The organism is Parachitinimonas caeni (assembly GCF_030129945.1).
Classification (GTDB): domain Bacteria; phylum Pseudomonadota; class Gammaproteobacteria; order Burkholderiales; family Chitinimonadaceae; genus Parachitinimonas; species Parachitinimonas caeni.
Genome location: NZ_JARRAF010000007.1, coordinates 115019 through 172369 on the forward strand (window position 1 = coordinate 115019; position 57351 = coordinate 172369).

Below are 57351 nucleotides of genomic sequence, written 5' to 3' on the forward strand. Positions count from 1 at the left end.
AGGGATATTATCGTAAGCTTTAATGGCATTCCCGCAGCCAGGGCACGCGGACCGGGGAACGATCAAATTATACTTCTGCCGGACAGGCCAAGACTCTTCTGGAATATCCATACATTCGCATTCATAGCGAAAATCCGCCTCCATCATCTTTGGCAGACGATGAATGACAACATTCAGGAAGCTTCCAACGATTAGGCCCAAAATAACGGCAAGCACAACAAATAATGTTGGGCTTGCCGAAAGGACAAAAATAAATTCAGACAAGGGATTATCCGCCAACTGCCGCTCCCATCTTGAAGATTGGTAAATACATCGCAATAATCAAACCACCGATAATTGGGCCCAAAATCATCATAATTAACGGTTCCATCAAACTGGTCATTGCATCGACAGCATCATCAACTTCCTGCTCAAAAAAGTCAGCGATTTTTCCAAGCATAGAATCCAGAGCTCCAGACTCCTCTCCAATCGAGACCATCTGCAAAACCATATTTGGAAAAACCTCGCTATTCTGCATTGCCAGGGTCAAACTAGTACCAGTACTGACTTCCGCTTGAATTTTGCGGGTTGCATCTGCATAAACCACGTTACCTGCAGCTCCTCCTACAGAATCAAGCGCTTCAACTAAGGGTACACCGGCCGCAAACATGGTTGACATTGTACGTGTCCAACGAGCAATCGTTGCTTTACGGATAATGTCTCCAATAATGGGCAGCCTGAGCATTACACGATCCGTTCTCGCCTGTAAGGTCTTTGAACGCTTTTTTGCCTCAATAAACCCAAAAATACCACCTCCCAAGCCGCCAAAAATAGCCCACCAATAACTGGTAAATATATCCGATATATTAATCACCAATTGCGTAGGCGCAGGCAATGCAGCGCCAAAGCCCGAGAATAAATCCTTAAAGGCCGGGATCACGAAAATCATGATGACCGAAACAATAATCACAGCAGCAACAACAATGGCCGTCGGGTAAAACAAGGCTGACTTGATCTTCCCTTTAATCGCTAAAATCTTTTCCTTATACGTCGCGAGTCTATCGAGCAGAGCATCCAAAATACCAGCCTGCTCGCCGGCTTGTACCAAATTGCAATAAAGTTGATCAAAATAGAGCGGATGTTTACGAAAAGCCTGAGCCAAACTAGAGCCCGTCTCCACATCTGTCTTAATATCAGTCAGTAATTTGGTGACAGAAGGATTGGAATGGCCTTTTGCAACAATATCAAAAGCCTGCAGTAAAGGCACACCGGCCTTCATCATTGTGGCCATTTGCCGGGTAAACATCGCCAAGTCTTTTTCGGTAATTTTCTTACCGGATGACATGGATTGCTTTTTTATCTTCAGGACGTTAATTCCCTGGCGGCGCAAGCTGGCTCGGACAACCGCATCACCGCCGGCACGCATTTCCCCCCGGACGATTTTCCCTGTGCGATCACGCCCTTCCCACTGGAAAGTAAACTCCTTGACCGCCGCTTTTTTATCCTTTGCTGGCACCGCCATGCAAATCTCCCCATGCGCCAGGGCGCACCACTTTACTCGTTGGTAACAGCCTCAACTTCCGTCAAAGAAGTCAGACCCTGTTTTACTTTCAATAACCCCGACTGCCGCAGATCACGAATTCCCTCGCGCTGAGCCTGATCCGCAATGTCAATCGAATTGCCCTGCTTCATAATAATCCGCTGCATTTCTTCACTGATTGGCATAACCTGATAAATACCTACCCGGCCTTTATAACCAGTTCCCTTGCAAATATCGCAGCCAACAGGACCATATGGCTGCCAGGTCCCATCAAGATCTTCCTCTTTGAAACCGGCACGCAGCAAAGCATCATTTGGAATATCAATCGGCTTTTTACAACTCGAACACAAACGTCTAGCCAAACGTTGACCCGTAATAAGAATTACTGAAGATGCAATATTGAATGGCGCAATACCCATATTTAGCATACGAGACAATGTAGCAGGTGCATCATTCGTATGAAGGGTAGAAAACACCATGTGGCCAGTTTGAGCGGCTTTAATCGAAATATCCGCCGTTTCCAAATCTCGAATTTCACCGACCATAATAATGTCCGGATCCTGCCGCAAAAAGGACTTCAAAGCTGCGGCAAACGTCAAGCCCGCCTTATCATTAACGTTTACCTGATTAATGCCAGGCAAGTTGATTTCAGCGGGATCTTCTGCAGTGGAAATATTAATCCCTGGCTCATTTAAGATATTAAGACAGGTATAAAGAGAAACCGTTTTTCCCGAACCCGTAGGCCCCGTCACTAATACCATTCCGTAAGGTCGATGAATGGCATTTAAGAGAGCCTCTCTCTGATCAGGCTCATAACCCAATGCATCAATCCCTAAAGTGGCTGACGACGGATCAAGAATACGCATACATATCTTTTCACCAAATAGCGTTGGCAACGAAGATACCCGGAAATCAATAGCGCGATTCTTTGATAGAACAAGCTTCATCCGCCCATCCTGCGGAATACGCTTTTCTGAAATGTCCAGCTTCGAAATAACCTTAATTCGAGATGCAATTTTTTCCTTGATGGCTAATGGCGGTTGCGCCACTTCTCGTAAAACGCCGTCAATCCGGTATCTCACCCGGTAAAATTTCTCATAAGGTTCGAAATGAATATCCGATGCGCCGCCATTGATTGCATCCATCAATATTTTCTGGATGTATTTCACCACTGGCGCATCATCGACTTCCGCCATGACCGATTCGGATTCCGGGGCTTGCTCTTCACCACCCGAAATTTCCAGCTCATCCTGATCTATCGTGATGTCTTTGAGATTTGCACCGCTGGCTTCAACCAGCTTTTCAATCATTGTGGTGAGTTTATTATCCTCAACAATGATAGGATCTGACGCCAAACCTGTCTGAAACTTGACGTCATCCAATGCTTGTAGATTTGTCGGATCAGAAATCCCGATAAACAGCTTATTTCCGCGTTTAAAAAGCGGTACAACCCTTCGACTCGTCATCAATTTATGATCGATGACATTGCTTGGAATATAAGCAGAGTCTAATTGGCTAAGATCAAACAGAGGATAGCCAAATGTCTGCGAAGCAAACTCTGCTACCTGCGCAGCTGTCATCTTTTTGCTCTGAATCAGCTGCTGAATAAAAGACGAGTTGCTCGATTGAACCTGCGACTGAATCGCCTCTGCATCAGCCTCTTGCAGACGCCCTTGTTGCACCAAGGCGCGAGCAAGACCAGAAAGCGTTGTGGGAGCTTGAGCCATCGTGGGCCTATTCAATTGGGAAAATCATGAAATGGACAATTCTCGCCGGCATATGATGCTTTAGGATAACATCATATCAAGCCTGAAATTTCGACCTTCCGCGAAATGCGATCGGCACAAATAATGCACTTGTCAAGTTGCTTTGTAAAGCTGGAAGCCGCTTCCAGACTAGGGATAGAGCCGAACGCTCTTGATGCTTCGGCCTTGAGTTTGAACAATTTCCAAGCGGTGTTCCGAGATCTGCAAGCACGTTCCAGCCTCCGGTATGTCTTCGAAAAATTCTAGAATGAGCCCGTTCAGTGTCTTGGGCCCATCAACAGGAAATCGACATCCCAGCTTCCTGTTTAGCTCACGCAAGCCAGCTTTTCCATCAATCAGCGCAGATCCATCCTTCTGAAGCTTGAACAGGGATACTTGATTGGGAGATGTCGTAGTGAACTCACCGACCATCTGTTCGAGTATATCCTCTAAAGTCACCAGTCCCAGCATTTCACCATATTCATCTACAACCAGGCCAAGCCGTTGCTGAGTCTCCTGAAAACGCTGCAACTGGGTAAATAGCGGCGTACCAGAAGGTATAAAGTATGGATCGCGTATTACCTCCCTCATGGCAATATCAATTGCTTCCTGTTGAAAAAGATGAGGGACCATTCTTACGTGAACTACACCAAGTATATTATCTGAATCAGCTTCATAAACAGGTAATCGAGTATGATGGCAAGTTACCAACTGCCGCTTTATTTCATCTGCCGAAGCGGCCAAATCAAGCGCTTCAATTTGATGTCGTGGTGTCATTACGTCATTCACAGTAATGCTTTCGAGATCAAACAAATTCATTAGAATGCTATGATGTTTCTTCTCTATAAAATTACCGGCCTCCAAAACTAGTAAACGTAACTCTTCGGGGCTAATTTTTGTTGAACTTTCCGATTCCAAACCCAACCGAAAAATCTTCAACAAGCCGCGCACAAATATATTTACGACATATACAATAGGCGACAATATTTTCAGCAATGCGGCGAGCAAATAACTGGACGCCAATGCGACAGGCTCGGGCCGACTGGCGGCAATAACTTTTGGGAATGCTTCACTGAATATTAAAATGCTAAAGGTTACTAAAGCCGTGGCAACCCCTAGCACCCATTCCTCATCTCCGGCAACTCGAAATGCAATTACGGTAGATAATGTTGCCGCTGAGGAATTAACAAAGCTGCTACCGAGAAGAATGACTCCTAGCAATTTTTCTATTTTATGAAGCAAAGCCTGTGTAAGTATTGCAGCACGTTCATTCTTGGCCACCCGAGCCTTAAGGCGATATCGGTTAACCGCCATCATCGCAGTTTCGGATGCCGAAAAAAAAGCAGACGCCAGCAAACATGCAACTAGGGCGATAAAGAGAAAACTCGTTGGAATGGCATCCAAGATGTACGATCACTCCAATTTAGTTACAAGAAACCAAACATTCTGGGTTTACAATTAAGTAAATACATCTTCAACACACTCACTATTGAGAGACCTCTTCCATATAAATCAAATTAGCACATCCACTTACGCTAACAAGAAGCCAAATTCACTCAGATTCTCCCCAAAATAACCTCCAGAACAAATCGGCTACCAATATACGCCAATAGCAACAATGAAAATCCGCCCAAGGTCCAATTAGCAGCCAATTTTCCACGCCAGCCATACCAATGATGCCCTGCAAGCAAAGCTCCAAATACAATCCAGGATAAAATTGCAAATACTGTTTTGTGGGATAAAGTTACGCCATGTCCAAATATTGCTTCAGAGAACAATACTCCGGAAAAAAGGGTAAATGTCAGCAGGACGAAACCCGTAGTGATCGCGTAAAACAAAAGCTTCTCAAGTGACAGCAATGGTGGTAGCTGACCAAATACGGTAAAACGCCGGTGCTCATGCAATTGCCTATGCGCCATCAGCATTAACACCGCCAGTCCCGCTGCCATTGCCAGAAAGCCATATGAAAGCATGGCAATGATGAAATGAATTTTGAACAGTACCGAAGAAAAATGAAGAACCGGATGACCTGATGGCAAAAACAAGCTAACCAGCAAACTGAGTGATGCCAAGGGTAAGACAATCCCTTGCATACCCTCCAGCTTGTAGAAAAAACCTGCGGTCCAATATAAGGCAGCGGATAGCCACGCCAAAAGCAAAATTCCTTCCTTTGCCCCAAAACGAGGAATTTCACCTGCAGCCAACGGGCCGAACGCCAGTGGCGCATGCAGCAGCAACGTTGTTGCCAGCACAAGATGCTCCAGTCCTTCACGTTGCGGCAAGGCTTGCCCGGACGATCGCCTGCCAAGCAGGTAATTGATCGATAAACAGATATAAAATGCGAGTACAACTAAAGCGAGTGGGTTCACTGTCAACTTTGGGTAAAATCGTAAATTAAATTGGTTTCATTGCAGCCTTGCACTGATGAAATCAGACGCAAGAGCAAGTCTAACAGAGCACTGGAGCTGTTTCAGGCGCCCATTCAAAGGATTGATTCATGCTTGATAATCTAACATCGCGCCTGGCGGATGTTGTCAAATCTCTTCGCGGTCAGGCTCGACTGACTGAGGCCAACATTCAGGATGCCATGCGCGAAGTTCGGATGGCATTGCTGGAAGCAGACGTTGCTTTACCCGTCGTCAAAGTCTTTATAAATGACGTCAAGCAACGCGCCCTGGGCCAGGATGTTTTAGGTAGCCTGACTCCAGGGCAGGCCGTCATCGGGGTGGTACATGACGAGCTAAAGAAGCTCATGGGCGAGCAGAATGATGCGCTTAATCTTGCAGCCGTACCGCCCGCAATTGTGCTGATGGCCGGCCTTCAGGGCGCAGGAAAAACCACGACCACCGGCAAGCTGGCCAAACTTCTCAAAGAGACTCAAAAGAAAAAAGTTCTGGTCGTCAGCGCAGATGTATACCGCCCTGCAGCGATAGAGCAGTTGAAGATGTTAGCTTCACAGATTGGAGTTGAGTGGTTCCCTTCCTTACCCAGCCAAACCCCCAAAGACATCGCAGCATCCGCTCTGGATCACGCCAAGCGTCATTTCTTTGACGTCCTGATCGTTGACACTGCTGGTCGCTTGGCAATTGACCAGGAGATGATGGACGAAATCAAGGCATTGCATGCCTTTCTAAACCCAATAGAAACCCTGTTTGTCGTAGATGCCATGCAAGGCCAGGATGCCGTGAATACAGCCCAGGCATTCAACGCAGCCCTACCTTTAACTGGGGTCATCCTTACTAAGCTTGATGGCGATTCTCGAGGTGGCGCAGCGTTGTCGGTTCGCCATGTCACAGGCAAACCCATTAAATTCATTGGGGTTGGGGAGAAAGTTACTGGGTTGGAACCATTCCATCCGGACCGGCTAGCCTCCCGCATTCTTGGCATGGGTGACGTACTCTCTTTAATCGAAGAGGTCCAGAAGTCTGTCGATGTCGAAGAGGCACAGAAGCTTGCCAAGAAGATGAAAACCGGCAAGGGATTTGACCTAGAGGACTTCAAAACCCAGATTCAGCAAATGAAAAAGATGGGAGGGATGACTGCCCTGCTCGACAAAATGCCAGGGCAACTCTCCCAGTTGGCACAGGGTCAGGATACCGATAAAGCTGTTGCGCGCATCGAAGGCATCATCAACTCAATGACTCCTGCGGAACGAGCAAAGCCCGAAATTTTAAAAGCCAGCCGCAAACGGCGTATCGCCGCCGGCGCAGGCGTTTCCGTACAAGAAGTCAACCGATTGCTGAATCAGTTTGAGCAAACGCAAAAAATGATGAAACAGTTTTCTGGCAAGGGAATGATGAAATTAATGCGGGGCATGAAGAACATACTACCCGGCATGTAGCCATATCCCCTTGCAAATTTGGCATTTTCAGTAATAGAATCCTGATCTTTTTCCGAATTCTTTCGGATCTCACTTGCACGAAAGGTAAAGGGTCATGGTAGTGATTCGTCTTTCCCGTGGCGGCGCAAAAAACCGTCCTTTCTACAACGTAGTCGTAACAGATTCCCGCAATCGTCGCGACGGCCGCTTCATTGAGCGCGTTGGTTTTTACAATCCAGTTGCAGCAGAAGGCACCGAAGGCGTGCGCCTCTCTCTGGACCGTATCAATCATTGGATCAGCAATGGTGCACAACTGTCTGATAGCGTTGCCAAGCTCGTCAAGCGCGCAAAGGCTGCGTAAGTCGCATTTATCAGCATGAGCCGTAATATTGCCCAGGACCCTCAAGACTCAAGCAATCCAACAGATCTGGTGCCAATGGCTTATATTTCTGGAGCGTTTGGTGTTAGAGGCAGCATTAAAGTTGTGGCAGACACCGAATATGCCGATAGCCTTTTTGACTATCCAACTTGGTGGTTAGGGCGGGATGGACGGTGGCAACGCTATACCTTTGTCGAAGGTCAAATTCACTCCAAGGTGCTCATCGCTACCTTGGACGGTGTAGATGACCGAGATAAGGCAGACAGTCTTCGTGGTTGCACGATTGCAGTGCCGCGCTCTGAAATGCCTGAGGCAGACGAGAACGAGTACTACTGGACCGACTTGGTAGGCATGGCAGTTCGGAACGTCGCAGGTGAGTACTTGGGTACCGTAGTTGAGCTGTTTGAGACCGGCGCCAATGACGTGCTGGTTGTGCGCGATGCACCGATAGAGCGGCTGATCCCGTTTGTCGCATCAGTTGTGCTAACTGTTGACGACATTGCTCGCACAATCACCGTCGACTGGGGCTTGGATTTTTAGCGGATGACCATGCGGTTTGATGTCATTACGCTATTCCCCGAGATGTTCTCTGCCATTACCGACTTCGGTATAAACAGACGAGCATTAGAAAAAGATTTGTACGCTTTGCACTGCTGGAATCCTCGTGACTTTACGGCAGATAACTATCGTACGATTGATGACCGGCCCTATGGCGGCGGACCGGGGATGGTGATGCTTCCGGAACCGCTGCTTGCAGCAATTGAAGCAGCCAAGGTCGCCCAGAATCAAGCAGGCAATTTGGCTCCCAAGGTCATTTATCTGTCACCACAAGGCCAGCCGCTTGATCAAGCAGCTGTAAAGCAGCTTTCAGCATGCTCCGGTTTGGTGTTGCTTTGTGGACGCTACGAGGGTGTTGATGAGCGAGTGATTAAACACTCTGTTGATGTTGAAGTTTCGATTGGTGACTATGTTCTGTCTGGGGGTGAGCTTGGGGCCATGGTAATGATGGACTCAATAATTCGCCAGCTTCCGGGCGCACTTAATCACAATCTTTCAGCTCAACAAGACTCATTTGAAGATGGGTTACTGGACTGCCCCCACTATACCCGGCCGGAAGACTACCGTGGCATGACGGTTCCAGATGTTCTGTTATCTGGAAATCATGCTGAAATACGCCGCTGGCGTTTGAAGCAGGCACTGGGTCGTACATGGCTACGTCGCCCTGATTTGCTTGACCAGCGGGTTTTATCAAAAGAGGAAGCTCGGCTGCTGTCTGATTTCAAATCAGAACACATCACTCAATCGATGCAGCAGGAACAAGCTAATCCAGAATCACGCCCCTTGACTGAGGGCTAGGAGTTTGACAATGAATCTGATCCAGCAACTGGAACAAGAAGAAATCGCTCGTTTGGGCAAGACCATTCCCGAGTTTGCACCTGGCGATACCGTCGTCGTGCAAGTTAAGGTAAAGGAAGGTAACCGTGAGCGTCTGCAGGCTTACGAAGGTGTTGTAATTGCCAAGCGTAATCGTGGTTTGAACTCGTCTTTTATCGTTCGCAAGATTTCTTCTGGTGAAGGTGTTGAGCGTACATTCCAAACTTACTCCCCACTGGTGGCTGCCATTGAGGTAAAGCGCCGTGGTGATGTTCGTCGCGCCAAGCTTTACTTCCTGCGTAGCCGTTCCGGCAAGGCTGCTCGTATCAAGGAAAAGCTGCCAACACGTAAGGTTGCCGCAGAGTAAATTCTACTCAAAGCACCGCACACCAAAGCGCGAGACCATCAGGCTCGCGCTTTTGTCATTTCAGACCTCTCCCATACAATTAGTAAACGGGTCATTTCTGGATGGCAATCCCATGCAATTTCTACTCACTCTGATTTTCTATCTTGTCGCAGGGGCTTGTTTAGCCAGCCCAGAAGACCTCGTACAGACACATCAGATCGCCAAAGAAGTATCGCTACGTTTAGCCTTAAGTCGTATCGAACGGCTCCAACCAAAGCTTACATCTGATACCGAATGGGCAGATTGGGAAGCGCTACGCTGGCAGGCGCTTCGGGAACTCAAACAGCCCGAGATGCTTTTAGAACGATTGCAAGCGCAGGAAGCGATGAAGGTAGAAGACGCGTCGCAAGCACTCTCTTGGACTTACCTTGCACATACCTTTAATGAGAAGAAGCAACACCCCATCAGCCAACTCGCAGGGCTCAACGCTATCTGGACGACAGCGGTAGATCCTCAAGCTCTGTCGTCACTGCGACTCCAGATCGTTGAAGCACAGCTCGCACAAAGGATGGGGGACGAAGCATATCGCTCGATGCTTCGGTATCAACAAGATAAAGTGAGCCTCAACAAAGATGAAGCAGCAAACTTTGCTGTTGGCCTATTTACTATCGGTCAAGACAAGCTAGCGGCGACCTGGCTAGATTTGTTAGACCCAAAGCACCCAGTTTTTTATCTAGTAGAACACAGGCTGAGCCGTATAAGCGGCCTCACCTTCACACAATACTTGACATCCCTGCCCGCCGACCGCCTACTTCAATACTTGCCGCTGATCAAACAGCAAGCGGCGAAAGCGCAGGACACCAGGCTCAATCTTTGGTTGGATGAACGTTTTCCAAACTCAACGCCAAATACGAAGGATCTATGGAGCAGCTACCGCCAAGTCGCGTTATCTCTGGGTAATGAAGCACAGCTACTAACAGGGGATGATGCGGCATGGTCCGCGCTATACAAGCAGTGGGAAAAGAAAGACGCACTCACTGCGCGTGCCATCCTTGCACACCAATCCATTACTGCCAGCACCGACGCAATGCGGCAGCAAAGTGCCGTGCGACTACTCCAGCAGCTCGTTGAACTTGGCCTAACCGATGCAGCATTCAGCCTATTTGGCGAGGGTAGCCAGTACAAGGTGCAAGAAGATACCCAATTACGTTACCAACTCGGCATGCTGGCCGCATCCAGAAAGCTTTACCTCCTTGCCCATGACTACTGGCAAGACCTAAGCTTGCCGGCCGAAGAATCCAACATGTCCTTATGGTCGATTCGACAGGCGGAGGTATTGCTGCGTGCAGGGAAAGTAGAAAACACTGGAGCTTTGATAAGACAGATCATCAAAGACGAAACGCCGATACCTGCTGAGCAGGTCCCTCAGGCGCTGGAAGTGGCTCGGCTAGCGGGTGACTCCGGCCACCAAGAGCTCGCTCTGGAGTTACTTGGTAATCTCGCCAGGCGCACAGCCGGCGATTTCAAAGCGAAAGTAGCCATGGTGCAGGGGCGCTTGCTGCTTGCCAAACAGCAATTTGTTGCCGCCGCAGATGCCTTTGCCAGTGCACTACTCCTGAGCAAGGATGTGGACTTGAAAAGAAATGCGCAGTCGCTTGCGGAAACATGCTTCCAAATCATCGGCTGGCCTGACCAACCATACACTACGAAAAGTCACACCAGGACGGAGAAGCCTACGGATGCCCCATCACGCAACGACATTACCAAACGTGCCAAGCCTAACTGACTCCGCTTCGTCGCTGCGATCCCAAACAGCACTTATTACTCCTATTGGGAAAATCTGTTTTGAAGCAGATGAACAGTACCTTTATCACCTCAACCTGTTTTGTGATGACAGCACAGACATCAGGCACCCCACCAGTAGCCTGGCTCAGGAAATATGCAGACAAATCGCCGCCTATTTCAACCAGCCGTCCCATCACTTCCAGCTGCCGGTATACCTTGAAGGTAGCGACCATCAACTAAAAGTCTGGCGCGCGATTTCCGAAATTGGCGCTGGCAACGTCAGTACCTACGGAGAACTCGCCGCACGTTGCCAATCGAGTTCCCGCGCAGTTGGAACGGCATGTGGTCACAACCCCGTCCCGCTGATCATTCCTTGCCATCGGGTAGTCGCAGCCACTGGACTTGGCGGCTTCGCAGGAGGGAAAACCGAAGACACCTTGCGGATAAAACGCTGGTTGCTCACCCACGAACTTTTTGCTAACAAAATGATTGCCAAATAATATGCCGTTGGATTTTCCATCCACCAAAAGAAAAAGCCGTTCAACACTTGCTGAACGGCCGTCTTGATACCAACCAGGTCCAGAGACCAGCTAGCACGAACAAATCGTCAAGCCCGATATCCTTCCCATTTAAGCGCTCGCAGCGGCTTCTACCTGATCAGACTTGATATCAAGCAGCACCTTACCTTGATCATCCACATCAATCTCGACTTCACCACCACTGGCCAACCGCCCGAACAACAACTCATCAGCAAGGGCCTTTCGGATGGTATCCTGAATGAGCCGCGCCATCGGACGAGCCCCCATGAGAGGGTCAAAACCCTTCTTCGCCAAATAAGCGCGCAGCGCAGGAGTAAAGCGGGCCTCGACCTTCTTGTCGTGCAACTGTCCCTCAAGTTGCATCAAGAATTTATCGACAACCTGCATGATGATTTCGTGATTCAGCGCAGCAAATGACACTATCGCATCAAGCCGATTACGGAACTCTGGTGTAAACAGTCGCTTGATCTCCTGCAACTCGTCACCGACAGATTTATTCAGCGTAAAGCCGATACTCGATTTGTTCAGCGCCTCTGCACCCGCATTGGTAGTCATGACGATGATGACATTTCGGAAATCAGACTTGCGGCCGTTGTTATCAGTCAGCGTGCCATGGTCCATCACCTGCAGCAGCACATTGAAAATGTCGGGATGTGCTTTCTCGATTTCATCCAGAAGCAATACGGCATAGGGATGCTTGGTAATGGCCTCGGTCAACAACCCGCCTTGCTCAAACCCAACATAACCGGGAGGAGCACCAATCAGTCTCGATACGGCATGCCTCTCCATGTATTCGGACATATCGAAGCGAATTAGCTCTACACCCAGCGTGTACGCAAGTTGACGAGCGACCTCAGTCTTGCCAACCCCAGTCGGACCAGAGAATAGGAAAGAACCAATCGGTTTCTGAGGATTACCAAGTCCAGACCGGGCCATCTTGATCGCCGATGACAGCGCATCAATCGCCGCATCCTGACCAAACACCACAGATTTCAGATCACGATCCAGCGTCTTCAGAGCATTTCTATCATCGGAAGACACGTTCTTGGGCGGGATTCGCGCAATCTTGGCAACGATCTCCTCAATCTCATGTTTGCTGATGGTTCTCTTTTGCCGCGACTTGGGCAGAATGCGCTGAGCAGCACCAGCCTCATCAATCACATCAATCGCCTTGTCCGGCAGATGCCGATCATTGATGTATTTCGCCGACAATTCAGCGGCAGTAGACAAGGCGGCATGCGTGTACTTGACGCCATGGTGCTCTTCAAAGCGCGATTTGAGTCCCTTCAGGATTTCGACAGTCTGCTCAATCGTCGGCTCGATAATATCGACCTTCTGGAAACGTCTCGATAAGGCATTATCTTTCTCGAAAATACCGCGAAATTCGTTATAAGTTGTAGCGCCAATACATTTCAGGGCGCCATTCGACAATGCCGGCTTGAGCAGATTGGAAGCATCAAGCGTCCCGCCAGAGGCAGCACCCGCCCCCACCAGAGTATGAATTTCGTCGATGAAGAGAATGGCTTTGCGGTCTTCGGTCAGCTGCTTAATAACCGCTTTCAACCGCTGCTCGAAGTCTCCGCGATACTTGGTACCAGCCAGCAAAGCGCCCATATCCAAGGCATAGACGGTGGACTCCGCCAAGATATCCGGCACGCTTCCTTCGATAATCCGACGAGCCAAACCCTCCGCAATGGCCGTCTTGCCCACCCCCGCTTCCCCTACCAGTAAGGGATTGTTCTTGCGGCGACGGCAAAGAATCTGAATCACACGCTCCAATTCAGACTCTCGCCCTATTAGCGGGTCAATGCGCCCAGCCAGTGCCTGCTGATTCAGGTTCTGCGTAAAACTTTCGAGTGCTCCGTGGGTAGCCTGCTCGGCCTCGGCCTCATGTTCGTGGTCTGGCTTCTGCGGCTGGCTAGGCGCCTGCGGCGACACCTTGCTGATGCCGTGCGATATGTAATTGACAACATCCAGCCGGGTAACGCCCTGCTGATGCAGGAAGTAGACGGCATGAGAATCTTTCTCACCAAAGATGGCCACCAACACATTCGCGCCGGTCACCTCCTTCTTGCCTGATGACTGCACATGCAGGATAGCCCGCTGAATAACGCGCTGAAAACCGATTGTGGGCTGGGTTTCCACCTCCCCACTACCAGCGACCAGCGGCGTATGTTGCGCCACAAAATCACTCAGGCTCTTACGCAGTTCTTCGATATTGGCAGCACAAGCGCGTAACACCTCTGCAGCGCTTGGGTTGTCGAGCATTGCCAATAAGAGGTGCTCCACGGTGATATATTCATGACGCTTCTGGCGTGCATCCATAAAAGCCATGTGGAGGCTTACTTCCAGTTCTTGGGCGATCATCAGTTTTCCTCCATGACACATTGCAGCGGGTGCTGATGCTGCCGCGCGAATTCAATCACCTGGTCCACTTTGGTGGCCGCGATATCTTTAGGGTAGACCCCGCAGACACCTTTTCCTTCAGTATGTACCTTCAGCATGATCCTTGTTGCCTGTTCACGGTCTTTGCTGAAGAACTGCTGGAGTACGATCACGACGAAGTCCATCGGCGTAAAGTCATCGTTAAGCAGCATCACCTTGTAAAGCGGTGGTGGCTTGAGGCGCGTAGGCGCCTTGGCGAGTTCAACGCCGTCATCATTCTTTGTCGTCATCAGGTTGAAAGAGTAAGAGCAGTAAACATCCTACCCTTAATTTTGGCTTTCCCAGGGCATTTTTCAAGAGAGGATAATTGACGGAACTTTTGTCGCGAATAAGGATCAAAGCGCGCATCGCGCTTGACGCACGCCACGAAATGAGCGTAAAAAGCCGGGGTGTTTGAATTCAAGTTTTTTGCAGCACCGGCGGTGTCGGCAGTACCGCAGTTTCTACTGCAGCGGTCGTCCAAGCTTGGCTTGTTTTGCGAGTCTTGATCCTCAAACCTTTTTGGGGTAAGCCCCGTTACCTTAGAAACTTGTTAGGATAGATGCAAATGGCAACTGGTACTGTGAAATGGTTCAATGACTCCAAAGGCTACGGCTTCATTACGCCCGACGACGGTGGAGAGGATCTGTTCGCACACTTCTCGGCAATTTCAAACGTTTCTGGTTTCAAGACGCTCAAGGAAGGCCAAAAGGTTTCATTTGAAGTGACCCAAGGTCCAAAGGGCAAGCAAGCTTCCAACATTCAGGTGATGTAAGAAGCTGCCGGGGCCTCTCGCAAGAAAGGTTCCTGCACCAGACAAAAAGCCTGCAACAATCGTTGCGGGCTTTTTGTTTGTCGAGTCAGACCATGCCGAATCTGATCGACGCTGTTTTTCTTATCAATTCCGCATCGGCAATTATGAGCCCTCTCGAATTACGTGCCTCCGCCGGTCTTGCCGGCCTGTATGCCCTGCGAATGCTTGGCATGTTCCTCATCCTTCCTGTGTTTGCCATTTACGCCTCGCAGCTGCCCGGTGGCGACAACCATAGCTTGGTAGGCATTGCTCTGGGTGCTTACGGGTTGACCCAAGCGCTGTTCCAACTACCGTTCGGCATGCTGTCAGACCGGATTGGTCGCAAACGCGTCATCTACATTGGCTTGCTTTTGCTGGCGATCGGCAGCGCAGTATGTGCGCTGGCTCCCAATATCCAATGGATCATCATCGGCCGTTCGCTTCAGGGTGCCGGAGCCATTTCGGCCGCGCTGATGGCCTTGCTGGCCGACCTCACACGGGAAGAAATCCGTACCATGGCCATGGCTATGGTTGGTGCTTCCATCGGAGTGACGTTTGCTGTTTCGTTGGTAATCGCCCCAGCGCTGATCGAATGGATTGGATTGCCCGGTGTCTTTGCCTTGACCGGCGCCCTGGCCATCGCAGGCATGATCGGCGTCTGGCAGATCATTCCCAAGCCAGCCCTATCGCGTTTTCACTCAGATACGGAAGCCAATATCTCCAAACTGCCTCAGTCTCTCCGACATCCGCAGCTGGCACGTCTCAACTACGGAATCTTTGCCTTGCATGCTGCCCAGATGGCCATGTTCGTCACCATGCCGCTGGCGTTGCAGCACACCGGGCATCTGCCGGTGGCCAAGCACTGGCAAGTCTACCTACCGGTGGTCGTTCTGGGTTTTCTCTGCATGATCCCGGCTGTGATCTACGGCGAAAAGAAACACCAGCTCAAGCGGGTATTTGTCGCAGCGGTCGCTTTGATGTTGATCGCTCAGTTAGGAATGGCGTTTGCCCTGCATAGCTTCTGGCAGATTGTCTTGTTCCTGGCAATTTACTTCATCGCATTCAATGTACTGGAAGCCACGCTCCCCTCACTCATTTCCAAAATCGCTCCGGCAGATGCACGCGGCACAGCCATAGGCGTCTATAACACAGCACAGTCATTAGGCATCTTTATCGGTGCCAGCGCCGGAGGTTGGCTCTACCACTACGCAGGCACCTCGGCCGTATTCGTCTTCTGTGTGGTGCTGATGAGCATATGGCTGTGGGTAGCGATGGGTATGCGACCACCCGAGCCGGTGAGAACCAAGTTATTCCATATAGGCGAGAGCTGGGCTGGGGATGCACGTTTGCTGTCTGCCCAACTGGGAAGTGTCCGTGGGGTACGGGAAGCAGTGGTGATTCTGGATGAGCGCGTCGCCTACCTGAAGGTCTCACAGGATGGATGGGACGAAGCCGCTGCCTCAGCCTTGATAGCAACAACCGAAGCTGCTACAAGCTCCAGTAGCCCTACGCCTTGATCCGCATTCGGATATGTCCAACTGCCGCACCACCCTCACCGGCGGTCATTCCGCCAGAAAGAGAGTCTGCAATGAAGTCGATGTTGTTTATTGCCTTATGCCTATCCGCCAGCTTGGCGGCCGCCGCTGACGATGCTGCGCCCAACAAGCAGCAGAACAAGATGGCGCAATGCAATCAGGAAGCCGGCGACAAAAAAGGCCCTGAGCGCAAGCAGTTCATGTCCGACTGCCTGAAAAACAAGCAAAAGGCTCAGCAAGAGAAAATGAAGGCATGTAACAAGGATGCCGAAGGCAAAAAGGGAGCGGAACGCAAAGAGTTCATGGCTACCTGCCTGAAGAAAGACAGCTGAAGTACATAGTCTCAAACAGCAACGGCCACTGATGTGGCCGTTGCTGTTTGGTGATCGGCGTTGGCAGGCATACCGTCAGGCAAGCGATGGCCGGGGAGGTCTCAAATGGCGGGTTCCCTGACGCAGCCAGTTGGCCAGCTCTTCCCCCGGCATCGGGGTTGCTACGTAAAAGCCTTGGGCAACATCGCAACCGAGGATACGAATGAGCTGCCAATCATTGGCAAGCTCCACTCCCTCCGCCACGGTAGTCAGCTGTAGTTTCTTGCCCATCTCGATCGTACTTTGCAGCATGACCTGCAAGTGCGGTTTTTCAGAGGCACCGTGAACAAGCGAGCGATCTATCTTGAGTTCGGTAAAGGGAATGCGGGCCAGTTGCTGCATCGACGAGAACCCTGTCCCAAAATCATCAATCGCCAGCCCAAAACCCTTCAAACGCAGGCGGGCCAAGGTGCCGAGAGAAAGCGCCACATCGGACATCACTGCCGTTTCGGTAATTTCCAGAATCAGGTATTTGGCTTCGACACCGACCTTACCTGCGATTACTGACACACGGTCCGCCAGATCGGGCGATGCCAGCGAGCGTGCGGACAAATTGACCGCGACGCTGATGGCCATACCACGCGAATGCCATTCTCTGAGTTGACGTAACGCCGTCTCAATCACGAATTCGGTCAACGGCTCGATCAGGCCAGTCTCTTCGGCCAGATGCACAAACTGATCAGGCAGAACAAATCCATATTGCGGATGTTGCCAGCGGATCAATGCCTCGACACCACGCATGACGCCAGAGTGTGTTGTGACTTTAGGCTGGTAATAGACTTGCAGCTGCCCAGCCGTTAACGCTGTTTTCAACTCTTCTGCCGTGCAGCGTGGCGGAGGAGGGGTCTGGCTGCTGACAACTTCACCTTCCGGCCGATATTTGGCCAATAACGCCTGCAATCCATTTATCGACAGAGGTTTTTGGGCAATACCAAGCACCGTCAGGCCATGTTCCTGCGCCATTGTTTCCACCGATGCCAGCAGAGCGGTCTCCCGGCTACTCACAACCACCAGTGCATGGGCAAGCTTGCGCTGGGCCAGGTGACGAATCAGATCGACGCCATCCATGCCGGGCATTTCAAGATCGGTCATGATGATGTCCGGACAGCGCTCGACCGTTGCCAGCAAATCCAGCGCAGACTGGCCATCTTCGGCTTCGAGTACATTCCGCACGTTCAGACTGCCGAGCAGGTCAACGGCGTGCATCCGTTGCACCGCACTATCTTCAACCACCATTACCGTGAGTTGTTCGAAGCCGCTCATATTTGCTTCCGCAGTCTCTGTCGCCGGCCTGTCTGCCCGGCATCAGCCGGTATGCACACGCCACAGCTCCCATTCCACTCGCCCTGTTATCAGCCCTGCCCACCCGGCAGCAGCCCTGGCAGCCAACCTGGCACCGGACCTTGATCGCCGCAGCAACCTGCCCTGGCGCTCATTGGCGGGGGCTCATTCTGGGAAATCAATGGCCTTTGCCAACTACCGGTTAACTTCTTATCCCATCATAGATGCCGACTCGATAAAGCCAAGGCCACGTCAGCGCCCCAACAGTTCAGCCAGCTGCTCAAGAGGGACAATGCGCTCGACCGCATCTAGCTTGATGGCTTCCTTGGGCATGCCGAAAACCACGCAGCTTTTTTCATCCTGAGCCATGGTGTGTGCGCCAGCCTCACGCATTTCCCGTAACCCTCGGGCACCATCATCCCCCATACCGGTCATGATGACCCCCGTTGCATTGGCACCGGCAAATTTGGCAACAGACCGGAACAACACATCCACCGAGGGTCGGTGACGCGACACCAAGGGGCCATCCACCACATCAACGAAATACTGCGTGCCACTACGTTTGACCAGCATGTGCTTGCCGCCCGGAGCAATCAGCGCCCGGCCGGGCTGCACCCGATCATTGGCCTCGGCCTCTTTGACCTCAATGTGGCACATGGTGTTCAGGCGGGCCGCAAAGGTGGCTGTGAACTTTTCAGGCATATGCTGAACAATCACCAGCCCTGGGCAGTTCGGCTTGAGCGCAGGCAGCAACTGTTCCAGAGCCTGCACGCCACCCGTAGAAATGCCGATCGCCACGATACGCTCGGTGGTACGGCCCAGTGCGGGCACAGGGCTTTTATCGAGGATGGCATCCGCTGTCAGCTTCGGGGTGGCGATTTTCTCAGCAATGAAATTGGGGGGAGCTGCCGGTTTACGCAGACGGCCTTTGGCTGCAGCGGCCTCCCGAATCGCATGTACCAGCGCGTCACCGCTTTCCTGCAGGAAATTTCGGACACCAATCGAAGGCTTGGTCAGAATGGACACCGCCCCCGCTGACATGGCCTGCAAGGTCACTTCCGCGCCTTTCTCGGTCAGACTGGAACAGATGACCACAGGCGTCGGTCGCTCCGCCATGATCTTGCGCAGGAAGGTCAAACCATCCATACGGGGCATCTCGATATCCAGCACCAGCACATCGGGCCACTCCTGCTTCATTTTTTCCATGGCAAAGATTGGGTCTGCAGCCGCCCCAAGTACCCTGAACTCCCGCTCATGCGCCAGCACGTCCATCACAACCTGCCGCACCACCGCTGAGTCATCCACAATCAGCACACTGATAGTCATATCGGTCTCCTCAACGATGGCTCGCTACGACCTTGCGGACCAAGGTGTGGCTGAAATTTCACCCAGACGTCGCCGGTGGCGATATCAAATACGATATTGCGATGCCCACTGCCTGCCAGATGTTCACTGGTCAGAATGAATCCCCGTTGCGCCAGCATCGAGCGCCCTTGCTCGATATTGCGCTTGCCTACTCCCTCAACCCCCACCAGCCCCAAAACATCCCCCCCGCCAAACATCTTCACCTGATACTCCGAAGCCTTGGTGCGAGCCGACTCAACGTAATGGATCAGCAAAGCCAGTGCTTCGTCACCATAACGGCCGTCCAGCGGGGTGCCGGGCGCCCGTTGGTGGTGAGCCGGACGTGTGGGCAGCAGAAAGTGGCACATCCCGCCAACACGCTCTCGCGGATGCCAGAAAGTGATGGCCACGCAGGAGCCCAGCAAGGTACGGATGCGCGTATCCGCCCCGGCAAAGTAGACCTCACCGGGTTGCAGGAAGATGTCGATGCAAAAGCCAGCAGGGATCATTCCTGCACCTTTCGGTAAACCGTCGGCCAGATCGGCCGGATCGGCACATCGCCCCCCAGCAAGGACTCAGCATGCCCGACGATCAACCAGCCTCCCGGCCGCATTTGACCAACCACGTTTTCCAGTATTTGGCGCTTCATTTGGTTATCGAAATAAATAATTACGTTGCGCAGGAACACAATGTCGAACTGACCAATGTCTGGCAGCGCATCTTTCAGGTTGAGCTGCACGAACTGCATACGATTTCGCAGTTTGCGCTCGATCAGGAAGGTGCCGGTGTATTCGCCGCCCCCTTTCAAGCAGTATTTTTTCAGCAAAGGCTCGGGAATCTGGCTGGCGCGCTCGATTGGATACAGCCCACGCCGGCCAGTAGCCAATACACTGGCGCTGACATCGGTACACATGATTTCCCACGACAAATCACCACGCGCCTCTGCCAGCACCATCGCAATCGAGTAGGCTTCCTCACAGGTGGCCGCTGCCGCACTCCAGACCCTCAGGCGCTGTGAAGGTGGAAACTCCGGCAGAATTCTGTCGCGCAGCAAACTGAAATGCTTGGGCTCCCGAAAGAAGTAGGTCTCGTGGGTGGTAATCAGGTCAATTGCCCGCTGCAATTCCGCCTGGTCGCCAGCCAACAGGATCTGCAGGTACTCGCCGTAACTGTTGAGTTCCAGTGCCAACAGGCGCTTCTGCAAGCGTCCGGCCAGCATCGCCCGCTTGGCAGGCGGCATGTTCAGACCAATAGTCTTGAGGATGAACCGCTGAAAACGCACGAATTCATCTTCGGACAGCTGCGGCCCCAACAACGACACATCCAGCTGTTTGTTCACGGGAATCATCTCTGCGCAGCAGGGGTGGATCGAACCTGGCCGGCCTGTGGCAAAGCGGCGCGTCTCACACGACTGTATCGAGCCATCGGTAGCTCCCTTAAGCATCCAGATGCCGGGAAACATCGGTCTCGACCAATACCGACATTTCTTCCAATGACAGCACTTGATTCACATCGAGCACAATCACAAAGCGCTGGTTGACCTTACCCATGCCCAATATGAATTCGGAACGGATTTTTGAACCAAAAGCCGGCGCAGGCTCAATGTCCTGTCCGGGGATATCGAGCACCTCGTTGACGGCATCGACGATCACGCCAATGTCCTGCATCTCGCCATTGAACGACACTTCGATAATCACGATGCAGGTACGTTTGGCAATCTGGGTGGGTTGACGACCAAAGCGCACCGAAAGGTCAATAACCGGTACTACCGCGCCACGCAGATTGATCACACCGCGCACAAAGCTCGGCATCAGCGGCACTTCGGTCACACCGCCGTATTCAATGATTTCCTTGATGTGCAGGATATCCATCGCAAACGCTTCCCCACCCAGAGTGAAGGTGAGGTACTGATGCAAGTCCTGCAGCTCCTGCGCCGCATTCCGCTCCTGCATTTCCCGGCTGGACTTGGATATCACACGACTCATATTGAATGACTCCACATACGTACTGCCGTTTGCCGGTGCCGGACAGGTTGTGACCACCTGGCACAGGTCATACCGAATCAGAAGCGATGAAACTCCCGCTCGTCCACCTCATTGCTGGAACTCAGCATCGCCCGCACCGCCGGACGACGCCCTGCCGGGGCTTTAGTCAGAACGGGCTCGGCAGGCTCATCATCCGGTTCTCCAGACTCATTCTGATGGTGGCCGAGTACGCTTTGGCCGGTCTGGAAATAGCCCATGATCTGTTGCAACCGCACCGCTTGGGCACTCATTTCCTCTGCGGTCGAAGACAGCTGCTCGGAAGCCGCTGCGGTGTAGCGGGTAGTCTGCGACACCTGCCCGACCGCACTGTTGATACGTTCGATGCCATCCGACTGTTCACGCGAGGCATAGGCAATTTCCTGCACCAGATCGGCCGTCTGCCGAATGGACGGCACAATCTCCTCCAGCAGCATGCCCGCCCTTTCGGCCAGATCCACACTGTCACTGGCCAGACCGCTGATTTCCTGCGCGGCAACCTGGCTGCGTTCTGCCAGCTTGCGTACTTCCGCCGCCACCACTGCGAACCCCTTGCCATGCTCGCCGGCCCGCGCCGCCTCAATCGCCGCATTCAGTGCCAACAGATTGGTCTGGTAGGCAATGTCATCAATGATGCCGATCTTGCTGGCGATCTGTTTCATCGCCCCCACGGTTTGCCGCACAGCCTCACCACCATCACCCGCCTGTGTTGAGGCGCGATTGGCAATGCCATTGGTTACCCTGGCGTTTTCCGAATTCTGGGCCGTGGTCTGGGTCATCTCATCGACTGATGCACTGGTTTCCTCCACGCTTGCCGCCTGCTGTGCAGCATTCTCTGACAAGGATTGGGCCGAAGCGGTGATCTCCTCTGCCGCCGCTGCCAGCGAATCGGCCGCACCACGCACCTGGCCGATGACCTCGCGCAATTGCGTGGCCATGCTGTGCATCGCGGCCACAACACTGCCCGGTGGCGCCTTGGCCGCCGACTCAGCCAAGGCCAGCTCACCACGCGCCAGCTGGTCTGCCAGTTCAGCCACCACACCCGGCTCGGCACCCAGCTGGCGGTATAGACGTCGTACCACTTGCCAAGCCAGAAATGCGACGGCCATCCCCCCCACCACGATCCAGGCAATCACGATCTGGGTGCTGTTGATGATGGTGCGTTCGGTGCGTTCGCGACCGGCACGGGCCAGCTCATCCTGCGCGTTGGTCACGAGGCGGATCTGGTCATTCAGCTGCAGACTCAGCCGCGTCAGATCACCACTCAGATACAGCCTGACTTCTTGCACCTCTCCGGCATCGACGCGATTGATCAGCTTGTGGGCTGCATCCAGATAGGCCCGCCAAGCCCTCTCGACCCCGTCGAGCACATTGCGTGCTGTTGTGGTATCGGTCTGCACCTGCCGCGCCCGCTCGGACAGATCGCGAAACTGCGCCTCGACCTGTGACATCCGTTCCAGAGTGGCACGTCGTTGCAGAGGATCTTCAAAGTACGCATAGAGGGTGCTCAGGCGTTGGTATTCAGCCGCCAGCGCTTTCACATCGCCAAGATCGCGCGCCATGGCAAATCGCTCGGCGTAGGCAAGATCGGTGCGCCCACCCACTTCCCGTAACGCTGTCAGAGACAAGCCGCCCACCGTCAGCAGGATCACGCCCCCCAGCATGAATGCGGCGAACAGTCGGGCGCCAAGACTCAGCTTTTGGAATATGTGCATTCAGTTCTCCGATTTGTACGCCCAGCTCTGTTGGCATCGCCAGGTTCTGTTGATGCAAGGCTTACAGAACCCTTTCAAGACCGTGCCGCACTGAAAACTCCCATACCGGCGGGCCCATCAGGAACGGGCAACACTCAGATGGCGAGGCAGATGGCGCGTCAACTCGGCCCGCTCCCCTGCCGACGCCAATTGGATCAGCTGCGGCACATCAAGAATCAACGCAACCTCCCCAGTCCCCAGAATAGTCGAGCCACCAATGCCCTTGATACCGCGAAACAACTGCCCGAGGGGCTTGATGACTGCCTGGAACTCCCCTAGCAACTGATCGACCACCAACCCGGCCCTGGCATTGCCATACTGCACCACCACCACATTCTCACGGGCGGGCGGCGGCGCTTCGATGTCGAACAGATCACGCAACCGCACATAGGGCAGCACTTCACCGCGCAGATTGAGATAGCGCGGTTGCAGCAATTCGCTGTCGGTTTGCAGATCCAGACACTCGATCACCAGATCCAGCGGAATGACAAAGGTCGAGCGCCCGATCACCACCTGAAAGCCATCAATAATCGCCAGCGTCAGCGGCAAGCGGATGCGGACCAATGTCCCCAGCCCCTCTTCGCTTTCCAGCTCGATCTCGCCACGCAGTTGCTCGATGCTGCGCTTGACCACATCCATGCCGACACCGCGCCCTGACAGATTGGTGACCTGCTCGGCGGTCGAAAAGCCCGGCTCAAAGATCAGATTGAGAATCTCCCGGTCCGACAACACGAGATCGGGCGGAACCAGCCCCTTCTGCAAGGCTTTGGCCAGCACCCGGGCACGATTGATCCCCCCACCATCGTCACTGACTTCGATAACGATGCTGCCCGACTCATGAAACGCGGTCAGTGAAAGCTTGCCCTCAACCGGCTTACCCATCTTCAGCCGCTCGGCTTCCGGCTCGATACCGTGATCAATGGCATTGCGCACGATATGCATCAAAGGATCGCCCAGCTTTTCCACCATCGACTTGTCCAGTTCGGTCTCACCGCCCCCTATCGACAATTCGATCTGTTTACCCAGCTCCCGCGAGACATCCCGCACCACTCGCGGAAAGCGGTTGAACGTTTCGGCGATATGCACCATGCGCATGGTCAAGGCGCCATCGCGAATCCGCTCGACGAGCTCGGCAATGCTGGTTGTCGCTTCAATCAACTCCGGGCTGTGGCTGCGGGTCGCCAGCAGATTGGCTGCAGCGCCGGCAATCACCAGCTCGCCAACCAGATTGATCAGGCTGTCGAGCTTGGCAGCTTCCACCTTGATAAAGCGATGCTCGTTGCTTTTACGCTCATCGCTCTGCTTCTGTTTTTCCAGGGCTGCCAGCACCGCTTGCGGTGGCACCACGTTTTCTTCAACCAGAATCGCACCGAGCGGCCGGGCGGCATGCTTATCTACCTGCTGCTCTGCCCGCTGGATGCGCAATACCTCTTCCAGCTCGAAATAGGTCAGCGCCCCGCCTTGCAACAGAATCTCCCCCAGCCGCCGCTGGTCCTCTGGCAGAGAGCCGATCAGGCTAATGTATTCCGCCAGCTTGGAATGGGGAGGAATGATGCGGACCGTCGAATCGTCGCGGACAAACTCGAAGACGTTTTCGATGGTCTGCTTGTCCACAGCCGAATCGAATTCGATTTCAAACCCCAGATAGCAGGACTCCGGGTCCATCTGGCTGGCCGGCGGCAAGCCGTCGTACAGCGTGGTCAGATAGACGATGCGGCCCAGCGTGCCGAGGTAGCGGATGAACGATAACGGGTCCATGCCATTGCGCAGTACATCGGGGCCGAATCTCAGGGAGAGATGCCAGTGGTCAGAGGCCACAGTATCGGCTTCCCGCGTGGCAGTCGCTTCCTGCGGTTCGGGCGACGCCACCGAGACCACCGTCGTTGCGACGACTGGTGTGCCCGCAACCGTGGCAGGGTCTCCAATTCCTTGCTTGAGCTGCACCTGCAACCGCACCAGCAGCAATTCACGATCCGCATCGCGGGCCGGGTCGATCTCGATGCCGCTTTCCAGCGCGTCGATCAGGTTGCCAACATAGTCCCGGCAATTGAGCAATAAGGAAATCAGCTCGGCATCAAGCGTCAGCCCGCCTTCGCGTACTTTGTCGAGAACGCTTTCCAGCACATGGGTAAAGCTGACGATGTAGTCAAAGCCGAACAGGCCCGCCGAGCCCTTGATGGTGTGGGCGGCCCGAAACAAGGAGTTGATGATCTCCGGACGCTCCGGGTCGGGCGCTGACTCAATACGCAGCAAATCGTCCTCGAAGGCCAGAAGGAGCTCGTTGGCCTCATCAATGAACGTCTGCTTAGCCTTTTCGAGATTCATCCGCGCCTCGTCCCGACAAACACACGAAAATCCACCAACAGATAAGAAACCGGAGTGGGTATACGCTCGGCTCTGTTGATCCCTCAATTCCCGGCAGTACCGGCCCGGACGCTACGGCGAGGCCGCCACCTCCGGCGCCTAGGCTCTGTTGACGTCAGGTTTGCAGTCGCGTTTCGCCGGAAAATGGCCTGGAACAAGGCACAGAGCGCGCCGCATAGTCATTCTCCTTCCACGGCCGACTCCTTGCGGGCATTGCCCTGTCCCCAAACTCAATCCGGCGCGACGGCAAACCTGACGCCAACAGAACCTAATGCTCACCCGACAGCAATACCGGATCACCAAACACCCAGGCCATGTTGTAGAGGTCCAGCACCTCCAGCACCGCCCGGCTGTGGCCATGAAACGCCAGCACTTTATTGGCAGCCGCAGCCTCCCGCTTGAGCAGCAATAGAAGCTGGATGCCTGCGGTATCAATCTCATCGACCTCTGACAGATCGACTTCGAGCTGTTCCGACGTCCTCAACTCATCCAGCAAACGCTCTTTGGTGGTAGTCGCCGTGTAGATCGTCAAGTCACCCGAAATGCGCAAGACGCACTGCTCACCACGGTGGATGGAGTTGAGTCCCATCGGATGTCCTCAAGGCAGCACCAGCCGGGCCACAGCATTGAGCATCTGCTCGGGCTGGAAAGGTTTGACTACCCAGGCCTTGGCGCCTGCCATCTGGCCCTCGCGCTTGCGATCTTCCTGGGCTTCGGTAGTCAGCATGATGATGGGGGTGAACTTGTAATTGGGCAGCTGCTTGACGGCCTTGACGAAGGTGATGCCATCCATATTCGGCATGTTGACGTCTGAAATGATCAGATGAATCTTGCGACCATCCAGTTTGTCGAGGCCATCCTTGCCATCGCATGCCTCCACCACCTCATACCCTGCACCGGCCAGTGCAATATGCACAACCTGTCGCAAACTGGCCGAGTCATCGACAATCATGATGGTCTTGCTCATGGGTCTACTCGTCTCGCCATTGCTGGCGCTCAATCCGGCAATCTAGAAATAGGTAATGCCAGGCGTATCGCCACAGTCCTGACCGTTACCCGCTCGCGCACGCTGCTCGTCAGTAGTATAGGAAGACGTCAGTCGTTTGAGCCAAGCCTCAAGGTCCGGCAATGGCGTCACTTCTCCCGCTGCCAGCCGGTGGCGCGCCAGCTCGATCTCCCCGACAAAACGGGCAACATCGACGGTCACCTGCTCAAGAATCTGTTCAAGCCTGTCGTGAAACTGCATGGTGACGATGATCTGCGCCACTTCCTGCCGCAAGCGGCTCAGGCTTTCTTCCTGCAAGGCCCGGGTAGTGTCCTCGCTATGCAGGCTTTCGAGCGTATCAGCCAGCTCGGCAAATCCATGCGCCAGATCAGACGATCCAAGACGCGCGATTTTCAACGCCAGTTCGAGGTTATGCGCCCACTCGGGCACGATACCGCCGACCAGCGCTTCAACATGCGCGCAATAGCTGCAGGCATGGTGCCCATCGGGCTCGATAGAATGATGCGATGCGTTTGGGTTATGCAATTAATCCGCTCCCGGCCGGCCAACAGGAAGATCCGGCATGAACACTTGTGCAGCAAGTCACCCAGCCGACGTTATGCCGGCCCGGAAACCGGACCACGAAGAGGGTCACACGTATCCTGGTTCAGTGTAGGCACTGTTTATGCCAGTTTCACCGGAAGATTCGACGCAATTGAAAATTGGCCTGCCATCACGCCAGGGGCCAGATACGGGGCAGAAAGCACGCCGCTCAGCGGTCGTGTTTGGGCGATGCGGGTGTGGTAGCGGTTGAAGCAGGCTCAGCTGGGAGGTCTGGACGCTGGCGGAGCGGGCGCTCCAGCCCGGGTCGATCCGGTCCAGGACGAAACCATGGACGGCCATCGGCCGGCAAATCGGTCATGTCCCCGTTGCGCAACTCACGGGCACGGCGAGCCTCCATACGCCGCCGGCGAATTTCGGCGAACTCCTGCGGGGTGATATCGCCATTGCGCAAAGCCTGCATCAAACGATGTTCGCGATGCATGGAATTGCGCCGGGCTTCTACAGGCTGCGAGGACTCAGCCGGGTTGGCGGGGCTAACCGGGTTAGCCCAGACCGGCGATACCCACAGGCAAAGCAACAAGGGCCGCAGCAACACTTGATTCACGACAGACCCCTTCACTGCATGGAATACAACGCTTGACACGCAAACAGACACAGAATTTATGGCTTACCGATTCGACATTCAGCAATGATAAAGCCGCAAAGCCCTGCCAGGAAATTCGAAAACCAGACAAATGTAACAAGACGTGGCGCTATCATAACTATGCAACAGATGTTTACACACTCGCGCACTCTGGATAAACCTGGCCGTTTGCCAAGCCATACACTCTCTGACATCTGGTCCCCCATCCGGGCGGCGGCCTTTTCTTTTAGATACCCATGACGACAACTGCCAAACGCATCACGCTGATTGATGACGACGAGAAACTGCGCAATCTGGTCCTGCGCTATCTGACCGAGCAAGGATTCATCGTTGATGCCTACCCCGATGCCAGCAAGCTGGATCAACGTCTGCAGCGCAACCGGCCCAATCTGCTGATACTGGACCTGATGCTACCGGGCGAAGATGGCCTGTCGGTCTGCCGTCGCCTGCGCGCACAGGGTGACAGCCTGCCCATTCTGATGCTGACGGCACGCGGTGATGAAATCGACAGGATTCTCGGCCTGGAGATGGGTGCCGACGACTACCTGCCCAAACCCTTCAACCCACGCGAACTCCTGGCACGCATCAATGCCATCCTGCGTCGTTACAAAGAACCCTCAGCCCTCGAAGCCCCGCTGACAGAAGGCGAAACCTACCAGTTTGGCGATTTTGAGCTGGATGTCGGCAACCGCCGCCTGACGCGGGCTGACCACACCATTACCCTCACCAATGCCGAGTTTGCCTTGCTGCGGGTATTGGCCTCGCATCCGCGCCACCCCTTATCACGCGAACGACTGCTGGAGCTGGCACGCGGCCGTGAACACGAAGCATTCGACCGCAGCATTGACGTACAGGTCTCACGCCTGCGCAAGTTGATCGAACCGGAACCCGCCGAGCCGCGATACATCCAGACGGTCTGGGGCTTTGGTTATGTGTTCGTACCCGACGGCGGCCAACGTTGAGCGCTTCGAAAGCCTCCTGGATTCGCCACGTCCGCCTGTTCCCGCAGACCATCTTCTGGCGCCTGACCTGGCTGATGATTCTGGTATTGGTGATCTGCCAGGCGTTTGTGCTGGTATCCGTCGCACAAAGCCGGCTGAAGATGGTAGCCAGCCAGGTCAGTGATGAAGCCATCGAAGTGCTGGCCCAGCTGGAAACCCAGCTTGATGGCCTGAGCCGCGCCGAGCGCATCGCCTATCTGGCCGAATACAACGTCCCCTATAACACCCAGCTACTGCCCATCAACGATCTGCGAGCCCCCTCGCCGCAAGAGATTCCGAGCGACTTTCTCACTCGGGCGCTGGCCAAAAAGCTGCGGGAGAGCCTTGCCCAGGTCAAGGAAATCCGGGTTCAGAACGAGCCTAAATACGCCCTGTGGCTGCAGGTTGGCATGCTGGATGAGACCTATTGGCTGGTGATTCCACTGGGCCGGCTCAAAGCCAATCCCACCTGGCCAATCATCTTCAGCGCCATCACCTTCACCATTGCCGCGCTGGTGGCGGCGGGTCTATTTGCCTGGAAAATCAACCGCCCACTGCGCCGCCTGACGCAGGCTGCTGCGGCATTGGGCCGTGGAGAACAGCCGGAGCCATTGCCCGAGCATGGCCCACTTGAAGTCAAAGGCTTGTCGCAAAGCTTCAATCGGATGATTGCCGACCTCGAAACCAATGAGCGGGAACGGGCAACCATGCTGGCGGGAATCTCGCATGACCTGCGAACGCCACTGGCCCGGCTCAAGCTTGCAGTAGAAATGATGCAGGACGACAGCCTGCGCCCCGGCATGGCCGAAGATGTCGAAGACATCGAGCGGATTCTTGGCCAGTTCATAGACTTCGCCCGAGGCGGAGCTGGCGAGTCCCCGCGCCCTTGCGACCTCAACCAACTGCTCGGCGAGCTGGCAGAGCGTTATCGGCGTAGCGGTCAGTATCTGGAGCTGGAGCTGGCGCCTGACCTGCCTTTGCTGGACGTGCGGCCGCTGGCAATCAATCGCCTGCTCTCCAACCTCATCGAGAACGCCCGTCGTTATGGCGCAGCGCCATTCTGCCTGCAGACCCGGCTGTTGCAGGGAGGGGTGGAACTACGGGTCAGCGACCACGGCCCCGGTATCGCCGCAGATGCCATCGACGAAGCCTTGAAACCGTTCCACCGCCTGGATAGCGCACGCCGGGCCGATGGCGGTAGCGGCCTGGGCCTCGCCATTGTTGATCGCATCGTCCGACTGCATCGGGGTGAGCTCCACCTGCAAAACCGCAGCGAAGGAGGGCTCGAAGTCGTTATCCGCCTACCTTTATAAGCAGTACTTCAAAGGTTCTGATTTCCAGGTTCTGTTGGCACATTCCAGGCGCACGCCATGCTCATGGGCCAGGCCCCATTGCAACACTTCCCTATCCCGGCAACTGCCCGATGGCAGCCATCTGCTAAAATGCCCGGTTTGGTAATTATTGATTTCTAGGAGACCCCCCATGGCTTCGTTGAACAAGGTCCTGCTGATCGGCAACCTCGGCCGCGACCCCGAAGTGCGCTATATGCCGAACGGCGAAGCCGTCTGCAATTTCAGCATCGCCACCACTGACAAGTGGAAAGACAAGAACGGCCAGCAACAGGAACGTACCGAGTGGCACAACATTGTGATGTATCGTCGCTTGGCTGAAATTGCGGGTGAATACCTGAAGAAGGGCAGCCAGGTGTATCTGGAAGGCCGTCTGCAAACTCGCAAGTGGCAAGACAAGACCAGCGGCCAAGACCGTTACACCACCGAAGTCATCGCCGACCAGATGCAGATGCTGGGTGGTCGCGGCCAGACTGGCGGCACCGGTTACGACGCCCCGCCTCCTGCCGACTATGGCGACTCAATGCCACCTCAGCGTTCGGCGCCTCCGCAACAGCGCAGCAGCGCCCCGGCGCCCCAACGCCCGGCCGCTCAGAAACCCCAGAGCTTTGACGATTTCGAAGACGATATCCCGTTCTGATCGTCACCGAGGCCGCACGCTGCAACAGCCCTGTCCCGACAGGGCTGTTTCATTTCTGGCCGAGCCCGACCGAATTCTGCGGCATGTGGTGGCCAGCAACGCAACATCAAATGGGGCTATCACGAAGATGGCGCTGAAACCGCCAGATGCTCAATCAGGTAGTCGATCATTACTCTGAGTTTGGGCGCGACAAAGCGGTTTGATGGGTAGAGTAACCACGCCATACCCGCGTACAGATTCAAGTGCTCCCAGTCAGCCAGCACCGGCAGCAAGGTTCCGGCATTCAGCGCGGGGCGGGCGGTGAATTCAGGCAGGCTGGCAATCCCCAGGCTATGCAAAGCGCCTTCCAGCCGCACCTCGCTGTGATTGGCAACATAACGCCCCCGCACTGCCACCGTGACCTCCTCTTGCCCGCGCTGAAAGCGCCAGTGCCGGTCACGTTCATCCTCCCCAAGATACAGACAACTATGCTGCGCCAGTTCGCGCGGGTGGGCCGGGGTGCCGTGCGCGGCCAGATAGGCCGGGCTGGCACAGATCAGATGGCGCATTTGCATGAGTGGCCGCCCAGCCAGGCCGGGGGGTGGCGCCTCGGTGATACGTATCGCCAGATCCACAGGCTCTTCAAACATATCCACAACCCGATCGGTCACGATCAGTTGCACATCCAGCTCGGGATAGCGTCGCAGAAACGCCGGCATCAGCGGGTGCACCACCAGCCGGGCAATTGCCTTGGGCATGCTGACCCGCACCAATCCGCGTGGTGCCGCCGCATAGGCATCTGTCAAGGCCATCACGCCGCGTGCAGCTGCCAGCATGTCCTGACAGCGGGCATAGGCGATAGCGCCCGCTTCCGTGAGTCTTAGCTTGCGCGTAGTTCGCTCCAGCAAGCGCAAACGTAAAGCCCCCTCCAGCCGTGCCACCTGCCGGCTTACCGCAGAAGGCGTCAACCCCAGCTGTCTGGCTGCCTCCGAAAAACTACCGGTTTCCACCACCCGGGCAAAGACCGCCATGTCCGGCAAGTTGTCGAGCGTCTGATTTATTCCCATTACGCAAAAGTCTTGTTCATTTAGGGCAGATTATCATCCTGTCTTACCAAATGGATAATGCTGTCCTGCACAATAAAAATTCAAGTTCTTCGATATGACCACCCTTGCCCTTCACCCCTCCCCTGCTTTGCTCCGACTCTCCGACGCCGCCCTGCTGCTGGTCGCACTGGTCTGGGGAACCAGCTACGGCGTTGCCAAAGGTGCGCTGTTGTTCTATCCCGTCATCGGCTTCATTGCCATACGCTTTGGCCTGACTTTTGTTCTGCTGCTGCCCAGTCTGCTGCGCGCCAGTAGCCGCCAGCGACGACATGCCCTGCGCAATGGACTGCCGCTAGGTTTGCTCCTGCTTGGCATCTTTCTGGCCGAAACCTATGGCGTGGCGCAAACCCAAGCCAGTAACGCAGCGTTTCTGATCAGCCTGTGTGTGGTCTTTACCCCATTTGCCGAATGGTGGCTGTTGCGTCGCCGCCCCAATCAACAAGCATTTGTCTTCGTTGGCATCTCTCTGCTCGGCACCCTGCTGCTCAGCGGTGGTGTGAATCTGCAGTTCGGATTGGGTGACGGCTTGATGCTGGTAGCAGCCGTCTTACGCGCCCTGATCATGGTGATGACCAGCCGCTACGCCCGCGAACGCCCTACCCCGGCATTGGCGCTGACAGCCGTGCAAGCCGCCGTGGTCAGCATAGGCTGCCTGGCCATAGCAGCCCTCACCCCAGCCGAATTGCCGGCCCTGCCAAGCGCGCCCTCCTTCTGGCTTTCCACCCTGTATCTGGTACTGGGCTGCACAATCTTTGCCTTCTATGCCCAGAACTGGGCCCTGCGCTACAGCAGCCCCACCCGCGTAGCCCTGCTGACCGGCGCCGAACCCGCCTTTGGCGCGCTTTTCGCCATATTCTGGCTGGGCGAACACCTCTCGCCCACAGCCTGGCTGGGCGGAGCGCTGATTGTTGCCGCAGCGCTATGGGCCAGTAGCCGGCGCCATTGAGGGCCTGTGCGATAAGGGGCAAGCCATCTTTACTCCCCGTGCTTTGCCCTATAAACAAGGGGCCGACGCCCGTATGCCATGTTACAAAATCCGCAATATGGCACCGGCAGCCATTACAATCGCCCCCTTTTTATTTTTCTGGAAGCCACATCATGAAACGCTGGATTGACCGTTGCTCGAACACCCGCACCCATCGCCTCAACCCCCGCCAGCGCAAGAAGTACCGCTTGGGCGAGTTTCAGGAGCTGGGGTTTATTCTGACTGGCACGTTCAAGGCCAGCCTGGAGCATGAGGCATTTGAAGCTTATGTCGATGAGATGCTGGCCGAGGCCACCCGCCTGGGCGTGCAATGTGGTGGTAGCTTTGGTCTGGATGAGTTCGAGTGTCTGATTGCGCCGTTCAAGGGCTCGGTTACCGAAGAACAGCGGGCAGCACTGACGGCCTTCGTCAGCCAGCATGCACTGGTGGCAAGCTGCGAGGCCACTGCACTGATCGACGCCTGGTATCGCAACTGATGGCCGCCGCTCACAACCGGGTCAATAACGACGTCTTGCGCGCCGTCCGCTACATGCTGGATTTGAGCGATGTAAAGGTTGTAGACCTGTTCAAACTGGCGGACTGCATCGTCAGCAAGGAAGAGGTGCTGGCTTTTCAGAAACGGGAAGACGAGGACGGATTTATCGAGTGCAGCGATGAACTGCTGGCCCGCTTTCTGGATGGTCTGATCTACTTCCGGCGCGGCAAGGATGAAAGCCGGCCGGCGATTCCGCTGGAACTGCCGCTGTACAACAACGCCATTCTGAAGAAGCTGCGCGTCGCCTTCGAGCTGAAAGAAGAAGACCTGTTGCTGATCATGCAAAGCGTTGATTTTCGTATTTCCAAGCCCGAGCTGAGCGCTTTTTTCCGCAGCCCGGACCACAAGAACTATCGCCGTTGCGGCGACCAGTTTCTGCGTAACTTCCTCAAAGGTCTGACCTTGCGTCTGCGCCCTTGATGGCTGGCTGATGGCGCCCTCAGCCAGGGCGTCGTCGGCTGCCGCCTTCCGATATTTCCCCTCCAAAGCCTTTCATACCGCCAATCCGCACCGCTTGTCTCCTGCCTGCGCACGAGAGCGCCTAGGGCGGGCTACACTGAGACAAACGCCTTTTTCTTGGTGCAAGTCATGCGGATTTTTCACTTTGTCCTGGCGATTTGCCTAAGTCTGCCCATCGGTTTCGCTTTTGCAGCCCCTGGCTATTTCCGCTTCCCTGCGGTGGGAATTGATCAGGTGGTGTTCACGGCGGAAGGGGATTTGTGGTCGGTACCGCTCACAGGCGGACGTGCAAGCCGACTAACCAGCCATGTCGCACAGGAAATCCGGCCTGCCATCTCTCCCGATGGCCAGTGGCTGGCTTTCAGCGCGTCTTATGATGGGCCGCTGGAGGTGTATGTCATGCCGTTGGCGGGGGGAAGCCCGAAGCGCCTGAGCTTTTATGGCCGTCGCAACTTTGTATTGGGCTGGACCGCACAGGGCGAGGTGATCTTCAACAGCCAAAGCCCGATGGGGCCGGACGGGCATCGGCAGGTCAATCTGGTCAACCCTAATACCTTGCAGCAAAAAACGCTGCCGCTGGCCAACATCAACGATGCCGCCTTGTCGGCTGACGGCAAGACGGTCTGGTTCGGGCGGCTCGGATTAACCGCCAGCAGTGGCGACAATGCGCGGTTTTATCAGGGCGGTCTGGCCGCACATCTCTGGCGCTTCGATGGCAGCAGCGAAGCCCGTTTGCTTGCGCCCGGCTATGCCGGCAATGATCGCCGCCCCATGTGGTGGCAGGATCGCCTGTACTTCATCAGTGATCGCGACGGCTGTGACAATCTCTGGTCAATGCAGGGAGACGGCAACGACTTGCGCCAGCACACCCAGCACCGGCAATTCTGTATACGCGGCGCCAGTCTCGGACATGGTCGCATTGCCTATCAGCTAGGAGCCGATCTGCATATTTATGATATCGCTGGCCAAAGCGACCGGCTGTTGCCGATCCAGCTGGTATCCGATTTTGATTCGGCGCGTGACCGTTTGCTCAAGCGACCGCTGGATAACTTTGAATCCAGCAGTTTTGGCAGCAATGATGAGCGGGTCGTGGTGGTGGCACGCGGTCGTATCGTCATTGCCGGAACCGGTCCACAACGCCGGGTGGATATCCCGACACCTGCGGCCAGCCGCGCCCGTGACGCGGTGCTGAGCCCGGATGGCAAGTGGCTGTACCTGATCAGCGATCAGAGTGGCGACAACCAGCTGTGGCGCTACGCCAGCGATGGCAGCGATCGCGCAACCCAACTTACGTTTGATCAAGCCGGCCAACGGGAATCACTGACCCCATCGCCAGACGGTCGCTGGCTGGCGCACCGCAGTCGCGATGGCAAGCTGTGGGTGCTGAATCTCGGCAGCGGCAAGAATGATCTGATTGACACCGCCGACTCGGCCGACCACCACGATGTGGTCTGGTCAACCGATAGCCGCTATCTGGCTTTTACCCGATCCGCCAGCAGCATGCAGCGAGAGCAGCTTTTTCTGTTTGAGCTTGCCAACCGGCACAAAGAGGTGCTGACTTCGGACCGCTACGAGTCCGGCTCGCCTGCCTTCAGCCCGGATGGGCGCTGGTTGTACTTCGTTTCCAACCGTCACTTTCAGCCCACCACACGCTCACCGTGGGGAGATAGAAACCTGGGGCCATTCTTCGACCGGCGCGGCAAAATTTATGCGCTGGCGCTGCAAACCGGCTTGCGCTTTCCTTTCCTGCCCGATGACGAACTCAGCGCCAGCGAATCCACACCAGCAAGCCCAGACCGGCCTTTACCTGCAGTGCAATGGGCTGGTCTGGCAAAACGACTGCATGAAGTCCCTGTGTCTGCCGGCAACTACCAACAGCTGGCCCATGACGGCAAACGCCTGTATGTGCTGGAAGCTGACGCCAGTGGCAGCAAAAAGCACCTCAAGACCATTGCCATTGACAATCAGGACGTCAAAACCGAGCTGTTTGCCAGCGATATTCAAGATTACGCTCTCAGCCCGGACCGCAAGCATCTGTACCTGCGCCGAGCAGCATCCGGTGGTGCCGGAGAGCAATTGGTGGTCGATGCCGGCGCCAAGCTGCCCGGCGATACCGGCCACAGCACCCTTCGGCTCAGCGACTGGACGCTGACCATCTCGCCACGCCAGGAATGGCGGCAGATGTTTTTCGATGCCTGGCGCATGCACCGTGATGGTCTGTTCGATGCCCGGCTACGCGGCGTGGATTGGCAAGCGGTGCGCGATAAATACGCCCCCTTGCTCGACCGGGTTACCGAGCGGGCTGAATTGCAGGATTTGCTGGCACAGATGGTGGCCGAAGTCGGCACCCTGCACTCCGCCGTGTACTCAAGCGACAACCGCAGCAACCTCGACAACCACAGCGCGGCCTATCTGGGTGCCGTCATCGAAAAGGAAGTCAGCGGCTACCGCATCAAGCATATTTATCGCGGTGAGCCCGAGCTGCCCAGTGAGTATTCGCCCTTGGCCCAGGCGGGCGTCGATGCAGAAAATGGCGACCTCATCATTGCCATCAACGGCCGCAGCACCCTTGGCGTGCAGGACATCGCCGAACTGCTGCAGAACCAGGCAGGCCAACAGATCTTGTTGACCCTGCTGCGCGGCAAGCAACAGATCAAGACCGTTGTCACCCCGATCGACTCGGCACGTCATTCCAGCCTGCGCTACAGCGACTGGGAAGAGAGGCTGCGATCAAAAGTGGAACAAGCAGGGCACGGCCGGATCGGCTATCTGCACTTGCGGGCCATGGGCGGCGAGGACATGGGCACTTTTGCGCGGGAGTTTTACGCCCAGTTTGATCGCGACGGCCTGATCATTGACCTGCGCAACAACGATGGCGGCAATATCGACAGCTGGATCATGGAAAAGCTGCTGCGCCGCGCCTGGGCCTTCTGGCAACCCAGAGATGGCTCGGTCGCCTACACCAATATGCAGCAGGTATTTCGCGGGCATCTGGTTGTGCTGATTGACGAGCTGACCTATTCCGATGGCGAAACCCTGGCGGCGGGCATCAAGGCATTGCAGCTGGGGCCTTTGGTCGGCAAACGCACAGCGGGCGCCGGGGTCTGGCTTTCTGACAAGAACAGCCTGATTGATGGTGGTATGGCGCGGCTGGCGGAAACCGCCCAATTCTCCGTGAAATCCGGCGAGTGGCTGGTAGAAGGCATCGGCGTCAGCCCGGATATCGAGGTCGATAACTTGCCGCACGCCACTTACCTGGGCCGCGATCAGCAACTGGACCGAGCCGTCGAATATCTGCAGGAAAAGCTGCAACAACACCCCATCCCCACGCTGCGGCCCAAAGCGATTCCCCCTCTACGACACATCAAGCCAGACTGAATGACGAAGCTTTGAGAATTCGCTTTGTGTGATGACTTACCGGCAAGCCGTCTCGATTTCTTTCCACACTGCATTGTTCCAACCTGATACGCAGAGCACCTCTGAAAAACCGTGAAATTAAATAGAAACAACGTTACTGAATTTTAAACAAAATAAAAATCATTTAATGTCAAGAGAACAATTTAACAAGCATATTAAAGCAATAACTCAATACCCCAGGCGCGCAAACATACCATCTGAAAATATCAACCAAAATCATCCAGTTACAAAACAAAAGAGAGACGCATCAACAATACTGCATCAAACGTTAAAAATTACAGTCTTTGTGATCAAACTTGATGATAATATTCATTTCTCCTGATTTGCCCACCACAGAAAACAAATGATTAATCATGCGCATATATTGGCAGGGTATGCCAGCAAATCAGGGGGCAGTTTTAGAAGTTTATTTAGTCTGGAGAATATTTTGAAAAAGTTTGTTGCAAGTACTTTCTTGTTGTCCACTATTGCAGGCGCATTGTTACTCAATACAGCACACGCCAATTCATTTGAAGCGGCACCCAAAATTACCCATGATGGCGTGGTTAAATCTGGCCAAGCCCTCATGCCAAATGATGTCGTTTATACCTATGACGAAAAGTACGCTTTGGTCATGCAAAGCGATGGCAATCTGGTATTCATGATCGACCCAGGCAAGGCCACCCAAAATGCCATCTGGCATAGCAACACCTGGGGGCATCCAGGTGCTTATTTTGTGATGCAGGACGATGGCAACGCTGTTGTCTACGACGCGGGTCAACCTGCCAAGCCCCTTTGGCACAGCAACACCTGGGGGAATCCGGGCGCATACTTTTCCATGTTCCTGACGCAACTACACGTCACCAAGCCGAATGACTGGGGGGGTGGCACAGTCATCTGGAAAGCTGGCCAGGAAATTGCAACCACGCCTGTGACAACCCCCTCCACCCCCACTGCATCAGGCGCCTGCCCTGGCAATGCGCAAAAGACCAGCTACACCTTTTGCGTAAAAGAGCTCGTTACAGTGCCAGGCAGTCTGAATGCATTTCAGTCCCATACTGTTTATGCCTGCAACTATAGCGAAGCCTATAACACGGTATATACCCGCACAAAGTGGCCGAGGGGCACCTTCTCCAACCCTAATCCAGTGCAAACCAATATTTGCCGCTAAGCCCATTTACCGTGGCGTTTTGTAATGCACAAACCGCATTTCGCCCAGTTTAATTTGCTTATTTAAATGATTTCGGCACGGCCAGGCCCTGCCAAGACATATGGTGGCAAATAAAAAGGCATGAGGGAGTTTTCCTCATGCCTTTTTCGCTTTTACTCACTTCATGACCAGTCGTTTTTCGATCGCCGCCACGAAATCCTGCACGGTAATGGCAGGTCCGTCGCCGTAATTGCGATGATCGCCATCGGCCGTCCATTCGCAGAGCACCGTACGCTCGGTGCCATCGAGATGGGTGCCACACTCAAGCACAAAGTAGCGGAAGCCGACCTTCTCCGGCGGCGACGCTTCAGATAATGGGACATCAAGCACGATGCCAACAAAATGCGCTTCAGCCGTTGCCCTGGGTTGTGGCAACTGCACGATGATGCCGGGGCGATCAAGAATTCTCCCTCGTGTCACGGCAACCTCTTCAACCCGATAACCATCGGCCTTCTCACCGACGTTTTTCTCAGTCACCCCCCAAGCCCAAGCCAGAAAGTCCATCTGCTCCTCCGAGCCAATAATGGCAAAGAAGCGCAAAGGGTCTTCCTGACACAATTGCCGTAGCGCCTGATGCGCAAATACGTAATGTACATTGCGCGGCTCATCCAGCAACTCAGCCGCTTTGAATTTTTTCTTCCAGAGCATTGCAATCTACCTTGAATGGCCAATTCCCACCCAAATAATACAATACAAATCCACCTCGCAACACATTGAAAATAATATTAAATCTTTTAAATTAATTTAGCATTTACTCAACAAATCCACACCAAACACCATCCAAACAGATTAAAATTTACAACCCACATCCTCATACCTTCGGCCAATATTTTGAATTACTGGCCAACACAACAATCATCCAATCGCTAGACAGCGGGAATAAGCCGAGGTAGTCTGCACTCGGGCTAGTATTTAGCACCTCTACGATGCTTTATTAATAGCCCGGCCTGTTTCAGCCAAAACAATCAGCATGACTTCTATCTCATCGCAGCAACACGATGAGAAACGGCTCCAATAAGAGGAAAATAGATATGAAGCAAGAGCGTGTTATTGCTTTCAATACTGCTTGGGAAATCCCTGCAGAGTTACTCGACCAGGTAGCGGGCGGGAAAAAGGAAGAAGAGAAAAGTGACTGCGTAAAAACTGACAGCGGCAAAGACAATTTCTGCTCCGACCCCAACAATCCCAAGCAGAAGCTATAAATTACGCTGTCAATCACGCAATTTATCCCATTTCTCTCAAAAGGCATCATCATGCAAATCGAACCCAATACTTCTGCAGCCGAATCAACAGAGCGCGTTTTGGCATTTAGCCAAGCCTGGGAGCTTTCAGAAGAGATCCTGGAGCAAGTGGCTGGTGCCGCAGACTGTGTCAAGACAGACCACGGTAAAGATGACTTCTGCTCGGCCAAATAAGTTGCCGACAGGGCCTCTGACTGCCCCCAGCAAAGCCCGTCATCACGACGGGCTTTGTTTTTCTTTTTAATGGTAAAAACGATTTTATTTATGAATTCTGTATTCATCGTTTCACACAGCACCGATACAGATAGTCTTTATGTTTCCCGCTCAATTCAAGCCAAACAGGGTCATGTTGCAAAATGGCATACCGATCAACTATCCCTAGCCCAAACTGTCAATCTTAAAATTGGCGCCAACGGGTTTGAGTTGTCATTGGAAGATCTGGCCACTCAATCAACCTTGTTAAATGCTGATTCACAACATAGCACCGTTTGGCTACGAGCCATGCAGTTACCGGTCTTGCCTGAGCATACGCACCCAGATGATCGGGATTTTCTCAACAAGGAAAACCGGGTATTTATTGAATACTTTATCCGGTCTTTATTACCTGATGCTTTCTGGGTAAACACCTGGGCTGCCGGCCGCTCGGCTGACAATAAAATTGCTCAATTACTTCATGCCGCGCAAATTGGCTTAGCCATTCCAGAAACCTGCATTTCCAACGACCGGGAAACGGTACTCGAATTTGTCAGCCAGAACCGGCCAGCCTTATATAAGGCGTTTAATTTTCATCATTGGAAGCTGGAAAATGGTGGAGAAAAACGTGCCTACGCTCAATTGATCAGCCCGGACAAGCTACCGTCGGCAGCTCTGATGCGGGCAAATCCAGGCATTTTTCAGCAGTTCATCCGCAAGGTGGCAGACGTTCGTACGGTCTGCATGGGCCACAGCCATTTCTCACTGAAGCTGACTGGCCAGGGCAACATCGATTGGCGTCGCGATAGCGTTGCCGGCCAATTACAGGCCGAACCGTACCAGTTGCCAAAGCCTATTCATGATCTTTGCCTGAAAATGATGAGGCACTTCGGCATCGCCATTGCCGCCTTCGATTTTGCGCTGGATGCAGAGGGCCGTCTGGTTTTCCTGGAATTGAACGAAGCAGGGCAATTCCTGTGGATGGAGGAAACCTGTGCCGACTTGCCGATACTGGATGCCTTCAGTGAATTCCTGCTGGCGGGGCGTAACGATTTTGTCTACGCCGCCCATACCCCTCGAATCCATCTGGCCGACTTAAAGGCAACTCGGCAGCAGGAATGTGCCGCCAGTGCAGAACCCGCTTGAATATGTCGGGTGCATGATGGCTCTTGCGCTCGTTTCAGGGCGACGCGCCTTATTCAATCCATCAGGCGATAGGGTTGTCGCCAGAGAAGGGCCAAGCCGCGTCTATAACGTGTTTCGCTGCCAGACCCTATCCAGCGAAACGTGATCCGGCGAAACGTGATCCGGAAACAAAACGTCAACAGCGCCTAAAAGCGACTGGTGGCCTTTTTCTCGTCACGACCTGTCCCTACATACACCCGGCCTTGCCATACCAAGTGGATTCTTCACCCAAGTCCAGTAGTCCCGCTGCATTCAGAAAGTAGACATGGCGATCTTTTGACGAAACCCCAAGATAGGACTGGGTATCAGCATAGGCGCGGTAGTAGTAAGGGTCCAGACTGGCAGATACTCCGGTAGGGGCCAGCAGACTGGCGTAGTTTTTCTCGGCCCAATCAAACAGGCAATCGGCGCTGACGTTGGCAGCCGTCAGAGAACGACCTTTGCGGATCGTATGGTTGCCGCGATCGGCGACGTAAAGCGTGCCGCTGGAATCGGCATAGACGTCTTTGGGATTGTAGAAACGCGCCGTACTGCCAATGCCATCGGTGGAGCCAATGCCCCCACCGCTGGTCGTGCTGCCAATCGTGCTGACCACCCCTGCCGGCGTGATCTGGCGGATAACCTGATTGTCGGTATCTGCCACGTAGACGTTGCCACTACCATCCACCCCGATGCCGCTGGGGTAGCGGAAAGTCGCAGCAGTGCCGGTTCCATCGCTATTGCCGGCCGAGCCATTGCCCGCCAGAGTGGTGACAACACCCGCCGGGGTGATTTTACGGATGGCATGATTGCCATGGTCACAGACATAGACATTGCCAGCACCATCCGCGACCACATCGAACGGTACGGAGAAGCGGGCTGCCGTGCCGGTGCCGTCGGTCAGCCCCTGCTTGCCAGAACTACCGGCAAGCGTACTGACCACGCCTGCCGAGGTAATCTTGCGCACCGTGTTACCCGACTCGACGACATACAGGTTGCCGCTACCATCTATTGCGATGCCATTGATTTCACCAAAGCGGGCGGCCGTACCTACGCCATCCAGATTGCCGACCTGCCCCGCCTGTCCGGCAAACGTACTAACGACGCCTGCACTGGTGATCTTGCGGATCGTGCTGTTGCCGGTATCCGCCACAAACACATTGCCACTGCCATCCACAGCAATCCCCAGCGGGCTCTTGAAGCGGGCGGCACTGCCGGTGCCATCAGTACTACCAAAGCTGCCAGCTTTGCCTGCCAGCGTCGTCACTTCGCCACTGGTGCTGATTTTGCGGATTGAATGATCGGTAGCATCGGCCACATAAACGTTGCCGGTGCTATCAGCCGTAACTGCGTACGGATCTTCAAATCTGGCAGAGGCACGATTGCCATCGACACTGCTACTGCGGCCGGCAAGACCAGCCAGGGTCGTCACACTGCCGCCACTGACTTTGCGGATAGTGTTGTTGACGGTATCGGCCACATAGAGATTACCGGCAGAATCAGCGACGACACTTGATGGTGCGTTGAACGTCGCCACCGCACTGGCCCCGTCGCTACTGCCCGCGCTACCACTGGTCCCGACCACGGTCGTGACAACCCCCGCCGAAGTGACTTTGCGGATGGTCTGACCACCGGCGTCGGCCACATAAAGATTCCCGCCCGAATCGGCACTGATGCCACGCGGGTCGCTGAATCGTGCTGCAGTGCCGGTACCATCGGTTGCAGCACCGCTCCCGCTGGACTGCCCAGCCAGCGTGGTGACGACACCCGCTGCGGTGATCTTGCGGATAGTGCGGTTGCCGGTATCTGCCACATACACCAGGCCACTGCTATCAACGGTAATGCTGAATGGTCCTTTGAAACGTGCCGCCGTACCGGTGGCATCGGTACTCCCCTGCGATCCGGCGGCGCCCGCCAGCGTGGTCACAACGCCTGCGGAGGTCACCGTGCGAATCAGGTGGTTGTTGTAGTCGGCCACATAAACCGTGCCTGCGCTATCAACCGCAAGGCCACGCGGTTCGGAAAACCTTGCTGCAGTGCCCGTTCCGTCACTGCTCCCCCCTGCCCCGCCCCCCGCCAGCGTGGTCACCACCCCGGTTGGCGTAATCTTGCGGATCGCGTTATTGCCGGTATCTGCCACGTAGACATTGCCGCTACTATCGGTAGCGACTCCCCAAGGCTCGGTGAAGCGTGCCGCGCTGCCTGTAGCATCGACCTTGCCCTGACTGCCGGCCGTGCCAGCGAAGGTCGTCACCTCTCCGGTTGGGGTCACTTTGCGGATGGTATGGTTATTGGCATCCGCCACGTAGACATTCCCTGTAGCGTCGATCGCCACTCCGCGTGGCGTATTGAACTGAGCAGCCGCTCCTGTGGCGTCGATACTGCTGATTACCGCCCCAGCCTTGCCCGCGATGGTACTGAAGTAAAATCGATCGGCCGCGCCTGCCGGGGGATTGATCAAACCAGCCAGCACCAGTACCAGCCCATAACCTGAATACCCTTTGCACATAGCAACTCCCCATACGGAAAACGTGGCTTTTGATGTCGTCAATCCAGGACTCTGTTGGTACGCACTATCTCCGCCCCGCCAAATCAGCTAATGCGATTGGCCTCGACGCAGCGCCGTTTTACGGCAGAATGCGATCTGGAAACAAAGTGCCAATAGCCCCCGGACTCTGCAGTCAGTGTAGACCGCTCGCTGGCAAGTCCCATCCACAATCCCCTTCAAACCGGAGAACCCAGCCATGACCCTAGGCGTAGGAGGCAGTAGCCGTGAGGCCGCACTGGCCAGCTTGCACAATATGATGGAAGGCGTGAGTGAAATCGCCTTGCCCGAATATCAAGCCCGCATTGCCAAGGCACAGACGTATATGCAGCAAAACCAGATTGCCGCTGTCTACCTGAACGCCGGTACCAATCTGGCCTATTTCACCGGCACCCGCTGGTATCCCAGCGAGCGAATGGTCGGCGCCATCCTGCCGGCCCGTGGTGCCATCGAATACATCGCCCCGGCGTTTGAAGAAGGCACGTTGCTTGAGTACATGGTGGTGGAAGGCCCGGTGAATACCTGGCACGAACATGAAAGCCCGTATCAGCTGTTTTTGTCGGTGCTGCAGCGCATGGGTCTGTCTGCGTCAGCACGGGTTGGTCTGTGTGAAAGTGCGGCGTTTTTCATCGTTGATGGCATCCGCAAGCTGGCTGCCGGCTATGAGCTGATCAACGCCAGCGAAGTCACCGCCCATTGCCGCATGCGCAAATCCGCCAACGAAATCGCCCTGATGCAGCGGGCCTTTGATATGACGCTGGCCGTGCACCAGGCCACCGCCAGCATGCTGCACGAAGGCATCAGCACCACCGAGGTGGAAGCCTTTATTGAGGAGGCACATCGCAAGGTTGGCGCCAGTGGGTCTTACTTCTGCATTGTGTTGTTTGGCGAGGCGACGGCCTACCCACATGGCGTCAAACACCCGCAGATCCTGAAAGCGGGCGATATGGTGCTGATTGATACCGGCTGCAAGGTACAGGGCTATATGTCTGACATTACCCGCAGCTATGTATTTGGCACGCCGAGTGAGCGTCAACGCTCGGTCTGGAACGGCGAAAAAGCCGCACAGGCCGCCGCTTTCGCCGCCGCACAGCTGGGCACCCCCTGCCGGGAAGTCGATGCTGCGGCCCGCCGCCAGCTCGAAGCCGATGGTTTCGGCCCCGGTTACAAACTGCCGGGCCTGCCGCACCGCACCGGTCACGGCATCGGCCTGGATATTCACGAATGGCCGTATCTGGTTGGTAGCGACAGCACACCGCTGGATGTTGGCATGTGCTTCAGCAACGAGCCGATGATCTGTATTCCCGGCGAATTCGGCATCCGGCACGAAGACCACTTCTACATGACCGAACACGGACCACGCTGGTTTACCCAACCCAGCCACTCAGTTGATGACCCATTCGGGCTGACTCGGTAACGCTATGCCCCCCCCTGAAGCAAAAAGACCGCCTTTTCGGGCGGTCTTTTTTTAGCGTGCGGCTACGCATTTCTTGGCGAGAACATGATGATTGTCATGCCAAGCAGAACAACCGCAGACCCAAGCAGATCCCAGATTGTGGGCCGAATGCCATCGACCAGCCATAGCCAGAGAATGGCCACAAAGACGTAAACCCCACCATAAGCGGCATAGACCCGGCCCGCGGCAGTGGGATGAAGCGTCAGCAACCAGGCAAACAGCGCAAGGCTCGCTGCAGCGGGTGCCAGCAGCCATGCGCTTTTTCCCTGCTTCAGCCACAAATACGGCAGATAGCAGCCCGCAATCTCGGCCACGGCAGTCAGGCAGAACAGACCGATGGTTTTGAGTTCATACATGGGGTCGCTCGGCGCCAAGTATCAGGCCAGGCCAGATTGCGTTCACTTTGGACCGAAACCATCGGCCTTGATCTCCAGATCAGTCACCTCGCCATACTGCTCGGCTACCTTGCGGATCTCGCTGGCTTTGCCAATCAGCACCATCTGCAACTTATCCTTGGCGAAATGCTGTTTGATCAAGCTTTGCACCCGCTCAGGCGTCAGGCTATCCACATCCCGGTTGAAATTATTGATGCGCTCAGCGCCGATGTCGTACACAAACATCTCGGCCAAAAAGCTCGCCAGCTGAGAACCTGTCTCGTAGCGCGGCGGAAACTGGCCCTTGATATATGCCTTGGCCGACTCCAGCGTCGTTGCATCAATTCCAGGCTGCCACAAACGTTGGTAGGTCTTGAAAGCCAGTGCCAGCGCGTCAGCCGTCTTGGCTGACTCGGTAAAACTACTGACCTTGAATACCCCTGCCTTGGCATTGCTGCTGAAGTTGCTGCCCGCACCATAAGTCAGCCCCGAACTCACCCGTAACTCATCGTTGAGCCACGAGGTAAAACGGCCACCCAATACGGTATTGATCACCTGAAGCGGTACAAAGTCCGGATGGTTGTAGGGCACTCCCGCTCCCCCAAACATAAAGGTGGTCTGGACCGAATCGGACTTGTTCACCAGCCACACCCTGGCCCTGTCGGCCTGAACCTGACCCAACTCGGCACGCGAAGGCTGCGTGCCAACGCCCCGCCAGCCGCCAAACAGGCTGTTGAGTGTGGACTTCATGCTATCCGCCTTGAAATCGCCCACCACCACCAACGCACTCGACTCCGGCCGATAGTAGCGCTGATGAAATCCAGCCAGATCCTGCCGCTGCAGCTTGGAGACACTGGCAACGGTTCCCTCAACCGGGTTGCCATACGCCCCCGAACCAAACGCCATTCGGTTGAAATACGATTTCACCACGGCATCCGGCTGCTCCCTTTGCTGCTTGAGCTCATCAACCGTCAGCGCGCGCAGCTTGCTGAAGTCCGCAAGTGCAAACGTTGGCTTCTGCACGATGTCGGCCAGCAAGGGCAGTAAAGCGGCGCTGTCATCACGCCCCATGTCGGCAGCGATCATGGTTTGCTCGAAGCCCGACACGCCGGACAGTGTCGCCCCTCTGAAGTCGAATGCCTCATTCAATTTCTGTTTCGGATACTGTCGGCTCCCAAGCAAAATGCCTTCCTGTGTCAGATGCGCCAGACCGCTTCGGTCCGCGTCATCCACTGCACCAGCTTTGATGACAGCACGCACAGACAGCAATGGCACATCATGTTTCTCCATCAGGAACACCGTCAGGCCATTCGGCAAGGTATAGCGCTCATAAGCCGGCAGCTTGAACTCCCCCGCCACGGCGGGCAGGGACAACACCATCACGGTGCTTGCAATGAGTGAACGCATCGTTTTATTCCTCCTTGGCTGCCAGCACGCCAACGGTGCGCTGCGATTTCTTCAGATATTTGGCGGCAACGGCCTTGATGTCGGCCACAGAAAGGGCCTCATAGGCTTTGGGCGCATCAAACAGTTTGCGATAGTCGCCAAAGAATGTTTCGTACTTGCCCAGCAGCGACGCCTGACCATTGATCGTTTCGAGCTGGCGGTAATACTGGATCAGCTTGAGTTTGCGAACCTTCTGCAACTCCTGCTCGCTGATGCCATTGCGCACCAGTTTGTCCATTTCAGCCAACGTGGCCTTCTCCAGCTTGGCCGCCGAAACGCCCTCTGCCGCCACAACAAACACGTTCAGCACGCCAGGATCAAAGGTTTCTGGCGCATAGACTTCCACCTCCGTCGCCAAACGCTGATCGACCAACGCCCGGTACAGCCGCGAGGTCTTGCCTTCGGCCAGGATGCTTTGCAATACCTCCAGCGCGTAATAATCGGGATGGTTGATGGCTGGCGTCTTGAACGCAAACTGCAGATTCGGGGTCGTAACCGACGCTTTCTTTACAAACACTCGCCGCTCGCCACGCTGCTCCGGCTCTACCGTGCGCACGGCCGGCGGCTTGGCACGGGCCGGAATCGGGCCGATGTACTGCTCGGCAAATTTTTTCACCTGGTCAAACGTGACATCTCCCACCACCACGGTCACCGCATTATTGGGGGCGTAATAAGTATCGAAATAATGACGCAGATCAGCCTGGGTCCAAGCTTTGATATCCGATTCAAACCCCAGCACCGGCCAGGAATAGGGATGCGCCAAAAACGCCACGGACATCACTTCTTCATCAAGCATGCGGAAATTGGAATTCTCAAGGCCTGTGGTGCGCTCCGAAATCACCACGCCACGCTCACTCTCAACCATTTTGGGGTCGATAGTCAGGCTGGCAATTCGGTCACCTTCCAGATCAAAGATCGTTTCAAGCGAAGTGGCCGGAAACCAGTTGGTATAAACCGTCACATCGGTCGTGGTATAGGCGTTGTTGGTACCTCCCTTGGCCTCCATCACCCGATCAAACTGCTTGACGCCATACTTGGACGCGCCATTGAACATCATGTGCTCAAAAAAATGTGACAACCCAGTCGCGCCAAGCGCCTCGTTACGCGAGCCGACTTTCCAGAACACATAGAAATTCGCATTTGGAATTGCCCGACTCTCCACCACCAGAAACTTCATGCCATTGCCCAGCGTGAAGTGATTCACTTTATCTACTGTCAGCGCCTGCACCGGCCCAGCCAACATCGCCAGCCCTAGACTGCCTGCCAGCAGCCGTGTTTTCCAGTTCATGATCTTTATCCCTCACAAACAATCCAGATTTACCCAATACCCGCTGAGGGGTTTACGTGGCCGGCAGTGTGCCACAGGGCCGCCCTCTCTGCGCCCACATCACCAATGGCTAGCCAAGAAAATTCAGTTAAGCGCCGACCTACGGCACTCCCTGCACCAACCCCTTATCGGAGAAATTCTCGCAACCGCCCCCACCTCAAATCCGCAAACAAACAATAAAAACATAACAAATTGATATATAAATATATTTTCAAAAAAACTCATATGCAGCCCATACTCAAACATCTGAACAACAGAGTGAAATTTAAAAATTTCCACGGAATTTGTTGACACCCACGTTCTGATAGTGTTTAATGCGCCTCTCTCGACGGCCAAGTAGCTCAGTCGGTAGAGCAGAGGATTGAAAATCCTTGTGTCGGTGGTTCGATTCCGCCCTTGGCCACCAGTTAGAACAAAAAGGACCAGCACTAGCTGGTCCTTTTTGCATTTCTGCGGTCGAAATTTGAATTGTTGGAACTGTTTTCGTTGCCCTGTCACTTACTCGATGTAGCGATGCGGAGTTCGAAGCCAAATAGCCGGCCCCGCGTCTGGGCCGCAGCCAACTAACTGATTTCGACCATCATGAAAATCACATCCAACAGCAGTTCACCTCTTTCGATTGATGCCTTTCAACAGGCCGCCAGCACCGGAACGGAAATCCAGGTTTCCGAGCAAGATGGCCAGCTGAAGTTGCTGGGAACAGGCGAAACGCCATCCCGCCGCCAGGTAGCCTGGGTAGAAGGCAGCCAGCAAGGCAATGACGCCGCTGCACTATTCTTGCAAACCTTGCTGGGCAGTTATGGCAACCGCATCGGCCAGGCGGTCGCTCGCGAACTGGGGCTGGACGCCCAGGCAGGCAAACCGCTGACTTCACGTCAGGTCAACCTGGCCATTGATATGGCAGCGACCAGCCAGACGGCATTCTCCGGTATGAATTTTTTGTCCCGCACCGCCATCTCCGCGTCAGCCAATAATGCAGAGTTTCGGGCCGCCTGCGGCGAGGCCGGAGTAAGCGCCCAATCTATAGATAGCGATGCCCGTAAAGCCATTGACCTGGTTTTTGCCAAGGCTTTCAACGCCGCAGCAGATGGCGATCGCAACCATATCGATCTACCCACAGCCCGCAGCCTGATGCGCGATGCCATCACCCAAGTGGCCAGCATGAACCAGCAAGAAGTACTTAACCTGATTTCCGGCAGCTAATCGGCAAACTTGCACCATCTGATGTGCTAGTTTTAAAAGCTAGGCGACACCCCGCCAGAGCCGGCAAGGCCACAAGTCTTGCTGCCGATTCATAAGCCCACAGACTTTGAAAATTGTGATCGCGTCAGATATTCCAGATGAGTCGGAACACGACTCCGGTAGTGGCGAGCAGACCGCTTCCAACGAAGTTCCAAGAGCCGAGCAGGAGCGCCTGTTTCGACAGCTGGTGTCTGACCACCAGACGCGCCTGTATCGCTGGGTTCTCAAGCATATCGGCCAGGCTGATGACGCAGCCGATATCGCTCAGCAGGCGTTTGTCGAAGCATCGAAAGCGATTGCCACCTTTCGCGGGGAATCCGAGCTATCGACCTGGCTCTACGGGATAGCCATGAATCTGGTGCGTAACTACCTGACACGCGCGCCGCATCGGGTACACCAGTTTGAATCGGAAGAAACGCTTGAAGAAATGCCGGGAGATGAAACCGACCCGGGAGAACAGGTTGCCAACGCCCAGATGATGCGGCACCTATACCGCGAGCTGGAAGCACTACCCGATGAAATGCGCGAAGTCTTGCTATTGGTTGCGGTCGAAGAAATCACCTACGAAGATGCTGCGGTGATGCTATCCATCCCCGTTGGCACAGTTCGCAGCCGGGTATTCCGCGCCAGGGCCGCATTACGCGAGCGTTTTCGCAAAGCCGGCGTCGAGCTTGACTTCTAATTCACCACGAATCGCCAAGGGGCAAAATGATGAAGGCTGCGGGTCACGCAGCCTTTTGTTTGTTACCGCCAGACACCCCAGCGCGCTCAAGCCTTGATACCAAAATTACGTAAAGGTGTCGCCTCTGCCGCAGAACGCGTAGATGCATTGCTTTCCAGATAGCGTGACCAGATGTCAGCCGCATCCAACAACGACTCAACTGCATGATTGATGTCATCTCTAGCCGCACCAGCCAAGGCCACTGAATACATCAAAACCAGAGACTGGCCGGGCGGGTCAATGCTCAAGGTTGCCCCCTGAGCGCCTTGCCACAGATAGTTAGCCTGCAATAAGGCCAGCAAGGCCGACTTGCCCAGCCCTACCGGCAATGCCGCCACCTCACAATGCAGCACAAACCGACCACGAGCCGAATCAAGCGCCAAGGTCACCCGGTATTTCTGGTCGAAGACCAGCGAGCAGCTGCCTCGTTCATCCAGACAAAGTGTCGGGATACCGATCAGGCTGCCAAAATCGGCAATCAACCTCCCCGGATCGGAAACAGTCATTCATCCTCCTGCGACAAGGTAGCGTTCACAGACTTGCGGATCGTCACGATATTTGCATCCGCCTCTCGCCGATATTGAACCGAATCCGCCAGCAAACGGACAAAGTGGACACCCAGGCCACCAATTTCCCGTTCTTCAATGTCGCTTTCCAGATCCGGTTCAGACAAATCAAGCAAATTGAAAGGCGCAGCGTTATCGCGAACAACCAGCACGATCAAGCCTGCATCGTTTTCAGCACTAACCTCGATTGTACCTTTGTCTACCTCAGCATAGCCGTGTTCAATGATGTTGGTGATCAACTCATCAAGCATGAGGTTCAATTCAAAGACCAATTTTGCCGACAGGCCGGTCTCGTCACCCCAACGCTCGATGTCTTGTGCCAGTGCAGCAATTGCTGTGAGCTGGCAGGGTAAGGTATGTTTTAGCGCGTTTGGCATGGCAAGTCGTTCTATCATTCGTGGCTCAGCAGACTACAATGCCAGGGAAGCAGGTCCCTGCAGATTGCCTGCGTATAAATCCGTTTCATCATAGATCTCTCCATTCGACTCGACATGCATATCGGCTCCCGCCGGACCGCAAAAATTGCGGCCAAACTTCGCCACAGCCTTTTGTGGGAGATAGGGCTGTTTTGGTTCACTATATTTACGATTGCCGTTGCACTCGGCGTATTTTCAATGGTCTGGCTACAACGCACCGCATTGGATACCTCGCAACGCGAGCGTTTCCGGGTCATGCTGACCGATCTGCGCGAGAAAGTGGAGACCGATCTCAACCTCGGTTTTGACTTGACCGATGATCGCGGCGCACAAGACCGACTGGAGCAATTGATCACTCAGGATAGAGCACTGGAGGCAGCCGAGATTTTTGATGTCTCGGGTTTGTCGCTATTCAACACCGACCGAGGCTCCATTCAGGAACTGGTACCGCCAAGCTGGCTCAAGGCGACCCATCGCCTATCAGACCACGGCATCTGGATGGTTCGTGACGGGAATGAAACCGTGCTGGGGCTACCTATCCGCAACGCTTTCGGTGAAACTGCCGGCCACTTGGCGCTGACCTTCCAGACTCACCCGCCCGACGAATACGTACAGACGCAAAAAGCGACTATTATCGGGGCAATTGCAGCTGGCGTTACACTACTGCTTGCCCTACTTGGGTTTTATCGCCTGGTATGGCGTATCACCGGTCGTGTTGCCAGTGAAATGGCATCATCAAACCCCAATCGCCCTTTTTTCACAACCAACCAAACCTTGGAACAGCTTGCAACACGCCTAGATGACGCACTGTCCACGCTGGAATCAGAAGAACGACGCATCTAAATGGATCGACGACTGGAGCTTCGATTTTCTGTGCTTTCGGGCATCTTGCTCGCCCTGTTTTTGGCCACGCTCGGTTTTTTTGCTTTTGATCATGCCCAAAAAGTCCGTGCCGCCGAGGCTCGTGCCAAGGCTCAGCTGGTCGTCAACAGCATTGCTCGTACACTGGAGCGTGCTGCCGCCGTTGGTATCCCCCTGGATGCCCCTATCGGTCTGGAAGAGCTGATCGAAAGCCGGCACAAAGAGAATCCAGAGATCCAGTCGCTCAAGATCAGCCAGCCCAATATGGCAAGCCACGGCACCGTTGCCGCCACCGTGGTTTTGCAAGGGCAGACTCTGGCCGTGGTGAGTGCCAGCCTCAACCCCGTCCCCGTATTGCAAACTGCCTTGCCTATTCTGGCTCTGGCGTTGGCATTGCTGATTGCAGGCACCAGTGCGGCCCATGAATCCTTTCGCTTTGTTTTCCGACGAGGACCGCAGTCAAGAGCCGCCGCAACCGACCGGATGATGGAAGCCATTGCCGCAGGCAAGCTGGATCAGGTGTTTCGTGGCGTTCATCATGGCGCGGGAGATCCACGCAACGAGAAGTTGATTGCTCAGGTCCGGGCAATCAACGAAAGCTCCACCCGACTGGTCAGGTTGATACGCTCGTTGCGGGCAACCGAACCCGATGCAGAGCGACGGGCTTCATTGGCGAAACTGCTGGCAGACAGCCAAGGGCATTTCCAATTTTCAAACGGCCGCCCGTCGCTAATCCGCGAAAACAGCGTGATGTCGGATGGACGATGGCTGATCGTACTGACCGGTAGCATCATCGGGTTGGCACGCGGTATTTCAGGAGGCGTACTTGAGTTACTTTGGCTATTGCCATTCGGCTTGCTGATAGGTGGGGGGCTGGCTCATACCCTGCTGCGCCATATTCCAGCCGAGCGCATGACCATGTATGGAATATTCGTATTACTGGCCTCAATCCCGGCCCCTTATCTTGTGAGTGGCAGCGTAGGCATAGGGCTATCCAGAATTCTGGGTGGCTTAGCTCTCGCCCTGGTTGCGTGCAGCTGCAGCAATGCTGCCCGGTACTTGAATCGAGAACACCACTGGACTCCTTGGGCACCAGCTGTCGTGGCAGGGCTCGAAATCAGTGGCTTACTTTTTGGTACCATCCTCCGCCCCCTGGCTGGCGAGTATGGCTACTTCGCGGGGTTTATCATCAGTATTGCGCTGATTGTCACATGGCTATCGGTGCGATCCACCCACATTGCCTGGCGATCCCGCCCTATCCCGTTGGGAAGCGGGCTGCATGACTGGTCGTCGCACCTGGCAGCATTGTTGAGCGGCCTGATCTGGTCCTGCTTATGGGGCAGCGCCCTGTTGCTGGTTGACCGGCTAGACTACGAGACGCGCCCGCTTCTGACCATTACCATTGCCATGACCATCGCCATTGGCTCTCTGCTGGGGCAGTTACCTCGACTTAAATTCATCCCCTGGCTAGCCATTCCTGCGGGCCTCATTCTGGCAATGCCTAGCTGGCCCATGCCCAATCTGTGTTTGGGTATCGGCGTTTTGCTGCTGACTGCGGGGGCTTGGCATTCCCGCCGCATCATCTGGTCCCAACTGAGGCCGAGGCTGGCAACCGAGATATTGGCTGCCACTATCGGTCTTCTGGCAATTAATCAGCTTGCTCATGGCGGCACAACCACTCTTCCCTGGCTCGTGGCGATTGCCTCGCTGGCCCTGCTGGTGCTCCAGTTCATCCTGCCTGTGCTGCGCACACCGTATCGACGCTAAACCATGCTCAGAACCCGACTGACACTGCTGGTTCTGGCCGCCCTGATAGTGCTCATATCAGGCCAGATCCTGATGCTTTGGCAACGCGACCAACGCTTTGAAGCACGCTATGCCGACTCGCTGAAACTGTCCCAGGACATCGCCTGGAACAAAATTCAGGCACGACAGCTGCAGCTTTTGCAGGAGCATGCTGACAGACTCCTTGGCAATCGTGACCTGGCTTCCGCCCTGACTAGCCAGGATCGCAACAAGGCCAGCCAGGTATTCGACGCCTATAGCGCCGATAATCCAGGTTTACGGATTGACGCCTATACGCCGCGTCATGCCTTGCTTTACAGCTCCAGTGCCGATCTGGACCAACGTAGCCTGCTCGATGCCGGTGGCCTGGCCGGGCTGCTGAACAGTAACCGGCCGCTATCGGGCATCAGCCAGCTGGATGCCCAGCGTTACCAGCTACTGGTTGCACAGCCATTGCATCAGCAAAGCGCTACGGTGGCGGTGATCGCCTTGGGATTTCCGATCAACGAGGCCCTAAGCGAGCTGAAGCAGAACCTGGCCTCCGAAGCCTATATGATGAACCTGCGGGGCCGGGTCACCCACGGCACCAACCTCACACTGTGGAAAGAAGTTGGAGCCAGCCCAAACCCCCGGGCGGTCAATGTCCAGCGCATCACGCGGGGTGACATCGTTCATCTGGCAGTGACATTGCCGGTCAAAAACCCAGAGGGGCGCATCATCGGCGCACTGGTCACCTTGCGCGACATCAGTCGAGCCAATGCCGATGACCGACTCTTCACCCTCGTCTGGGCTGGCATCGGCCTCACTATGGCTGCATTGGTCACCTTTGGCCTGTTCTTATACATTCGCCGTTCCTTGCAGCCACTTTCCCGTGCGGTAGTTGTGCTGGACTCGTTGGCGCGTGGCGAAACCAACGCTCGCTTGCCGGATAGTGATGAAGAACTGCAAGGCGAAGCCGGAGACATGGCGCGCGCCGTGGGCGTTTTGCGGGAAGAGCTGGTCAAGCTGGAAATGCTGCGGGAAGAGCGCTCCCGCCAGCGCTGGCGTCAGGAAAGATTGATACGGGAGCAATTGCTGGCCCTGGCCGTCAACCTGAATGACGAGGCGCGCGACAAAGTCCTGCGTGATCTTGACCAAGCGCTCAGTGCCGCATCCAGCCAGGATGGCAACCAGCTATCTGCATTGGCCGAGATTCTCGGTCGCCTCTCGGCCCTCATCAATGCTCAACAGTCCCGCTTGCTGCAGCTGGTTTACGAGCTGCAGCAGGCCATGGAAACCAAGGCCAGATTAGCCAGCCTGACTCAGGAACTGGAAATCGCCCGACGCATGCAGTTATCGATCTTGCCCCGCGCCTTCTCGCCACGGGAGGAAGTGGGGATTGCCGCCACCATGATCCCTGCCAAAGAGGTCGGAGGCGACTTTTACGACTACTTTCTACTCGACGATACACATCTGGGGGTCGTGGTCGCAGATGTTTCCGGCAAAGGGGTGCCGGCTGCCTTCTTCATGGCCATTTCACGCACCATGTTGAAGACGCATGCCCGCTTCCTGCGATCGCCCGCCGCATGCCTGGCAAAATTGAATGAACTACTGGCAGCAGAAAACGAACAGATGATGTTTGTCACGGCGTTTTATGGCGTACTGGATCTGGTAACCGGTGAATTTGCCTTCGCTAATGCCGGCCACAACCCACCCTTGCTGCAAAACCGCCAGGGAGAGCTGGAATGGCTGCCACAGACGGGCGGTATTGCGCTGGCAGTACTGGACAACGCCGATTACGCCGAGACCGCCATTCGCCTGCAACCAGGCGACACGCTGCTGATGTTCACGGATGGCGTGACCGAAGCTATTGACCAGCAAGAAGCACTATTCGGCGAAGCTCGCCTCGCCCACACGCTACAGGCAATTGGCCCGAACAGCCCGATATCAAGCGTACCCAGCGGCGTTGTAGAGGCGATACGCGAATTTGCGCAGGGTGCATCACAGGCTGACGACATCACCTGTGTGGCATTGCGATTCCATCCTGCAGCCCAAACGTCAGCCCAGAATGCTGAGGTTCTTTTGACGTAAGGTTTGCCGTCGCGCCGGGCCCTGCGTTGCAGAGTCTTGCATAGAATAACTATGCGGCACGCTCTGCGCCTTGTTCCAGGCCGTTTTCTGGCGAAACGCAATCTGCAAACCTTATGTCAACAGAACCTAACGGACAAAGCAGACCTTTGCTGAATCGCCTTCCCTCAAGTCTGCCACGCCGACCCAGCCATTCGTCACATGCTCCGCCTGAGAAGCGAAATCGTCGCTAGCCAACCAGATTTTTTGAGTTCCTGCAGGCGTTACCCGGCTATTGAGGTTGATATACAACAACTGACGCCGCAAAGTGTCATGACCGCAATGCAGCTCGCCCACCCAGCGAATATACATTCCCTGCTTGAGCATATTGTGACGACTGGGGTGGTTGTAGAGCGACACCATAGCTAATCCATGGCAACGCTGGTGAGCCTCGCAGACTGCAAATCGGGCCGCAATCAGCAGCCTTTGCAAACCTCTGCCGCGATACCCTTTTGCAACCATGCAGCTGGCAATATGAGCGACATTGGCGCATTCCAGATCAGACAGGCCTACCACTTTTCCCAAATTGTCTTCGTCGCCTCTTTCAGGGAAACCTACGGCTGCGTACGCGATCAAGGTATCCTTATCGAACAAACCGATAGTCTGCCCTCTAGGACCGCAATGTTCGGCAACAAAACTGTGTTCGTTATCCTCTTGAACGTAAACATCCGGATGAACCAACTCGGCCAATACCGAATGACGCAAGGAAATAACCAGCCCAGCATCCGACTCATTCAACAAACGCGCTCTATATCCTTGAATCTCTGAAGGAAAGGGCGTATGCAAAGTCGGTTTTGATAAATTCATGTTTTCACTCCGCAGTGCAATACAACGCCTTGCACGGGCAATTTTTTTGATTTGTGTCGGTCAGATTCAATCTTTGCTCACCGAATTTCATGAAACTTGCGACAATGCGGCCTAGACTCGAAAGACGCACTCGGCACTAAAATAGCGTCCTAACCCGTCCTTCATTGCGAGATACGCCATGTCAGACCTGAACAATCCATCCCGTCGAATCCGTCCCTACCGCCCCAGTGATGAGGCAGATACCGTCAATCTGATCCACCTTGCAGGTTTGGGTCAGTACCCCAACGATCCACTTGCCGACATTCGTCGTATTCACGAAACCGACGGCGGGCAGATCTTCATTCTGGAATCCGATGATCGCCTGATCGGCTGCATCGTCGCTTCTTTCGACGGCCGTCGTGGCTGGGTTTATTACCTCGCCGTCCACCCTGATGAGCAAACCAAGGGGCTTGGCAGGGACCTCATGGTCTACGCGGAAGCCTGGCTCAAACAGCAAGGGGCGCCGAAGGTGCTCTTATTGATCCGCGATGTCAACCGACATACCGCAGATTTCTACGCCAAGCTTGGCTACTCCGAAGAACCCTGCTTCTGCATGGGACGCTGGCTGGATACCCCGCCGCAGTCCCACTGAACCGCTCCACCCGCTTCCCCATGAAGCGGGTTTTTTATTTCCAGCGTTTACTTTGCCCCGACCGCAGCGGGGGTAACCGGCCCACCACTTGGCAAAGCAGCCTGTGGGTTGGCCGGGGTAACAGGTGGCGGAGGCGTAACCACCACATCTGCAACATTCAGCAACGATAACGGCGGGTAAACCCTGAGTGCTTTCGCTGTTGGCATGTTGATCAGCAACGAGAATTTCTGCAGGGTTTCTGCCGGA

The 57351-nt window shown here is 54.9% G+C and carries 56 protein-coding genes and 1 tRNA gene (2 of these 57 only partly in view); 29 read left to right on the forward strand and 28 right to left on the reverse strand.

Annotated features, from left to right (window positions below):
• From PZA18_RS08220 to PZA18_RS08240, 5 genes are all read right to left on the reverse strand, one after another.
• Positions 1–264 carry the beginning of a prepilin peptidase gene (locus PZA18_RS08220; RefSeq protein WP_284100334.1) on the reverse strand. The gene continues 606 nt to the left of window position 1, outside the view, so the window shows 264 of its 870 coding nt (coding positions 1–264); it begins with the start codon at positions 262–264; its stop codon lies off the left edge, out of view.
• A gap of 4 nt (positions 265–268) precedes the next feature.
• On the reverse strand, positions 269–1501 hold the full coding sequence (locus PZA18_RS08225; protein WP_284100335.1) for a type II secretion system F family protein: 1233 nt from the start codon (positions 1499–1501) through the stop codon (positions 269–271).
• 32 nt (positions 1502–1533) lie between these two features.
• Positions 1534–3246: a type IV-A pilus assembly ATPase PilB gene (pilB, locus tag PZA18_RS08230; protein ID WP_284100336.1), complete on the reverse strand. Its 1713-nt coding sequence runs from the start codon at positions 3244–3246 to the stop codon at positions 1534–1536.
• Positions 3247–3414: 168 nt separating this feature from the next.
• The gene (locus PZA18_RS08235) at positions 3415–4668 is read right to left on the reverse strand and encodes an HlyC/CorC family transporter (RefSeq protein WP_284100337.1); all 1254 of its coding nucleotides are present in this window, start codon (positions 4666–4668) and stop codon (positions 3415–3417) included.
• A 152-nt stretch (positions 4669–4820) separates the two neighbouring features.
• A complete protein-coding gene (locus PZA18_RS08240) occupies positions 4821–5633 on the reverse strand; it encodes a cytochrome C assembly family protein (RefSeq protein ID WP_284100338.1) in 813 nt (270 codons plus the stop codon).
• 128 nt (positions 5634–5761) lie between these two features.
• Here PZA18_RS08240 and ffh point away from each other — a divergent pair, with 128 nt between their 5' ends.
• The 7 genes from ffh to PZA18_RS08275 all read left to right on the forward strand — a co-directional run bounded on the left by ffh (position 5762) and on the right by PZA18_RS08275 (position 11468).
• Positions 5762–7105, forward strand: a complete 1344-nt coding sequence (ffh, locus tag PZA18_RS08245; RefSeq protein ID WP_284100339.1) for a signal recognition particle protein — start codon at positions 5762–5764, stop codon at positions 7103–7105.
• 94 nt (positions 7106–7199) lie between these two features.
• Positions 7200–7445, forward strand: a complete 246-nt coding sequence (gene rpsP, locus PZA18_RS08250) for a 30S ribosomal protein S16 (protein ID WP_284100340.1) — start codon at positions 7200–7202, stop codon at positions 7443–7445.
• 75 nt (positions 7446–7520) lie between these two features.
• Positions 7521–8003: a ribosome maturation factor RimM gene (gene rimM, locus PZA18_RS08255; protein WP_308447354.1), complete on the forward strand. Its 483-nt coding sequence runs from the start codon at positions 7521–7523 to the stop codon at positions 8001–8003.
• A 9-nt stretch (positions 8004–8012) separates the two neighbouring features.
• Positions 8013–8819: a tRNA (guanosine(37)-N1)-methyltransferase TrmD gene (trmD, locus tag PZA18_RS08260; RefSeq protein WP_284100431.1), complete on the forward strand. Its 807-nt coding sequence runs from the start codon at positions 8013–8015 to the stop codon at positions 8817–8819.
• Between the two features lie 10 nt (positions 8820–8829).
• On the forward strand, positions 8830–9204 hold the full coding sequence (rplS, locus tag PZA18_RS08265) for a 50S ribosomal protein L19 (RefSeq protein WP_284100342.1): 375 nt from the start codon (positions 8830–8832) through the stop codon (positions 9202–9204).
• Between the two features lie 112 nt (positions 9205–9316).
• Complete coding sequence (locus PZA18_RS08270) at positions 9317–10969, forward strand: hypothetical protein (protein ID WP_284100343.1); 1653 nt, start codon at positions 9317–9319, stop codon at positions 10967–10969.
• Complete coding sequence (locus PZA18_RS08275; protein ID WP_284100344.1) at positions 10923–11468, forward strand: methylated-DNA--[protein]-cysteine S-methyltransferase; 546 nt, start codon at positions 10923–10925, stop codon at positions 11466–11468. Before PZA18_RS08270 ends, PZA18_RS08275 begins: the two co-directional genes overlap by 47 nt.
• 129 nt (positions 11469–11597) lie before the next feature.
• On the opposite strand, the gene clpA is transcribed toward PZA18_RS08275, so the two are convergent.
• Both clpA and clpS read right to left on the reverse strand, forming a co-directional pair.
• On the reverse strand, positions 11598–13874 hold the full coding sequence (gene clpA / locus PZA18_RS08280; RefSeq protein WP_284100345.1) for an ATP-dependent Clp protease ATP-binding subunit ClpA: 2277 nt from the start codon (positions 13872–13874) through the stop codon (positions 11598–11600).
• A complete protein-coding gene (clpS, locus tag PZA18_RS08285) occupies positions 13874–14182 on the reverse strand; it encodes an ATP-dependent Clp protease adapter ClpS (RefSeq protein WP_284100346.1) in 309 nt (102 codons plus the stop codon). Before clpS ends, clpA begins: the two co-directional genes overlap by 1 nt.
• 317 nt (positions 14183–14499) lie before the next feature.
• On the opposite strand from clpS, the gene PZA18_RS08290 reads away from it, so the two are divergent.
• The 3 genes from PZA18_RS08290 (at position 14500) to PZA18_RS08300 (ending at position 16591) form a co-directional block, all read left to right on the forward strand.
• Positions 14500–14706 (forward strand): cold-shock protein, encoded by a 207-nt coding sequence (locus PZA18_RS08290; protein WP_284100347.1) that lies wholly within the window; start codon positions 14500–14502, stop codon positions 14704–14706.
• Positions 14707–14798: 92 nt separating this feature from the next.
• Positions 14799–16241, forward strand: a complete 1443-nt coding sequence (locus PZA18_RS08295; protein WP_284100348.1) for an MFS transporter — start codon at positions 14799–14801, stop codon at positions 16239–16241.
• 71 nt (positions 16242–16312) lie between these two features.
• Positions 16313–16591 carry a PsiF family protein gene (locus PZA18_RS08300; protein ID WP_284100349.1) on the forward strand — a complete coding sequence of 93 codons (279 nt, stop codon included), beginning with the start codon at positions 16313–16315 and terminating at the stop codon, positions 16589–16591.
• 75 nt (positions 16592–16666) lie between these two features.
• On the opposite strand, the gene PZA18_RS08305 is transcribed toward PZA18_RS08300, so the two are convergent.
• The 11 genes from PZA18_RS08305 to PZA18_RS08355 form a co-directional block, all read right to left on the reverse strand.
• Positions 16667–17893 (reverse strand): EAL domain-containing response regulator, encoded by a 1227-nt coding sequence (locus PZA18_RS08305; protein ID WP_284100350.1) that lies wholly within the window; start codon positions 17891–17893, stop codon positions 16667–16669.
• A gap of 270 nt (positions 17894–18163) precedes the next feature.
• Positions 18164–19237: a protein-glutamate methylesterase/protein-glutamine glutaminase gene (locus tag PZA18_RS08310; RefSeq protein ID WP_284100351.1), complete on the reverse strand. Its 1074-nt coding sequence runs from the start codon at positions 19235–19237 to the stop codon at positions 18164–18166.
• Positions 19234–19764, reverse strand: a complete 531-nt coding sequence (locus tag PZA18_RS08315) for a chemotaxis protein CheD (protein ID WP_284100352.1) — start codon at positions 19762–19764, stop codon at positions 19234–19236. Before PZA18_RS08315 ends, PZA18_RS08310 begins: the two co-directional genes overlap by 4 nt.
• Entirely contained in the window at positions 19761–20594 is an 834-nt protein-coding gene (locus PZA18_RS08320) for a CheR family methyltransferase (RefSeq protein ID WP_284100353.1), read from the reverse strand. The genes PZA18_RS08315 and PZA18_RS08320 overlap by 4 nt, the downstream gene beginning before the upstream one ends.
• Before the next feature lie 97 nt (positions 20595–20691).
• Entirely contained in the window at positions 20692–21240 is a 549-nt protein-coding gene (locus tag PZA18_RS08325) for a chemotaxis protein CheW (protein WP_284100354.1), read from the reverse strand.
• 77 nt (positions 21241–21317) lie between these two features.
• Positions 21318–22991 (reverse strand): methyl-accepting chemotaxis protein, encoded by a 1674-nt coding sequence (locus PZA18_RS08330; RefSeq protein ID WP_284100355.1) that lies wholly within the window; start codon positions 22989–22991, stop codon positions 21318–21320.
• 117 nt (positions 22992–23108) lie between these two features.
• On the reverse strand, positions 23109–25355 hold the full coding sequence (locus PZA18_RS08335; RefSeq protein WP_284100356.1) for a chemotaxis protein CheA: 2247 nt from the start codon (positions 25353–25355) through the stop codon (positions 23109–23111).
• Positions 25356–25662: 307 nt separating this feature from the next.
• Positions 25663–25983 (reverse strand): STAS domain-containing protein, encoded by a 321-nt coding sequence (locus PZA18_RS08340; protein WP_284100357.1) that lies wholly within the window; start codon positions 25981–25983, stop codon positions 25663–25665.
• Positions 25984–25992: 9 nt separating this feature from the next.
• Positions 25993–26361, reverse strand: a complete 369-nt coding sequence (locus PZA18_RS08345; RefSeq protein WP_284100358.1) for a response regulator — start codon at positions 26359–26361, stop codon at positions 25993–25995.
• Between the two features lie 42 nt (positions 26362–26403).
• Positions 26404–26925 carry a hypothetical protein gene (locus PZA18_RS08350; RefSeq protein WP_284100359.1) on the reverse strand — a complete coding sequence of 174 codons (522 nt, stop codon included), beginning with the start codon at positions 26923–26925 and terminating at the stop codon, positions 26404–26406.
• Between the two features lie 226 nt (positions 26926–27151).
• Complete coding sequence (locus tag PZA18_RS08355) at positions 27152–27547, reverse strand: hypothetical protein (protein WP_284100360.1); 396 nt, start codon at positions 27545–27547, stop codon at positions 27152–27154.
• A gap of 275 nt (positions 27548–27822) precedes the next feature.
• Here PZA18_RS08355 and ompR point away from each other — a divergent pair, with 275 nt between their 5' ends.
• From ompR to PZA18_RS08370, 3 genes are all read left to right on the forward strand, one after another.
• Positions 27823–28548, forward strand: a complete 726-nt coding sequence (gene ompR / locus PZA18_RS08360; protein WP_284100361.1) for an osmolarity response regulator transcription factor OmpR — start codon at positions 27823–27825, stop codon at positions 28546–28548.
• Positions 28545–29879 carry an ATP-binding protein gene (locus PZA18_RS08365; RefSeq protein ID WP_284100362.1) on the forward strand — a complete coding sequence of 445 codons (1335 nt, stop codon included), beginning with the start codon at positions 28545–28547 and terminating at the stop codon, positions 29877–29879. The genes ompR and PZA18_RS08365 overlap by 4 nt, the downstream gene beginning before the upstream one ends.
• A gap of 169 nt (positions 29880–30048) precedes the next feature.
• Positions 30049–30555, forward strand: coding sequence for a single-stranded DNA-binding protein (locus PZA18_RS08370; RefSeq protein ID WP_284100363.1), 507 nt, complete (start codon positions 30049–30051; stop codon positions 30553–30555).
• Positions 30556–30674: 119 nt separating this feature from the next.
• On the opposite strand, the gene PZA18_RS08375 is transcribed toward PZA18_RS08370, so the two are convergent.
• Complete coding sequence (locus PZA18_RS08375) at positions 30675–31601, reverse strand: LysR family transcriptional regulator (RefSeq protein ID WP_284100364.1); 927 nt, start codon at positions 31599–31601, stop codon at positions 30675–30677.
• A gap of 94 nt (positions 31602–31695) precedes the next feature.
• Here PZA18_RS08375 and PZA18_RS08380 point away from each other — a divergent pair, with 94 nt between their 5' ends.
• From PZA18_RS08380 to PZA18_RS08400, 5 genes are all read left to right on the forward strand, one after another.
• Positions 31696–32586 carry a DMT family transporter gene (locus PZA18_RS08380; RefSeq protein ID WP_284100365.1) on the forward strand — a complete coding sequence of 297 codons (891 nt, stop codon included), beginning with the start codon at positions 31696–31698 and terminating at the stop codon, positions 32584–32586.
• A gap of 152 nt (positions 32587–32738) precedes the next feature.
• Positions 32739–33101 carry a 50S ribosome-binding protein YggL gene (locus PZA18_RS08385; protein WP_284100366.1) on the forward strand — a complete coding sequence of 121 codons (363 nt, stop codon included), beginning with the start codon at positions 32739–32741 and terminating at the stop codon, positions 33099–33101.
• On the forward strand, positions 33101–33580 hold the full coding sequence (locus PZA18_RS08390) for a YehS family protein (protein WP_284100367.1): 480 nt from the start codon (positions 33101–33103) through the stop codon (positions 33578–33580). The genes PZA18_RS08385 and PZA18_RS08390 overlap by 1 nt, the downstream gene beginning before the upstream one ends.
• A gap of 168 nt (positions 33581–33748) precedes the next feature.
• Positions 33749–36997, forward strand: coding sequence for a S41 family peptidase (locus PZA18_RS08395; RefSeq protein WP_284100368.1), 3249 nt, complete (start codon positions 33749–33751; stop codon positions 36995–36997).
• Between the two features lie 382 nt (positions 36998–37379).
• Positions 37380–38186: a hypothetical protein gene (locus tag PZA18_RS08400; protein WP_284100369.1), complete on the forward strand. Its 807-nt coding sequence runs from the start codon at positions 37380–37382 to the stop codon at positions 38184–38186.
• Between the two features lie 156 nt (positions 38187–38342).
• On the opposite strand, the gene PZA18_RS08405 is transcribed toward PZA18_RS08400, so the two are convergent.
• Positions 38343–38873, reverse strand: coding sequence for a hypothetical protein (locus tag PZA18_RS08405; RefSeq protein ID WP_284100370.1), 531 nt, complete (start codon positions 38871–38873; stop codon positions 38343–38345).
• A 383-nt stretch (positions 38874–39256) separates the two neighbouring features.
• Between PZA18_RS08405 and PZA18_RS08410 the strand changes: the two genes are divergently transcribed.
• From PZA18_RS08410 to PZA18_RS08420, 3 genes are read left to right on the forward strand one after another with little or no spacing between them, the layout of a single operon-like run.
• The gene (locus tag PZA18_RS08410; protein WP_284100371.1) at positions 39257–39427 is read left to right on the forward strand and encodes a hypothetical protein; all 171 of its coding nucleotides are present in this window, start codon (positions 39257–39259) and stop codon (positions 39425–39427) included.
• A 51-nt stretch (positions 39428–39478) separates the two neighbouring features.
• A complete protein-coding gene (locus tag PZA18_RS08415) occupies positions 39479–39640 on the forward strand; it encodes a hypothetical protein (RefSeq protein WP_284100372.1) in 162 nt (53 codons plus the stop codon).
• A gap of 54 nt (positions 39641–39694) precedes the next feature.
• Positions 39695–40804: an MvdC/MvdD family ATP grasp protein gene (locus PZA18_RS08420; RefSeq protein WP_284100373.1), complete on the forward strand. Its 1110-nt coding sequence runs from the start codon at positions 39695–39697 to the stop codon at positions 40802–40804.
• 226 nt (positions 40805–41030) lie between these two features.
• Here the strand turns inward: PZA18_RS08420 and PZA18_RS08425 are convergent, their stop codons facing one another.
• Positions 41031–43331: an NHL repeat-containing protein gene (locus tag PZA18_RS08425; protein WP_284100374.1), complete on the reverse strand. Its 2301-nt coding sequence runs from the start codon at positions 43329–43331 to the stop codon at positions 41031–41033.
• Positions 43332–43566: 235 nt separating this feature from the next.
• Here PZA18_RS08425 and PZA18_RS08430 point away from each other — a divergent pair, with 235 nt between their 5' ends.
• The gene (locus PZA18_RS08430; protein ID WP_284100375.1) at positions 43567–44784 is read left to right on the forward strand and encodes a M24 family metallopeptidase; all 1218 of its coding nucleotides are present in this window, start codon (positions 43567–43569) and stop codon (positions 44782–44784) included.
• A gap of 62 nt (positions 44785–44846) precedes the next feature.
• On the opposite strand, the gene PZA18_RS08435 is transcribed toward PZA18_RS08430, so the two are convergent.
• From PZA18_RS08435 to PZA18_RS08445, 3 genes are read right to left on the reverse strand one after another with little or no spacing between them, the layout of a single operon-like run.
• Entirely contained in the window at positions 44847–45179 is a 333-nt protein-coding gene (locus tag PZA18_RS08435) for a YnfA family protein (RefSeq protein ID WP_284100376.1), read from the reverse strand.
• 42 nt (positions 45180–45221) lie between these two features.
• Positions 45222–46604, reverse strand: a complete 1383-nt coding sequence (locus PZA18_RS08440; protein ID WP_284100377.1) for a M16 family metallopeptidase — start codon at positions 46602–46604, stop codon at positions 45222–45224.
• A gap of 4 nt (positions 46605–46608) precedes the next feature.
• Positions 46609–47931, reverse strand: coding sequence for a M16 family metallopeptidase (locus PZA18_RS08445; protein ID WP_284100378.1), 1323 nt, complete (start codon positions 47929–47931; stop codon positions 46609–46611).
• A 369-nt stretch (positions 47932–48300) separates the two neighbouring features.
• Here PZA18_RS08445 and PZA18_RS08450 point away from each other — a divergent pair.
• The 3 genes from PZA18_RS08450 (at position 48301) to PZA18_RS08460 (ending at position 49894) form a co-directional block, all read left to right on the forward strand.
• Positions 48301–48376, forward strand: a tRNA-Phe gene (locus PZA18_RS08450).
• 176 nt (positions 48377–48552) lie between these two features.
• Positions 48553–49173: a BspR family type III secretion system anti-sigma factor gene (locus tag PZA18_RS08455; RefSeq protein WP_284100379.1), complete on the forward strand. Its 621-nt coding sequence runs from the start codon at positions 48553–48555 to the stop codon at positions 49171–49173.
• A gap of 115 nt (positions 49174–49288) precedes the next feature.
• Positions 49289–49894, forward strand: coding sequence for an RNA polymerase sigma factor (locus PZA18_RS08460; RefSeq protein ID WP_284100432.1), 606 nt, complete (start codon positions 49289–49291; stop codon positions 49892–49894).
• Between the two features lie 86 nt (positions 49895–49980).
• On the opposite strand, the gene PZA18_RS08465 is transcribed toward PZA18_RS08460, so the two are convergent.
• Together PZA18_RS08465 and PZA18_RS08470 are read right to left on the reverse strand one after the other, a co-directional pair.
• Positions 49981–50439, reverse strand: coding sequence for a type III secretion system chaperone (locus PZA18_RS08465; RefSeq protein ID WP_284100380.1), 459 nt, complete (start codon positions 50437–50439; stop codon positions 49981–49983).
• A complete protein-coding gene (locus PZA18_RS08470) occupies positions 50436–50876 on the reverse strand; it encodes an ATP-binding protein (protein ID WP_284100381.1) in 441 nt (146 codons plus the stop codon). Before PZA18_RS08470 ends, PZA18_RS08465 begins: the two co-directional genes overlap by 4 nt.
• 237 nt (positions 50877–51113) lie before the next feature.
• Between PZA18_RS08470 and PZA18_RS08475 the strand changes: the two genes are divergently transcribed.
• From PZA18_RS08475 to PZA18_RS08485, 3 genes are read left to right on the forward strand one after another with little or no spacing between them, the layout of a single operon-like run.
• Complete coding sequence (locus PZA18_RS08475) at positions 51114–51758, forward strand: hypothetical protein (RefSeq protein WP_284100382.1); 645 nt, start codon at positions 51114–51116, stop codon at positions 51756–51758.
• Complete coding sequence (locus PZA18_RS08480; protein WP_284100383.1) at positions 51759–53543, forward strand: hypothetical protein; 1785 nt, start codon at positions 51759–51761, stop codon at positions 53541–53543.
• Between the two features lie 3 nt (positions 53544–53546).
• Positions 53547–55631 carry a PP2C family protein-serine/threonine phosphatase gene (locus PZA18_RS08485; protein ID WP_284100384.1) on the forward strand — a complete coding sequence of 695 codons (2085 nt, stop codon included), beginning with the start codon at positions 53547–53549 and terminating at the stop codon, positions 55629–55631.
• A gap of 126 nt (positions 55632–55757) precedes the next feature.
• Here the strand turns inward: PZA18_RS08485 and PZA18_RS08490 are convergent, their stop codons facing one another.
• Positions 55758–56474: a GNAT family N-acetyltransferase gene (locus tag PZA18_RS08490; protein WP_284100385.1), complete on the reverse strand. Its 717-nt coding sequence runs from the start codon at positions 56472–56474 to the stop codon at positions 55758–55760.
• A gap of 178 nt (positions 56475–56652) precedes the next feature.
• On the opposite strand from PZA18_RS08490, the gene PZA18_RS08495 reads away from it, so the two are divergent.
• On the forward strand, positions 56653–57105 hold the full coding sequence (locus tag PZA18_RS08495) for a GNAT family N-acetyltransferase (RefSeq protein ID WP_284100386.1): 453 nt from the start codon (positions 56653–56655) through the stop codon (positions 57103–57105).
• A gap of 47 nt (positions 57106–57152) precedes the next feature.
• On the opposite strand, the gene PZA18_RS08500 is transcribed toward PZA18_RS08495, so the two are convergent.
• On the reverse strand, positions 57153–57351 hold the 3' end of the coding sequence (locus tag PZA18_RS08500; protein ID WP_284100387.1) for an ABC transporter substrate-binding protein. The gene runs 872 nt beyond the window's last position; the window shows 199 of its 1071 coding nt (coding positions 873–1071); its start codon lies beyond the right edge, outside the window; the stop codon is at positions 57153–57155.

Coding starts and splice junctions, on each gene's coding strand:
- PZA18_RS08225 (WP_284100335.1), bottom strand. CDS start 1,501: ATGGCGGTGCCAGCAAAGGATAAAAAAGCGGCGGTCAAGGAGTTTACT.
- pilB (WP_284100336.1), bottom strand. CDS start 3,246: ATGGCTCAAGCTCCCACAACGCTTTCTGGTCTTGCTCGCGCCTTGGTG.
- ffh (WP_284100339.1), top strand. CDS start 5,762: ATGCTTGATAATCTAACATCGCGCCTGGCGGATGTTGTCAAATCTCTT.
- rpsP (WP_284100340.1), top strand. CDS start 7,200: ATGGTAGTGATTCGTCTTTCCCGTGGCGGCGCAAAAAACCGTCCTTTC.
- rimM (WP_308447354.1), top strand. CDS start 7,521: ATGGCTTATATTTCTGGAGCGTTTGGTGTTAGAGGCAGCATTAAAGTT.
- trmD (WP_284100431.1), top strand. CDS start 8,013: ATGCGGTTTGATGTCATTACGCTATTCCCCGAGATGTTCTCTGCCATT.
- rplS (WP_284100342.1), top strand. CDS start 8,830: ATGAATCTGATCCAGCAACTGGAACAAGAAGAAATCGCTCGTTTGGGC.
- PZA18_RS08270 (WP_284100343.1), top strand. CDS start 9,317: ATGCAATTTCTACTCACTCTGATTTTCTATCTTGTCGCAGGGGCTTGT.
- PZA18_RS08275 (WP_284100344.1), top strand. CDS start 10,923: ATGCCCCATCACGCAACGACATTACCAAACGTGCCAAGCCTAACTGAC.
- clpA (WP_284100345.1), bottom strand. CDS start 13,874: ATGATCGCCCAAGAACTGGAAGTAAGCCTCCACATGGCTTTTATGGAT.
- clpS (WP_284100346.1), bottom strand. CDS start 14,182: ATGACGACAAAGAATGATGACGGCGTTGAACTCGCCAAGGCGCCTACG.
- PZA18_RS08290 (WP_284100347.1), top strand. CDS start 14,500: ATGGCAACTGGTACTGTGAAATGGTTCAATGACTCCAAAGGCTACGGC.
- PZA18_RS08295 (WP_284100348.1), top strand. CDS start 14,799: ATGCCGAATCTGATCGACGCTGTTTTTCTTATCAATTCCGCATCGGCA.
- PZA18_RS08300 (WP_284100349.1), top strand. CDS start 16,313: ATGAAGTCGATGTTGTTTATTGCCTTATGCCTATCCGCCAGCTTGGCG.
- PZA18_RS08305 (WP_284100350.1), bottom strand. CDS start 17,893: ATGAGCGGCTTCGAACAACTCACGGTAATGGTGGTTGAAGATAGTGCG.
- PZA18_RS08310 (WP_284100351.1), bottom strand. CDS start 19,237: ATGACTATCAGTGTGCTGATTGTGGATGACTCAGCGGTGGTGCGGCAG.
- PZA18_RS08315 (WP_284100352.1), bottom strand. CDS start 19,764: ATGATCCCTGCTGGCTTTTGCATCGACATCTTCCTGCAACCCGGTGAG.
- PZA18_RS08325 (WP_284100354.1), bottom strand. CDS start 21,240: ATGAGTCGTGTGATATCCAAGTCCAGCCGGGAAATGCAGGAGCGGAAT.
- PZA18_RS08330 (WP_284100355.1), bottom strand. CDS start 22,991: ATGCACATATTCCAAAAGCTGAGTCTTGGCGCCCGACTGTTCGCCGCA.
- PZA18_RS08335 (WP_284100356.1), bottom strand. CDS start 25,355: ATGAATCTCGAAAAGGCTAAGCAGACGTTCATTGATGAGGCCAACGAG.
- PZA18_RS08340 (WP_284100357.1), bottom strand. CDS start 25,983: ATGGGACTCAACTCCATCCACCGTGGTGAGCAGTGCGTCTTGCGCATT.
- PZA18_RS08345 (WP_284100358.1), bottom strand. CDS start 26,361: ATGAGCAAGACCATCATGATTGTCGATGACTCGGCCAGTTTGCGACAG.
- ompR (WP_284100361.1), top strand. CDS start 27,823: ATGACGACAACTGCCAAACGCATCACGCTGATTGATGACGACGAGAAA.
- PZA18_RS08370 (WP_284100363.1), top strand. CDS start 30,049: ATGGCTTCGTTGAACAAGGTCCTGCTGATCGGCAACCTCGGCCGCGAC.
- PZA18_RS08375 (WP_284100364.1), bottom strand. CDS start 31,601: ATGGGAATAAATCAGACGCTCGACAACTTGCCGGACATGGCGGTCTTT.
- PZA18_RS08380 (WP_284100365.1), top strand. CDS start 31,696: ATGACCACCCTTGCCCTTCACCCCTCCCCTGCTTTGCTCCGACTCTCC.
- PZA18_RS08385 (WP_284100366.1), top strand. CDS start 32,739: ATGAAACGCTGGATTGACCGTTGCTCGAACACCCGCACCCATCGCCTC.
- PZA18_RS08390 (WP_284100367.1), top strand. CDS start 33,101: ATGGCCGCCGCTCACAACCGGGTCAATAACGACGTCTTGCGCGCCGTC.
- PZA18_RS08395 (WP_284100368.1), top strand. CDS start 33,749: ATGCGGATTTTTCACTTTGTCCTGGCGATTTGCCTAAGTCTGCCCATC.
- PZA18_RS08400 (WP_284100369.1), top strand. CDS start 37,380: ATGATTAATCATGCGCATATATTGGCAGGGTATGCCAGCAAATCAGGG.
- PZA18_RS08405 (WP_284100370.1), bottom strand. CDS start 38,873: ATGCTCTGGAAGAAAAAATTCAAAGCGGCTGAGTTGCTGGATGAGCCG.
- PZA18_RS08410 (WP_284100371.1), top strand. CDS start 39,257: ATGAAGCAAGAGCGTGTTATTGCTTTCAATACTGCTTGGGAAATCCCT.
- PZA18_RS08415 (WP_284100372.1), top strand. CDS start 39,479: ATGCAAATCGAACCCAATACTTCTGCAGCCGAATCAACAGAGCGCGTT.
- PZA18_RS08425 (WP_284100374.1), bottom strand. CDS start 43,331: ATGTGCAAAGGGTATTCAGGTTATGGGCTGGTACTGGTGCTGGCTGGT.
- PZA18_RS08430 (WP_284100375.1), top strand. CDS start 43,567: ATGACCCTAGGCGTAGGAGGCAGTAGCCGTGAGGCCGCACTGGCCAGC.
- PZA18_RS08435 (WP_284100376.1), bottom strand. CDS start 45,179: ATGTATGAACTCAAAACCATCGGTCTGTTCTGCCTGACTGCCGTGGCC.
- PZA18_RS08440 (WP_284100377.1), bottom strand. CDS start 46,604: ATGCGTTCACTCATTGCAAGCACCGTGATGGTGTTGTCCCTGCCCGCC.
- PZA18_RS08445 (WP_284100378.1), bottom strand. CDS start 47,931: ATGAACTGGAAAACACGGCTGCTGGCAGGCAGTCTAGGGCTGGCGATG.
- PZA18_RS08455 (WP_284100379.1), top strand. CDS start 48,553: ATGAAAATCACATCCAACAGCAGTTCACCTCTTTCGATTGATGCCTTT.
- PZA18_RS08465 (WP_284100380.1), bottom strand. CDS start 50,439: ATGACTGTTTCCGATCCGGGGAGGTTGATTGCCGATTTTGGCAGCCTG.
- PZA18_RS08470 (WP_284100381.1), bottom strand. CDS start 50,876: ATGCCAAACGCGCTAAAACATACCTTACCCTGCCAGCTCACAGCAATT.
- PZA18_RS08475 (WP_284100382.1), top strand. CDS start 51,114: ATGGTCTGGCTACAACGCACCGCATTGGATACCTCGCAACGCGAGCGT.
- PZA18_RS08480 (WP_284100383.1), top strand. CDS start 51,759: ATGGATCGACGACTGGAGCTTCGATTTTCTGTGCTTTCGGGCATCTTG.
- PZA18_RS08485 (WP_284100384.1), top strand. CDS start 53,547: ATGCTCAGAACCCGACTGACACTGCTGGTTCTGGCCGCCCTGATAGTG.
- PZA18_RS08490 (WP_284100385.1), bottom strand. CDS start 56,474: ATGAATTTATCAAAACCGACTTTGCATACGCCCTTTCCTTCAGAGATT.
- PZA18_RS08495 (WP_284100386.1), top strand. CDS start 56,653: ATGTCAGACCTGAACAATCCATCCCGTCGAATCCGTCCCTACCGCCCC.